The organism is Dictyobacter formicarum, assembly GCF_016587435.1.
This window is the reverse complement of the sequence record NZ_BNJJ01000026.1, coordinates 57,672-115,342: the sequence shown is the minus strand read 5'-3', so window position 1 is coordinate 115,342 and position 57,671 is coordinate 57,672. Positions and strand designations below refer to the sequence as shown.

The 57,671-nt window shown below is 54.4% G+C and carries 44 protein-coding genes (2 of these 44 cut by a window edge); 18 read left to right on the top strand and 26 right to left on the bottom strand.

The window, feature by feature from the left end:
- A protein-coding gene (locus JMI88_RS32905; RefSeq protein WP_201366267.1) for a serine/threonine protein kinase crosses the window boundary here: on the top strand, positions 1-713 show its end. Its footprint begins 1,174 nt before the window's first position; 713 of the gene's 1,887 nt are visible here — the last part of the coding sequence; its start codon lies beyond the left edge, outside the window; it ends in the stop codon at positions 711-713.
- Here JMI88_RS32905 and JMI88_RS32900 read toward each other — a convergent pair.
- Together JMI88_RS32900 and JMI88_RS32895 are read right to left on the bottom strand one after the other, a co-directional pair.
- Positions 698-1,456 (bottom strand): ADP-ribosylglycohydrolase family protein, encoded by a 759-nt coding sequence (locus tag JMI88_RS32900; RefSeq protein WP_201366266.1) that lies wholly within the window; start codon positions 1,454-1,456, stop codon positions 698-700. The two genes, JMI88_RS32905 and JMI88_RS32900, sit on opposite strands and share 16 nt — an antisense overlap.
- Before the next feature lie 586 nt (positions 1,457-2,042).
- The gene (locus JMI88_RS32895) at positions 2,043-2,957 is read right to left on the bottom strand and encodes a LysR family transcriptional regulator (protein WP_201366265.1); all 915 of its coding nucleotides are present in this window, start codon (positions 2,955-2,957) and stop codon (positions 2,043-2,045) included.
- 380 nt (positions 2,958-3,337) lie between these two features.
- Here JMI88_RS32895 and aceA point away from each other — a divergent pair, with 380 nt between their 5' ends.
- A complete protein-coding gene (gene aceA, locus JMI88_RS32890; protein ID WP_201366264.1) occupies positions 3,338-4,612 on the top strand; it encodes an isocitrate lyase in 1,275 nt (424 codons plus the stop codon).
- A gap of 93 nt (positions 4,613-4,705) precedes the next feature.
- Complete coding sequence (aceB, locus tag JMI88_RS32885) at positions 4,706-6,298, top strand: malate synthase A (RefSeq protein WP_373323994.1); 1,593 nt, start codon at positions 4,706-4,708, stop codon at positions 6,296-6,298.
- Between the two features lie 322 nt (positions 6,299-6,620).
- Here the strand turns inward: aceB and JMI88_RS32880 are convergent, their stop codons facing one another.
- The 3 genes from JMI88_RS32880 to JMI88_RS32870 all read right to left on the bottom strand — a co-directional run bounded on the left by JMI88_RS32880 (position 6,621) and on the right by JMI88_RS32870 (position 9,721).
- On the bottom strand, positions 6,621-7,157 hold the full coding sequence (locus tag JMI88_RS32880) for a transposase (RefSeq protein WP_201366262.1): 537 nt from the start codon (positions 7,155-7,157) through the stop codon (positions 6,621-6,623).
- Positions 7,158-7,268: 111 nt separating this feature from the next.
- The gene (locus tag JMI88_RS32875) at positions 7,269-8,552 is read right to left on the bottom strand and encodes an MFS transporter (protein ID WP_201366261.1); all 1,284 of its coding nucleotides are present in this window, start codon (positions 8,550-8,552) and stop codon (positions 7,269-7,271) included.
- The gene (locus JMI88_RS32870; RefSeq protein ID WP_201366260.1) at positions 8,549-9,721 is read right to left on the bottom strand and encodes an RNA polymerase sigma factor; all 1,173 of its coding nucleotides are present in this window, start codon (positions 9,719-9,721) and stop codon (positions 8,549-8,551) included. The genes JMI88_RS32875 and JMI88_RS32870 overlap by 4 nt, the downstream gene beginning before the upstream one ends.
- 239 nt (positions 9,722-9,960) lie before the next feature.
- Between JMI88_RS32870 and JMI88_RS32865 the strand changes: the two genes are divergently transcribed.
- The 3 genes from JMI88_RS32865 (at position 9,961) to JMI88_RS32855 (ending at position 13,755) form a co-directional block, all read left to right on the top strand.
- Positions 9,961-11,379: a general stress protein gene (locus tag JMI88_RS32865; protein WP_201366259.1), complete on the top strand. Its 1,419-nt coding sequence runs from the start codon at positions 9,961-9,963 to the stop codon at positions 11,377-11,379.
- Between the two features lie 479 nt (positions 11,380-11,858).
- Positions 11,859-13,193: an MFS transporter gene (locus tag JMI88_RS32860; RefSeq protein ID WP_201366258.1), complete on the top strand. Its 1,335-nt coding sequence runs from the start codon at positions 11,859-11,861 to the stop codon at positions 13,191-13,193.
- A 145-nt stretch (positions 13,194-13,338) separates the two neighbouring features.
- Positions 13,339-13,755: a YidH family protein gene (locus JMI88_RS32855; RefSeq protein ID WP_201366257.1), complete on the top strand. Its 417-nt coding sequence runs from the start codon at positions 13,339-13,341 to the stop codon at positions 13,753-13,755.
- Between the two features lie 315 nt (positions 13,756-14,070).
- Here JMI88_RS32855 and JMI88_RS32850 read toward each other — a convergent pair whose 3' ends face one another.
- Positions 14,071-14,586: a transposase gene (locus JMI88_RS32850; protein ID WP_201366256.1), complete on the bottom strand. Its 516-nt coding sequence runs from the start codon at positions 14,584-14,586 to the stop codon at positions 14,071-14,073.
- Between the two features lie 511 nt (positions 14,587-15,097).
- Between JMI88_RS32850 and JMI88_RS32845 the strand changes: the two genes are divergently transcribed.
- Positions 15,098-16,501: a glycosyltransferase family 39 protein gene (locus JMI88_RS32845; protein WP_201366255.1), complete on the top strand. Its 1,404-nt coding sequence runs from the start codon at positions 15,098-15,100 to the stop codon at positions 16,499-16,501.
- 50 nt (positions 16,502-16,551) lie between these two features.
- Entirely contained in the window at positions 16,552-17,073 is a 522-nt protein-coding gene (locus JMI88_RS32840; RefSeq protein ID WP_201366254.1) for a PI-PLC domain-containing protein, read from the top strand.
- A 35-nt stretch (positions 17,074-17,108) separates the two neighbouring features.
- Here JMI88_RS32840 and JMI88_RS32835 read toward each other — a convergent pair whose 3' ends face one another.
- From JMI88_RS32835 to JMI88_RS32805, 7 genes are all read right to left on the bottom strand, one after another.
- On the bottom strand, positions 17,109-17,906 hold the full coding sequence (locus tag JMI88_RS32835) for a GNAT family N-acetyltransferase (protein WP_201366253.1): 798 nt from the start codon (positions 17,904-17,906) through the stop codon (positions 17,109-17,111).
- Positions 17,907-18,020: 114 nt separating this feature from the next.
- Positions 18,021-18,572, bottom strand: a complete 552-nt coding sequence (locus JMI88_RS32830; protein ID WP_201366252.1) for a GNAT family N-acetyltransferase — start codon at positions 18,570-18,572, stop codon at positions 18,021-18,023.
- Between the two features lie 214 nt (positions 18,573-18,786).
- Positions 18,787-19,731, bottom strand: a complete 945-nt coding sequence (locus tag JMI88_RS32825) for a carbohydrate ABC transporter permease (RefSeq protein WP_201366251.1) — start codon at positions 19,729-19,731, stop codon at positions 18,787-18,789.
- Complete coding sequence (locus tag JMI88_RS32820) at positions 19,728-20,699, bottom strand: carbohydrate ABC transporter permease (protein ID WP_236023166.1); 972 nt, start codon at positions 20,697-20,699, stop codon at positions 19,728-19,730. Before JMI88_RS32820 ends, JMI88_RS32825 begins: the two co-directional genes overlap by 4 nt.
- A gap of 76 nt (positions 20,700-20,775) precedes the next feature.
- Complete coding sequence (locus JMI88_RS32815) at positions 20,776-22,167, bottom strand: ABC transporter substrate-binding protein (RefSeq protein ID WP_201366250.1); 1,392 nt, start codon at positions 22,165-22,167, stop codon at positions 20,776-20,778.
- A gap of 162 nt (positions 22,168-22,329) precedes the next feature.
- Positions 22,330-23,643 carry a WD40 domain-containing protein gene (locus tag JMI88_RS32810; protein ID WP_201366249.1) on the bottom strand — a complete coding sequence of 438 codons (1,314 nt, stop codon included), beginning with the start codon at positions 23,641-23,643 and terminating at the stop codon, positions 22,330-22,332.
- Entirely contained in the window at positions 23,636-24,250 is a 615-nt protein-coding gene (locus tag JMI88_RS32805; RefSeq protein WP_201366248.1) for an RNA polymerase sigma factor, read from the bottom strand. The genes JMI88_RS32810 and JMI88_RS32805 overlap by 8 nt, the downstream gene beginning before the upstream one ends.
- Positions 24,251-24,692: 442 nt before the next feature.
- Here JMI88_RS32805 and JMI88_RS32800 point away from each other — a divergent pair, with 442 nt between their 5' ends.
- Entirely contained in the window at positions 24,693-25,610 is a 918-nt protein-coding gene (locus JMI88_RS32800; protein WP_201366247.1) for an LLM class flavin-dependent oxidoreductase, read from the top strand.
- A 185-nt stretch (positions 25,611-25,795) separates the two neighbouring features.
- On the opposite strand, the gene JMI88_RS32795 is transcribed toward JMI88_RS32800, so the two are convergent.
- On the bottom strand, positions 25,796-26,356 hold the full coding sequence (locus JMI88_RS32795) for a DinB family protein (protein WP_201366246.1): 561 nt from the start codon (positions 26,354-26,356) through the stop codon (positions 25,796-25,798).
- A 215-nt stretch (positions 26,357-26,571) separates the two neighbouring features.
- Between JMI88_RS32795 and JMI88_RS32790 the strand changes: the two genes are divergently transcribed.
- From JMI88_RS32790 to JMI88_RS32780, 3 genes are all read left to right on the top strand, one after another.
- Entirely contained in the window at positions 26,572-27,516 is a 945-nt protein-coding gene (locus JMI88_RS32790; protein WP_201366245.1) for a glucosaminidase domain-containing protein, read from the top strand.
- A gap of 245 nt (positions 27,517-27,761) precedes the next feature.
- On the top strand, positions 27,762-29,789 hold the full coding sequence (locus JMI88_RS32785; protein ID WP_201366244.1) for a hypothetical protein: 2,028 nt from the start codon (positions 27,762-27,764) through the stop codon (positions 29,787-29,789).
- Between the two features lie 46 nt (positions 29,790-29,835).
- A complete protein-coding gene (locus tag JMI88_RS32780; protein ID WP_201366243.1) occupies positions 29,836-30,891 on the top strand; it encodes a hypothetical protein in 1,056 nt (351 codons plus the stop codon).
- Between the two features lie 106 nt (positions 30,892-30,997).
- Here the strand turns inward: JMI88_RS32780 and JMI88_RS32775 are convergent, their stop codons facing one another.
- The 3 genes from JMI88_RS32775 to JMI88_RS40970 all read right to left on the bottom strand — a co-directional run bounded on the left by JMI88_RS32775 (position 30,998) and on the right by JMI88_RS40970 (position 33,643).
- Positions 30,998-31,903: an RNA polymerase sigma-70 factor gene (locus JMI88_RS32775; protein ID WP_201366242.1), complete on the bottom strand. Its 906-nt coding sequence runs from the start codon at positions 31,901-31,903 to the stop codon at positions 30,998-31,000.
- A gap of 21 nt (positions 31,904-31,924) precedes the next feature.
- Positions 31,925-33,268 (bottom strand): phytoene desaturase family protein, encoded by a 1,344-nt coding sequence (locus JMI88_RS32770; RefSeq protein WP_201366241.1) that lies wholly within the window; start codon positions 33,266-33,268, stop codon positions 31,925-31,927.
- 96 nt (positions 33,269-33,364) lie between these two features.
- Positions 33,365-33,643 (bottom strand): GNAT family N-acetyltransferase, encoded by a 279-nt coding sequence (locus tag JMI88_RS40970; protein ID WP_373323993.1) that lies wholly within the window; start codon positions 33,641-33,643, stop codon positions 33,365-33,367.
- 310 nt (positions 33,644-33,953) lie between these two features.
- Here JMI88_RS40970 and JMI88_RS32760 point away from each other — a divergent pair, with 310 nt between their 5' ends.
- On the top strand, positions 33,954-35,459 hold the full coding sequence (locus JMI88_RS32760; protein ID WP_201366239.1) for a PQQ-binding-like beta-propeller repeat protein: 1,506 nt from the start codon (positions 33,954-33,956) through the stop codon (positions 35,457-35,459).
- Between the two features lie 60 nt (positions 35,460-35,519).
- On the opposite strand, the gene JMI88_RS32755 is transcribed toward JMI88_RS32760, so the two are convergent.
- The 3 genes from JMI88_RS32755 to JMI88_RS32745 form a co-directional block, all read right to left on the bottom strand.
- Entirely contained in the window at positions 35,520-36,509 is a 990-nt protein-coding gene (locus JMI88_RS32755; RefSeq protein ID WP_201366238.1) for a hypothetical protein, read from the bottom strand.
- Positions 36,510-36,666: 157 nt separating this feature from the next.
- Positions 36,667-39,858: a HEAT repeat domain-containing protein gene (locus tag JMI88_RS32750; RefSeq protein WP_201366237.1), complete on the bottom strand. Its 3,192-nt coding sequence runs from the start codon at positions 39,856-39,858 to the stop codon at positions 36,667-36,669.
- A 1,597-nt stretch (positions 39,859-41,455) separates the two neighbouring features.
- Positions 41,456-42,130, bottom strand: coding sequence for a methyltransferase family protein (locus JMI88_RS32745; RefSeq protein ID WP_201366236.1), 675 nt, complete (start codon positions 42,128-42,130; stop codon positions 41,456-41,458).
- Between the two features lie 310 nt (positions 42,131-42,440).
- Here JMI88_RS32745 and JMI88_RS32740 point away from each other — a divergent pair, with 310 nt between their 5' ends.
- Entirely contained in the window at positions 42,441-44,735 is a 2,295-nt protein-coding gene (locus JMI88_RS32740; RefSeq protein WP_201366235.1) for a TIR domain-containing protein, read from the top strand.
- A 128-nt stretch (positions 44,736-44,863) separates the two neighbouring features.
- A complete protein-coding gene (locus JMI88_RS40290) occupies positions 44,864-44,989 on the top strand; it encodes a hypothetical protein (RefSeq protein ID WP_268906045.1) in 126 nt (41 codons plus the stop codon).
- Positions 44,990-45,357: 368 nt separating this feature from the next.
- Here JMI88_RS40290 and JMI88_RS32735 read toward each other — a convergent pair whose 3' ends face one another.
- The 3 genes from JMI88_RS32735 to JMI88_RS32725 form a co-directional block, all read right to left on the bottom strand.
- Positions 45,358-46,353, bottom strand: a complete 996-nt coding sequence (locus tag JMI88_RS32735) for an amino acid permease (RefSeq protein ID WP_201366234.1) — start codon at positions 46,351-46,353, stop codon at positions 45,358-45,360.
- Positions 46,244-47,311: an APC family permease gene (locus tag JMI88_RS32730; protein WP_201366233.1), complete on the bottom strand. Its 1,068-nt coding sequence runs from the start codon at positions 47,309-47,311 to the stop codon at positions 46,244-46,246. The genes JMI88_RS32735 and JMI88_RS32730 overlap by 110 nt, the downstream gene beginning before the upstream one ends.
- A 249-nt stretch (positions 47,312-47,560) precedes the next feature.
- Positions 47,561-48,754, bottom strand: coding sequence for an FAD-dependent oxidoreductase (locus tag JMI88_RS32725; RefSeq protein ID WP_201366232.1), 1,194 nt, complete (start codon positions 48,752-48,754; stop codon positions 47,561-47,563).
- A 591-nt stretch (positions 48,755-49,345) separates the two neighbouring features.
- Here JMI88_RS32725 and JMI88_RS32720 point away from each other — a divergent pair.
- Positions 49,346-49,855, top strand: coding sequence for a GNAT family N-acetyltransferase (locus JMI88_RS32720; protein ID WP_201366231.1), 510 nt, complete (start codon positions 49,346-49,348; stop codon positions 49,853-49,855).
- A gap of 74 nt (positions 49,856-49,929) precedes the next feature.
- Here the strand turns inward: JMI88_RS32720 and JMI88_RS32715 are convergent, their stop codons facing one another.
- On the bottom strand, positions 49,930-50,349 hold the full coding sequence (locus JMI88_RS32715) for a DUF302 domain-containing protein (RefSeq protein WP_201366230.1): 420 nt from the start codon (positions 50,347-50,349) through the stop codon (positions 49,930-49,932).
- A gap of 970 nt (positions 50,350-51,319) precedes the next feature.
- Here JMI88_RS32715 and JMI88_RS32710 point away from each other — a divergent pair.
- Entirely contained in the window at positions 51,320-53,614 is a 2,295-nt protein-coding gene (locus tag JMI88_RS32710) for an ATP-binding cassette domain-containing protein (RefSeq protein WP_201366229.1), read from the top strand.
- Between the two features lie 76 nt (positions 53,615-53,690).
- Here the strand turns inward: JMI88_RS32710 and JMI88_RS32705 are convergent, their stop codons facing one another.
- Positions 53,691-55,304: a hypothetical protein gene (locus JMI88_RS32705; protein ID WP_201366228.1), complete on the bottom strand. Its 1,614-nt coding sequence runs from the start codon at positions 55,302-55,304 to the stop codon at positions 53,691-53,693.
- 551 nt (positions 55,305-55,855) lie between these two features.
- Here JMI88_RS32705 and JMI88_RS32700 point away from each other — a divergent pair.
- Positions 55,856-56,644 (top strand): phosphotransferase, encoded by a 789-nt coding sequence (locus tag JMI88_RS32700; protein ID WP_201366227.1) that lies wholly within the window; start codon positions 55,856-55,858, stop codon positions 56,642-56,644.
- A 124-nt stretch (positions 56,645-56,768) separates the two neighbouring features.
- Here the strand turns inward: JMI88_RS32700 and JMI88_RS32695 are convergent, their stop codons facing one another.
- Positions 56,769-57,671: the 3' portion of an IS701 family transposase gene (locus tag JMI88_RS32695; protein WP_201362887.1), read on the bottom strand. Its footprint extends 531 nt past the window's final position; the window shows 903 of its 1,434 coding nt (coding positions 532-1,434); its start codon lies off the right edge, out of view; the stop codon is at positions 56,769-56,771.

The following is a 57,671-nucleotide window of genomic DNA, read 5'->3' as shown; positions in this document are numbered from 1 at the left end:
CAATTGGCTTACTCGTTGGCGTGATACTGGGATCTATTGTGGTGTTGTGTATTTTCAGTTCAGTGATGTCGTCTTTCACCAAAAGCTTTAATACAAATAATAGTAGTACCGATACGACCCAATCGGACGTATTCGCGAAAGATAAGGGTACGCAGCTCTACGCGGCCGATTGGTCAAAAAACAGCAATGGCTGGAGGCTTGGAGGGCAGTGGAAGTATGCAAATGGTACTATTGCCAGTGATGGAACTGCCGCCAGGTCTGACAACTATCTTAACCCGATAAATCCAAACTACTTCCTGCCGGCGCCCTTTCTACCGCCCTCAAGTGACTACATTATCGAGACAAAAATTCAGTATAACAACACCACCGACGTATCCACCTATCCAGTCGACACCCAGGTCGGTATCTTTTTCCGCACGGATAGCTCTCATAACGGCTATATCGCCAACGTGACCTCTGGTGGCTGGCACCTTTATCGCTACGAGGGTGGGAATAACACCAGCCTCGCTAGCGATTATGGCAACGAATTGAATACCACTCCACATACTTATTCCATCAAAGTCAAAGGCAATACCATCGCCATGGCGATTGATGGTCAAGTTGTTGGACAGGTAACGGACAATCGGTTCAGCCGAGCCGGAATGATTGGATTGATCGATGCCGGCAACGACATTAACGTTTCTAGTTTCGCCGTCTATCAAGTTGCTTCCTGATTATGTTCTCGATGCCAGCCGGGCAGTGGCTCACGCGCTGCCAGCCAGCTGGCTGGAATAGCGGTCGTGCCAGTGTAGGTTGCGACGATGCCCCCGACCATGGCACAGGTCGTGTCCACATCACCAAGGGCGCTGGCCGTGAGCCAGAGGGCCTCTTCGTAATTATTGAGCCGCTCGCCTGTGCACCAGAGCACAAACGGCACCGTATCCTGGGACGAGATGTTGCTACCATTGCCAAGCTGGTTGACCACAGCATCCAGGGACGTGTGCTCGGAGAAGTCGCGGGCCCAGCGCACTTTGCGCCTCACCTCGCTACTGGGAATGTATGGCAGGATCAGCTCCAGAAATTCAGCCCGCCCGGGCAGCTGCCCGGATTGGCGCAATTGCCAGGCATAAGCGGTCGCGACCGCGACGGCAATCGCGCCCGCGATCGCTTCCGGATGCGTATGGGTAACGCTGGTTGCCAGCTCCGCTTGCTCGCTCACAACCCCCAGATCATCGGCGAAGTAGGCACCCAGGGGTGCGATGCGCATGGCCCCACCATTGCCAAACGAGCCCTGGCCAGAAAATTGTTGCGCGGCCGCCTCGCGCCAGGGCGTGCCCGCGCGGATCGAGCGCAGCAGATAATGCATCGAAGGACCATAGGCGCGGGACCCCTCGTAATGCTCCGCGAAGCTCTCCGCCAGCTCCGCCTGCCGAATCGAGCCATGCTGGCGCAGGATCGACACGATCGACAGCGCCATCTGCGTATCATCCGTATAGGGCCACGGTGCTCCAGCAGAGTCCGATTCGCCAGACGCTCAGCCACCTGCTCCCGCTGCTTAAAAAACAGGCTCCCAAAAGCATCTCCCACCGCCAACCCCTCCAACGCCTCCAGTGCCCTCCCCAGCCGCTCCTCATGCCGATTTGTATTCTCCATCAATCTTTCCCTTTATGATCCACAAATTATACAATTAATCCCTATTGTAGGGTATGAATAATGTGTGCCGCCAGGCGACGCCGCATGCACAATTCCCATCACACGAAAACATTGGGAATCGAAACGCATCGTAGGTTCGAGGCTTGCCCTCGATTGCCCCACCGTTTGTGGGGCCCTGTGTCCCTATGACGGGGCTTCGCTCTTCACCATCACGTCGCCCCATGCGGTGCCCAAAAGAAAGGTCCGCTTTTGGGCACCGCGTGGGCAAAGGTGTGATGCCACGAGGTACCGAGCGGCGAGGATACGGGGTCGCCCGCTCTGCGGAGGGGCGACAATCGGGGGCAAGCCCCGAACCTATGGGGATCGCTTTCGTGGTTCGGAGGCGTTCGCGTATGGCTACCGTGATGGCGTTACGTGCTCAGGGCCGGTGGGATCTCGCTGTTTTGCAGCAAGAAGTTCTTGAAGGCGCGGGCGGTGGCCGACAGGTTTTTGTCTTTCAGGTGGACAAGACGCCATTGGAGCGTGATGGGAAAGCCTTCGGCGTCGAGGATGACGAGGCGGTTCGTTTCCAGCTCGATATCGATGGCGACGCGCGAGATCAGGGCGATGCCGAGTCCGGCGGCGACGCTCTGCTTGATGGCGCTGTTGTTTCCCATCTGCATGCTTACCAGGAGTGGATAGCCGGCGTTCTGGAAGGCCTGCTCAAGGGCGCTGCGGGTACCGGAGCCCACCTCGCGCAGCAGGAAGTGCTCGCGTGCCAGTTCCGCGAAGGGGATACGCTTACAACCGGCCAGGCGGTGGGTGGGCGGCGCAATTAAGACCAACTCGTTGGGCGCAAACGGTGCCACAAACGCGGGCAGCTCCGTAGGAATTTTGCCCATAATGACCATATCCACGCGGTTCTGGCTCAAGTCATCAACCAGGTAGCCGCGATTAACGACCTCCAGCGTAATCTCAACGTTGGGATAGAGCTGGCGGAACTTGCCCAGCACACGCGGCACTACATACGTGCCCACGGTCGTGTCCGCGCCCACGCGCAGATGCCCATAGTGAGGATTGCGTAGCGTATCCATGGTCTCGATCGTTTCGTCGATCAGGGCAAAAATCTTCTCACTATAGCGGTAGAGCTCTTCACCAGCGGGCGTCAGATGGGTCTTATGCCCAATTTTGTCGAAGAGCCGCACTCCCAGAGAGTTTTCTAGCAGGCGAATCTGGGCCGAGACAGCTGGTTGGCTAAAGTGCAGTTCCTCGGCGGCACGACTATAACTGCAATGCTTCGCCACCACCTGAAACGTCGCCAGGCGGTGCAAGTTCAGTTGGTGCATCGTTGCTCCCTCCAGCTCAAAGTTGATAAGCATATTGTTATATAGCATATAAACAGTTTTCTCCCACTGTCAAGATCCATTGAGCACTAATTTCAAGAAAATGGACTCGTCAACACACCACTTTTTCAAGGTCATGATGCAGCTAGAGCCTCTTGTAAGCGTCTTCGAGCTGCCTTTGGGCGCCCACGAACATGTCTTACAGTTGTAGTTAAACGTGGCCTGCATAAGTAAAAGGTTATCAAATTCTTCACGAATTTGAAAGCTTAAGTATAGATTTCCGGTAAAACTTAATGGTATCCTTGCTTTAGGGAACAGTAAATAGGAGCCGAGGCCTTTTCCAGGCCGGTTATTCTATTTGCGAGAAAGAATAGGAGATCAACATGAACGGTCATCAGGCAGACAATCTTACTTATGAGTGGGAAAGCGATGAACGTTGGCAGGGTGTGAGGCGTAATTATAGCGCCGAAGATGTGCTGCGCCTGCGCGGCTCACTTCACATCGAGTACACGCTGGCGCGCCGAGGCGCCGAGCGTCTTTGGTCCTTATTGAAGACGGAGCCGTATGTGGCGGCCCTGGGTGCCCTGACTGGCAACCAGGCAGTCCAGCAGGTCAAGGCTGGTTTGAAGGCTATCTATCTCAGTGGCTGGCAGGTAGCGGCCGACGCCAACCAGGCCGGTCAGATGTATCCCGACCAGAGCCTCTATCCGGCCAATAGCGTTCCCATGGTGGTGCGTAAAATCAACCAGGCGCTGCAGCGAGCCGACCAGATCCAGCACAGCGAGGGACATAGCGGCGCCATAGATTGGTTCGCACCGATCATCGCGGATGGAGAGGCCGGCTTTGGAGGCCCGCTCAATGTGTTTGAAATGACTAAAGCGATGATCGAAGCCGGCGCGGCCGGCGTGCATTTTGAGGATCAGCTGGCCTCCGAGAAGAAGTGTGGTCACATGGGCGGCAAGGTCTTGATCCCAACGCAGACAGCGATCAAGCATCTAACCTCAGCGCGCCTGGCCGCTGATATCATGGGTGTTCCCACCATTTTGATTGCTCGTACTGATGCCAATGCGGCAAAGTTGATTACCTCCGATATCGATCCAGTCGACCAGCCATTCCTGACTGGTGAGCGCACGCCCGAGGGCTTCTATCGTATCCGTTCTGGACTCGATACTGCTATCGCCCGTGGCCTGGCGTATGCTCCCTATTGTGACCTGATCTGGTGCGAGACTTCCGAGCCCAACTTGCAAGAGGCCCGGCGTTTCGCCGATGAGATCCACGATCGTTTCCCTGGCAAGTTGCTGGCCTATAATTGCTCCCCCTCCTTCAACTGGCGCCAGAAGCTGGATGATGCGACTATTCACGCCTTCCAGCAGCAACTGGGCGAGATGGGCTATAAGTTCCAGTTTATTACGCTGGCCGGTTTCCATGCCCTCAACTATAGCATGTTCAAGCTGGCCCGCGAGTATGCGGAGCAGGGCATGACCGCCTATTCCGCTTTACAGCAGGCTGAGTTCGGGCTGGAAAGCCACGGCTATACCGCGACTAAGCACCAGCGCGAGGTCGGCACCGGTTACTTTGATGAGGTAACACAGGTCATTGCCGCCGGTCAATCCTCAACCATGGCAATGGCGGGCTCAACCGAGGAAGCACAATTCTAACCACTCAACGCAGAGAGATTGATGAACTTCTGAAAGGATGCACAGGCTATGATCGATGAAAAAGCAAGCGTACAAACAGCACGATGGAGTGTGATGGCGCCGGATCTGCCGGTGACGATTCAGGGCACAATGACGGCAGCATATGAACATATACTGACACCGGGTGCTCTTGATTTTATCGCGCTGCTCTCTTCGACCTTTGAACCTGAACGCCAGCACTTGCTCCAGCGACGCGTGCAGCGACAAGCGGAATTGGATGCAGGCCAGCTACCAGACTTCCTCCCTGAGACCGCGCACATTCGCAATCGTGAATGGATTATCGCGCCCGTTCCCAGCGAGCTATGGGACCGGCGCGTCGAGATTACAGGTCCGGTTGATCGCAAGATGATCATCAATGGGCTGAATTCTGGCGCGCAGGTGTTTATGGCCGACTTCGAAGATTCCCATTCACCGACCTGGCATGGCACTATTCAGGGGCAAATCAATCTCTATGACGCGGTGCGGCGCACCATTAGCTATAACGATCCTTCCACCGGCAAGCAGTATAGCTTGAATGGCGAGACGGCCATCCTCTTTGTGCGGCCACGCGGCTGGCATCTGGACGAGAAGCATGTCCTGCTCAACGACCGGCCGATCTCGGCCAGCATCTTTGACTTTGGACTCTACTTCTACCATAATGCCCGTCAGCTCCTGGCCAACGGCAGTGGTCCCTACTTTTACCTGCCCAAGCTGGAAAGCCACCTGGAAGCGCGCCTGTGGAACGACATCTTTAGCTTTGCCCAGGAGCTGATGGGTATTCCACAAGGCACAATTAAGGCAACCGTGCTGATCGAGACCATCCTGGCAGCCTTTGAGATGGATGAGATTCTCTATGAGCTGCGCGAGCATTCCGCTGGCCTGAATTGTGGACGCTGGGACTATATCTTCAGCGCCATCAAGAAGTTTCGCCGCGTGTCCGATTTTATCCTGCCGGATCGCGCCAGCATCACGATGCGTACCCCCTTTATGCGTGCCTACTCGCTGCTGACGATCAAGACCTGCCATCATCGCCACGCCCACGCTATCGGCGGCATGGCGGCCCAGATTCCTAACAAGAAAGACGCCCAGGTCAACTCCGAGGCCATGGCCCGCGTCCAGGCCGACAAGCGGCGCGAAGCCGTTGATGGTCATGATGGCACCTGGGTAGCCCATCCTGGACTGGTCGAGATCGCACGCAAGGAATTCGACGCCATCATGGGTGGTCCTCACCAGATCGAGCGCAAGCGTGAAGACGTCTATGTGACTGCCGTCAACCTGCTCCAGATACCCGATGGGAGGATTACCGAGCGGGGATTGCGCACCAACATCAGTGTCAGCCTGAGCTACCTCGAAGCCTGGCTGCGTGGCTCTGGCTGCGTTCCCATCAACAGCCTGATGGAGGACGCCGCCACCGTAGAAATATCGCGCGCCCAGCTCTGGCAGTGGATTCACCATCCCGACGGTGTGCTCGACGACGGCCGCAAAGTTACCCGCGGCATGTTCCGCAAGTTGCTGGCAGAAGAGACGCAGGCGCTCAGAAACACGCTGGGCACCAACCCGTACGCCATACGCCGCCTCGTCACCGCCAGCACCATCCTGGACAACCTGGTCTGCGAAACCGAGTTCACCGACTTCCTGACCACAGTCGCCTACCAATACCTCGAATAGATTCGGAGCATAAAAATAAATATGCAAAAACAATAATAACGATAATTCAATAGGTTCGGGCGAGGATGTTGGGAACATCATCTCCTTGCCCCCGATTGCCCCACCGTTTGTGGGGCCCCGTATCCCTATGACGGGGGCTTCGCTCTTTACCGTCACGTCGCCCCACGCGGTGCCCAAAAGAAAGGCCCGCTTTTGGGCACCGCGTGGGGCGACGTGTAATACCACGAGGCACCGAGCGGCAAGGATACGGGGTCGCCCGCTCTGCGGAGGGGCGACAATCGGGGGCAAGCCCCGAACCTATTGTTGTCGTGTTTATTGGACGTTAATGATTATCGGGTTTTTTTGGTGCATTTTCTTTTCCTTTCTTTGATTGTTGTTTTCGCCTGGCTTCGTAGGCAGCGGGATTATTTAAGATATAGGCTGTCTGGGCTTTAAAATCTGCTTCATTTTTGACGATATGATCATAAGCGCGATATTGCCATATTTTGCCGGGATAGTTGGCTCCTGTCTCATATAGGTAACTCAACCAGGCATTGGCTACAATGGATTTGTACGAAGCAATAATTTGCCGAGCGCTTTTAGCATGTGTAAATCCATCTTCAAGGATCAACATACAATGAAGGTGATCATGCATGACCATAATTGTCCCGGGAACAATGCCTCTAAAACGTTGGGGGAGTTTAGCCCATTCTTCATATAAAATCGCACGTAACTTTGGATGATTAAACAGGTTTTGTTTACGTTGGCGTGTGCAGATGGTTATCGCGTAAGCCCCTGGCGAATAGTAATAATGTGCTGGCAGGCCGATCGGTTTTAATGGTTTGAATGATTTCCGACGAGATTTTTTGTAGTTACTCAATGTTTCCCTTCCATCTCTATTATTTTCCTACTTAGAGAGATGCCGGGTAATCGCGAAAAAACGGAAACTTTTCACTTTTGTTTTCGTTATCGAGCGTGAAATGGGCCGCCGTCAGGCGGCGGCCGGTTGTTGTTTGTCGATGGTTTTGAGAGATGGATTGATCAAGAGCGATATGGTGCAGATGAGGTAAATGGCGCCAAAGACGATGATGCCCGGGATGACGCCGGTCCATTGGACCAGGTATCCGGCGATTAGTCCGCCGAGCGGCATGCCGAACTGAACGCCCGCGGCCAGGGCGCCGAAGACGCGGGCACGCATTTCGACTGGTACTATTTCCTGCTCGACGCTGAATAGGATGGGATTGATGGGGCCGATCAGCAGGCCGGCGACGATATAAGATCCAATCAGAGCTGGCAGCGGCCAGGACAGGGCTAGTGGTCCAAAGCGCAGGACGGTAGAAATTGTGAAGCAGAGGCCCAGCGTGCGGCTACGTGGCAGGCAGTGCCCGATCCAGGCAAAGAGCAGGGTGCCCACAAAGGCGGCCCCGCCAAAGGCCGCGACTAGTTCGCCCAGGGCTACCGGGTTGCCGAAGATCTGCTTGACATAGATGGGCTGGATCACGCCGGTCATGCCCTGATCCAGTAAGTTGGTGATCATGACTGCAATCACGACGGCCAGCATAACCGGCGTGCGGCGGATAAAGACCAGCCCCTCCTTGAGCTCCTCGATGTAGGTGCCTTTTTTCTTCTCACCAGCCTTGCGCACCGGTGGCGTGTGTGGGACGGCCCAGGCCAGCAGGATGGCCGAGAAGAAGAAGGTAGCGCCATCGACCCAGAGCAGGTTGGCGGTGCCGATAAAGATGATCAGCACACCGGCCAGCGGCGCTCCAAAGAAGCCAGCCACGCGGCGCACGCCATCGTAGAGCGAGTTGGCGCGCTCCGACGGCATCCGCGACAGCTTGATCAGGTCGGGGAGCAGCGCGTAGCGGGCCTCGCTCCCGGGCGTCTGCAGCAGGCCAGCTAGAAAGACCAGAACCTGGAGTCCCCAGAACGACAGGCCAATCGTCATGTAGCACAGCGGAATCAAGGCGACCGTGATACCGCTGGCGATATCGCCAATGATGCTGGTTTGCTTATAGCCGAGGCGATCGATCAGCAGGCTGCCAAAGAAGGACGAGATCACCACAGCCAGCATCGAGGAGAAGGCGGTGATGCCCGCTTTGGTGGCGCTGCCCGTCGTCTGCAGGACCAGCCAGGGGATGGCCAGCATCATCAAGACGTCCCCAATAAATGAGCAGACGTTGGCGATGAAAAGTGCCACAATCGGCAGCAGCTTCTTTTCTTCTACCGGAGCTGGTGGCTGGATGAGTTCAGATTGCTGCTGGCTGGTGTTCATGCCTGACTCCCCGCGATCTGTAGGACCTGGAAGTTCTCCAGCGAGGTCACGACATCGACGCGCGCGGAACTGGTGACGCTCTCATAGCTAGAAACCAGGGCGCGCCCTCCCTGCGCCTCGATATAGCGCACGGGTAGTGTGCGGATACGCGGGTTCTGGTGGCGGAACTGATCGAGCGCGGGCAGCGATAGCGCCAGATAGTCATACGAGCTATAGCAGCGTGACTGGCAATGTTCACAGAAAAGGTGAACTATGGGGGTGCCGCGCTGGCGCATCCAGCTCGAAGCCGTATCCGGCATGCGGAAGCCTAGAGCCACCGGACGCCCACACTCGCAGCAGGGGACCGAGCCGGTATTCAACGCCGTCCGATAGTAGTAGTTGGCCCAGTTATTCATGCGTGTTATGGCTGGCTTATAGCTTTTCAGTCCCCTCAGCACCTCAAATCCACTATTGGTTGAGATAAAGTCGTTCGGCTCAGGACAGCAGCCAGGACACTTTAAATGTAATTCAAGCTGTTCTGGTTTGAATTTTCCCAGTAAGCGATGTTGTCCACAGAGATAGCACCAGAGCGAGGTCTGTTTCCAGCTATCGTTCTCTACCGGGATATAGGCCGAGGACTCCAAATTCAGCTCATTGGCCAATGCCTTGCGTAGTGCCAGCTTACCGCGTTGCAGGCGCATCGACACCGCGTTCACATTCATGCCTAGCAGCGTCGCGATATCGGCCAGCGAAGACTCGCGCACATAGCGCTCCAGCAGCGAGGTCCGGGTTTCCGTGGGCAGTAGATCCAGCGCCCGATCCAGCAGACCCACCAGTTCCTGGCGCTCCAGCTCAATCTCTACATCGAAATCCGCTGCCAACGTCTCGGCCAGCGAGGCTATGCCGTTCTCATGTTGCACCGGCACCTCCAGCGAATGGGCCGCATCACGCTCCTTCCGGCTAACCCAGCGCAGACACACATTACGCGCGATTCCGCTCAACCACTGTGGAAACTTCTCCGGCTCCTGCAAAGTATCCAGGTGCCGCCATGCCTCCAGCAGCGTCTCCTGCACCATGTCTTCAGCGACCAGCGCGCTGCCTGTGATCCTCGTACACAGGCGCACCAGGCGTGGCCGCTCCGTCGCTAATATAGTCTCTACATCCTGTAGCATATCTTCAAACTTCTCCATCAGCCATCGTCTCCTGATCAGCTAGTCTAACATAGTATTACTTCTATGTCTTCGAAGAAGCGCATAATTACACGCAAAAATCTGGCAATTTTCCAGCTCGCCATTGGATTGAATATATTGCATCTAATTTGCAATTAAGCTCGTGAAAAAAAGTAGAGGTATGCAGAGAAAAGTGACATTGGAATATTGCGTCAAGACCGTAAAAACATGAAATAGGAATTTTTCGAAGGAGCAGCACTATGTCAGTAACACCATCTCCTACGGTGGTAGGTGTCTTCCGGGACCGAGCGCTGGTTGAGCAGGCGATAGAGGCTCTGTATCAAGCTGGATTCTCACAGGACCAGATTCGCTACTCAGTTCCTGGTCATTCTGGTGGCTTTTTGGATGACCTCAAGAGCCTGTTTACCGGCTCGAACTCCGGCTCGGGCGACCTGGCCAATGACCTGACCGCTATGGGATTGTCGAGTGAGCAGGCGCGCTATTATGCGAATGAATATGATAATGGAAATATCGTTCTGGCCGTCCATGCCCTTGATCGTGAGCAGGAAGCCCTGGGCATCTTCCATCAGTTTGGCGCTTATGGAATCCACAATACCCTGAGGGGCGCGGAAACTGCGAATGAGGACGCCGCTTACGCGCAGCCTCCCGCCGATGCTAATCGGCAGCCAGTCGGCTATGCGCAGCAGTCAACCGATTATGAGCAGCAACTATCCGGTTATACGCAGCGACCATCCAGCTACGCTCAGCAGCCAGCATCGGCTACCTGGGATGAAGATACCAATCGCCACCAACCACTGAATGAGGATACCGACCCTCGTTATCCCGTGAATGATGAGCAGCCAACGGCATCCGACTATACCGACAATAATACATATAATGAACAGAGTAGTGTCGTAGCGCCTGTGGGGGTGGCCGATCAGCAGAACCTGCCGGACAATATTGAACCTGAGAGTGTAGTTGATCATCCGGACCTGCCGGACAGTAATGTGGCTGCCCACGAACCAGCCACCAGCGATGAGTACCAGGCTGTTCATGACCATCAAGAGCAGGCCGTGCAAGACTATGAGCCTTCCGCTACTGATGCCACAACTCCTGAGGAGTACCGGGCTGCCGAGCACGAATGCGACGTCAAAGACGAGACGGAGCAGCAGATTGGTGATGGTTCACATGTCGACCCATACCGCATGCCAGATCATGCGACCAGCACGGAAGAGCAGTCTGCGCACGATAACACCCCGGCAACTCATGCTGCAAACAACGACTACCCAACGACTGTAACGTATGACGAGACACCACAAACTCCGACCAACGATAATTCAACCTCGACGACGTCTGAGAACATGGCAGCTAATACCCTTAACACCACCACTCCCGATACGGCAGCAGTCGGGCAGGCAACTCCAATGAGTTCGGTTGACCAGAGCATGACAGCCGCGACTCCTGCATCTCAGCGGGAAGAAAAAATGCGCCTGTTGCAACAGCGGCTTGAAGCAGCCCAGCAGCGTCTACAAGATTCCAAAGCCCAGTTGCAGAGCGCCAAAGAGCACGAGTCCCAGTTGCAGAGCTTGAAGCAGCAGCTCGATGCCATCGAGGCAGAATTAGAAAAGAACGAAGCTGAACTCAGAGAAACCCATTCACGTATCGAACAATATTATTAATCGAACCTTATCAACTAGAGCCCCCAATAGTACGCTCCCATGGCGTACCATCGGGGGCTCTTCTCTCCACCCGCATTATTCTGGTAGATTGACATATAGCTAGTTGTTGTGTTATTGTGCGTGCAATAGCAATAATTTTTATACTGATTGATAAGGACAAGTGTTTTGTCAAAATATACATTATTGATGCAGCAGACAACTATGGTTGTCTGCGTCATTGCCCATCCTCCCGGCGCAGCCGCTATGATAGCGCGCTAGTGAAGGCTGGGCTTGAACATCTTCTCCATGCAATATTCCTGAGGACACCACTACCGATGTATGGTGCGCCTGTTTCATTACACCTCCTCGTTACTGATTTCGTATAGCCTTGAGATTAGCCCCTTCATGTATGAAGGCAGAACACCTTCGCTGTGCGCAGCCCCTCACTTGTGAATGCCATACACACATGGCCGTTTTATAGCGCATACGAAGGGATCATTATGCTTTATCGCTACCAAAAGCTGCTGGCGCTCTATGGTCGCCGCCTGCAGTTGATTAATCGAAATTACACGTTTTTATGGTTGGGGCAGAGCGTTTCGCTGATTGGGGACACCATCTTTGATACCGTACTGGTGTTGTGGGTTGCCATGCTGCTGCGCAATGATAACCATGCTCCGCTGGCCGTGAGTGGGATCGGGCTGGCCGTGGCGCTGCCGTCGCTGCTGTTGAGTCCGTTTGCTGGTGTGCTGGTGGATCGCTGGTCGAAGCAGAGGACGATGCTGGTGATGGATGCCCTGCGCGCCCTGCTCGTCTGCTGTTTGCTCCTGGTCACTGGCGCGCTGCCGTTGCCATTCCTGGCCCCGGGCGGGTTGCCGCTGCCAGTTAAATTAGTTGCTCTGTACATGATTGTCGCCGCCTCCAGTAGTTGTAGCCAGTTCTTTAATCCATCCAGCATGGCCCTGCTCGGCATCATTGTACCAGAGGAGCAGCGTACCAGGGCCTCGGCTTTAAGCATGGGGACCGGCATGTTTGCCTGGACGCTTGGTCCGGCCATCGCCAGCGTGCTCTATGCCAGTTTCGGCATTGGCTGGGCCATCGTTTTTAACGTGGCCTCGTTCGGCTGGTCCTGGTGTATGATCCGGCGGATCCAACTTCCCGCTTCACAACCGATGGCCCCCACGGAGCGGCCGCAGCGCCACTTCCTCAGAGAGCTATGGGATGGCCTCAGCTTCATCCGTGGCAACGCCTTGCTTTTCGTGCTGCTGCTGGCCGATTGCGGTTTCTTTTTTGGTCTGGGCATCGTCAACACCCTCTGCCTGTTTCTGGTTACCGGCAACCTGCATGTGCCTGACAGCCTCTACGGACCCTTTTGCGCCATTCCGGCCTCCGGAGGCATCCTGGGAACCTGGCTGGTCGGTCGTTATGGTTCCAAAGTCGGAGAAACCAGGATCTACGCCTGGGCAGCCCTGCTGTCGGGCGCGTGCATTCTTTTTATCGGCTGGCAGAGCAATCCGTTGCTGGCCCTGTTTGGTTTCTTTATCGCCAATGTCTCTAACCTGCATGCAGCCGTCGTCACCGGACCATTGATCTTGAAGGCGACGCCAGAAGCACTGGTGGGACGCATTTTTGCCGCTCGTGGAACAGCCATCACGGTCAGTTCTATGCTGGCCACCTTCCTGAGCGGCTACCTGAGCAGCACGCTCCTGCGGTCGCTCCACCTGAGCTTGAATGGCAGTGCATCTTTTAATGCCATAAACGTACTATATATATGTGCCGGCATCATCATCATGCTCGCAGGAATCTATGCCTGGTGGAAGCTGGTACGGAAAGGATAGATAACTCAAGCCTGTTGCTGACATCCCTATTGTGTCGCTGTGCGTGTATCTATCATACAAAGGCTCGCGGACGCCGTAGGGATGTCTCCTGGCCATATGTGTCCAGATTAATCGATTATAGTAGTGGATTGTGAGATACACTATTATGTTAGAGAAGCAAAACCAACCAGCAGAAACGACAGAAAAGCCGGATCGTCGAAGCAGCACGCAGGTTGCCAACCACCTGGCCAATGAGCGCACCTTCCTGGCCTGGACTCGTACTGGCCTGGCCACCATCACGATTGGTTTTGTCGTTGCCCGCTTTGGCCTCTTCCTGCGCGAGCTCGGCTTCAAAAGTCAGCCCGAGTCCCTGATATCCCTGCACTACTCAATGCTCTTTGGCGTCGCCCTCACCGTTCTTGGAGTTGGCATCATCATCGCCGCTCTGCGCAACTTCCTGCGCGTACGCCGCGACATCGACCAGAACACCTTCCATCCCATGGCTGGCTCAGCCGTTGTCCTCACCATCCTCGCCAGCGTTATCGGCCTACTCCTCGCCATCTACCTCTTCCTTACCTCCTAACCTTTTGCGTTCGCGTTCGAAAATGCGCACGAAATATGATCCCCCTATGTTTGGACCTTGCGTCCGATTACCATGCACGAAAACGTTCGCCCAAAACATAATCGCATAGGTTCGGACCTTGCGTCCGATTTATCCTCCACATCCGAAAACGTCCGCCCAAAACATAATCGCATAGGTTCGGACCTTGCGTCCGATTATTAACGATCCCACCCGAAAATGTTCGCCCCAACATGTTCGTATTCGGGAGCATTTACGCGGTTGGAGGATAAATCGGACGCAAGGTCCGAACCTATGGGTTTCGTGTTTATTGTACATTTACGAAGGCTCGTCTGGTTTCTTAGGTTGCTTTTTTTGTTTAGCTTTGTAGGCGGCCGGATTGTTCAGGATGTATGCTTTTTGCGCTTTAAAATCTGCTTCGTCATTGATGACATGATCATAAGCACGATATTGCCATATTTTGCCGGGATAGTTAGCTCCTGTCTCACGCAAATAGCGCATCCATTCATTGGCGACGATGCCTTTATATGCTTTAATAATCTGCCGAGCACTCTTGTTATGTTCATATCCATCTTCAAGAATCAGCATACAATGAAGATGATCATGCATGACCATAATTGTTCCGGGAACAACCCCAACAAAACGTTGGGGGAGTTTGGCCCATTCTTCGTATAAAATGGCGCGTAGTTTTGGATGATTAAACAGGTTTTGTTCACGTTGAAGGGTACAGATGGTTATCGCATAAGCTCCCGGCAGGTAATATTTATGTGCTGGCAGACCGATCGGCTTTAACGGCTTAAATGGTTTCCGATGAGATTTTTTGGGTTTATCCACGCACACCTCCACCGACATAATGTATGACATTCCTACTTACATCGATACGACCCCTCTTTAAAAAAGCGGAAACATTGAGAGCATCTATTCACAATATGGTTGCCAGCATTCAATCCGTATTTATCATGGCCATTATTAACGTTGAAAAAACACGAAACCCATAGGTTCGGACCTTGTGTCCGATTTTACCTCCACATCCGAAAATGTACCGGGATACGATAACGCTTTAACATCCGAAAATGTACCGGGATACAATAACCTTTTAACGTCCGAAATATATCGGGATACGATAACGCCAATGTTCAAAACGCATTGTGAACGAGACGATAATCCTCCGGCGTTGAAAGCTGCCTGGGCCGCATCTACTTGTATAATTCATATCACTGCTTTATCATGTTCATCTGAACTTGGTTGTATTGCTAGATTTTCCCGCAGGGATGGGAGCATACATCGTACGGCAATCTCAGCAAGCTTCAGAGAGTAAGTAAGCAAGAACAGAAATGAAGAAGCGATGAGGATATTTCAGCATGTAGAGCAGGCGGCGGTTGATGCAGAAGAAGTGGCCACCCGGCGCTGGCGCTGGTCAGGCAAGTGGATATTGAGCGGACTGCTTTTGGTCGTTGCGGTATTGACGGTCGGTCTCTATTATTTCTATCATCCCTACACCGAGCTGACGGCCGATACTCCAGGATATCTGGAGTTTGTGCGACAGTTGCGCGAGACTGGCAATCCTATCAATGTTTTTCGCCTGCCGACCTATCCTCTATTTATCTTGGTGATCACACTGATTGCCGGACCTGCTAATCTTTTTGCGGTCAGTATCGTTCAAGGTATGCTCTATATACTGGCTGTGCTGGAATTCTATCTGCTGACCTGCCTGATCTTCCAGCGTGCCTGGTTGGCCTTTGTTCTGAGTCTGCTGCTGGCAACCAATGTCATTCTGATTTCTTATAGCAAACTGTTGATGACCGAAGGGATCTCCCTGTGGTTGCTGATAACCATTAGCTTGCTGGCGGTGAGGATATTACAGGGCGGTAACTGGCGTCTCTTGAAGTGGCTGGCCCTGTGTCTGGCGCTGCTGTTTTTCACACGGCCGGAGTGGGCCGCTTTTCCTATATTGATATATGTATATCTATTATGGATGCGCTACAGGCGCGGTCAGCTACGTCCCCTGCTCGTGCGGCTTGGGCTCTCGCTGGCGCTGCTCTATACGCTACTGGGTGGTTACGTGCTTGGCAACTTGATTATAAATCACTATCCGGGCCTGACCTACGTGGAGAACATGAACCTGGTCGGGAAGGTGATGCAGTACCAGATGCAGAACGAAGCGCCGCCGCAGTATGAGCAGGTGCGCCGCGTGATCGACGACAATGTGACGCATACCCATCTGACGCCCTATCAGCTGGTCGCGCGGCATCCCGAGTTTGGTCGCGACAATGGTCGTGTACTGGGCGATTTCGCGCGCGCTATTATCTTGCGCCATCCCCTTGAATTTGGCCTCAAGACCGTGCCCATGCTTTTTGCGTCGTTGACCAGCTACTATCCGGTCAACACCATGTCCCCACCGCCTGGTGGACCCCGGCATGACTGGAGCGAGCAGGGCGTGAATGCGCTATTGTCCGTCCACCGCATGTTGTATGCCAGCAACGCTCTCTTCCCCTATTGCGCGCTGATCTGGCTGGCCCTGCTCTGCTGGCCGTGCACGCGCCGTCAATGGAGCGTCCAGGCCATGGGGCTGCTGGTGCTGACCGTCCTCTTCGTTTGGACGCTGACCACTCTGGGTGGCTACTTCCTGAGCGACCTGATGCGCGTACACATCGTCTTTGATCCGCTGATCACGCTCACCGTCTGGGGGACCATCCTGGGTATTCCCACTTTGCTGCCTGCTCGTCGCCGCACCTGGATTATAAGCTAAAACAACAAGAAAGAAAAACTTTCCCTTTTCGCGGCAAGGGCATTGGTTTGATGCCCTCGCTTGAGGAGGTGTTGAATGCATTTCACGACAAGTCGTTATATATCGATATCAAGAGCAATAATTTTGAAGAAGGAGTGCAGCTGGCCCGGATCCTGTCGGCCCTGCCGAAGCAGCAGCAGGACCTGCTGACTGTTGGAGGCGGCGACAAGCCGATCGACGCGGTGCGCCAGCACCTCCCCCAGATGAGGGTAATATCGAAATCAATTATTGAGAATTGTGTGCTGCGCTATGCTGCCGTAGGATGGAGCGGCTATGTGCCGGTGGCCTGCCGCCATATAGAGCTGTTGCTTCCCGATCAAGTTGCTCCCTGGCTCTGGGGCTGGCCTAATCGCTTCCTTGATCGTATGGAGGCCAACGATACGCGTGTCGTGCTTGAGAAGGGCAACGGCACCGAAGAGTTTTCTAGCGGCTTTGATTCACCGGAGGATCTCAAGCGCCTCCCACCGGGCTATACCGGCGGGATCTGGACCAACCGTATTGATCAGGTCGCGCCAGTATTCCACCATCATTGATGCGGTCGGACGCGATCATAGGCAGAGAGCAGCGTTTAGAACTGGATATTTACGATGCGCTGCTCACTGATAAATCCGGCTTTCTCGATGGCTTTCTTTGACGCCTGGTTGGAGACCTCACACGAGCAGATAGGCTTCCAGCCAGCTGCATAGCAGTGTTGTTTTAGTTGAATGAGCATAGCGCTGCCCAGGCCTCGGCCGCGATACGCCTGAGCTACGACCATGCCCAGATCTGCATAGGGTGGTTGTTTTGGGCTGGAGATACACTCTCCGGTTGCTATCAATGTCTGCTGGTCAAACAGGATGAAGAGCTCCTCGCGCTTGAGACGTTTATCCAGGAACGCCTCAATCCACTCGCCTCCTCCTGCCGTGTTCGCCTTGTAAAAGAGCACCAGGTCATCCAGCTCGCTCTGGACAGCTTTCCTGAACTGGTACCGGTTGATATTGGATGGCGGCGCGACCGGCTCGTGGTCGCGAAACAGATAGCTATGCAGCGTGATGCTTGTTTGCAGGTCAAGGCACAAAGAAAAATACAATGGCTCGATCGTACTTGCGATGGCATGCTGGATGTTATGGGTCGAGATAAGCCAGCGAAAGATCTCCTGCGCCCGCGCCTGATAGCGGTCCAGTAGATGGACGCGCAGCAAAGACTTGTCGGCATCCAGGCAAAAATAGCCTGCCGGCTGATCCTGGTCCTGTATCTGCCAAAATGTAGCCTGCGCGATGATCGCGCCCTCCCACATCCCATCCATCGGCGCGACCAGCGTGCGCAGGTAGTCGTCCCTGAGCTTCTGTATAGTTCCCGGATGCTCAAGTTGCATGCATGTCAGCATTGAAAAACAAAGCGCCTTTCATGATAGCCGTCAGGCTTTTTAGCCTGGCAGATGTTTATGGTTGACGAAAATTGCCATCCTCAAGAGTATAAGGCGAGCTGAATGGTTGCCGTTTTATGTGCTGGCAATAATGGGGAGCTGAAAGAGATCCGCGTTGGCGCTCGCTCGCTCACTGGTTTCAAACAGCGTGAGGCCAGCAATACGCCCCTGCCTGATGACGAAGTCGCTGACCTCGTGAAAGCCAGCTTTGCTGATGCCACGCCCGGATGCATCGTTGCCGGGTACGTACCCTATCCAGAAGCGATCAATGTCCTGTTCCTGGTGGATGATGGCTTGCAGGAAATGAGGATAGATGCCGCGCCCGCGCCACTCTGGCAGCGTGAGAAAATCGTAGAGGTATCCGTTGCGCGCCGGAAGCTCGAATTTAAATTGAAGTTCAGCAATGCCGCCGGCCCGGGTTGCGACCCATCCATAGGCAACCGGCGTATCGCCTATGAACGCAAGATAGGGCCGATCCCCCGCCTCGCAACGCCGCGCCACCATTTGTGTGGATTGACAGGTAATGCGTGCGATTAATTGTGTATCGGTCGAGAGACCAGCGGAAAACGCCGGAAGAGGCGCGAGCTCGGGCAAGCGATCTCCGCGCCACCAGGTTGTGAACGTCATAATAAAAATACCTCCTGCTAAAACACTACCAGTATACTCAATTCATCTGACGAAAACAATCTTCCGTATCTCTCTTAATGCCTGATACTTTTGATTGAAAGCAATATGAAATTCTATGCAATAAGAAACACGACTCGTAGGTGCGCCCGTTGGGACCTTGACAGGTCCTTCCACTCTCATGTATCCATCGAATCCTCGTCCTCGATATTTGAGGCTAGCCTTTGATGGAGCCGGCAAGGATGCCGCGCACGAAGTAGCGTTGCAGGGAGAAGAAGATGACGAGGGGCAGGGCCATCGAGATGAAGGCGGCGGCTGTCAGGACCTGGTAGTTGGTGCCGTAGCTGTCGACGAGGTTGGCGATGGTGACGGTCATGGGGGCGCGCTGTGGGTTGCCACCGAGGAAGATCAGGGCAACCAGCAGGTCGTTCCAGACCCACATGAATTGGAAGATGGTCAGCGAGCCCAGGGCCGGCACTGAGAGCGGAAGGACGATGTTCCAGAAGATGCGCAGGTGGGAGGCGCCGTCGATGTGGGCCGATTCCAGCAGGTCGGCGGGCAGAGAGGCGAAAAAGTTGCGCAGCAGGAAGATTGCGAATGGTAAGCCAAAGGCGGTGTGGGCCAGCCAGATCGCGGTATACTGACCGGTAATGCCGATGGCGGTAAACAGCGCCAGGATGGGGGCGAGGGCGATCTGCAGTGGAATTACCAGCAGGGCGATGATGCCAGAGAAGAGCAGGTCGCGGCCCGGAAAGCGCATCCAGGCAAAGGCATAGGCAGCACAGGAGCCGATCAGCAGCGGAAAGATGGTCCCGGGGATGGCGATGATCAGGCTATTGAGAAAGGCTCGCCCGAAACCCTGCGCCGCCAGGACCTGCTGGTAATTCTGCAGCGTAAAGTTCCAGGGCAGCGCCAGGCCGGTCCACCAGCCAGTGGTCGCAATCAGTTCCGGTGGGCGCAGCGAGCTGATAAACAGTCCAAAGGTCGGCACTGACCAGAAGAGTCCGATGCTGACCGCGATGACGGTAATCGTGCCCTGGCTGATCATGCGGCGCAGCCAGCGGCCCTGGACATGGTGATGTTCCCTACGCTTCTCCTCCTGTATGCTTGAGCGCTTGAGCAGTGTTTGGGTTGTGGGCCGCTGTTCAGAAATACCCCTCATCGCAGTTTCTCCTCGGCATGCATACGGCGAATATTGAAATATATCACAGGTACAATGGCGAGCAAGAGCAACACTGCCAGTGCACTGGCCAATCCATAATTATTAAAGCTAAAGAGCTGGTTATAGAATTCCAGAGCCACCACATCGGTATGATAGTTGCCTCCGGTCATAACATAAATAATGTCGAAGATTTTGAGGACGTTGATCAGCATGGTGGTGATGACCACGGCCAGCGTTGGCCGGATCTGCGGGACCGTGATATGCCAGAACATCATCCAGCGCCCGGCCCCATCGATCTTGGCCGCCTCAATGAGGTCCTCGGGAATATTTTTCAGGCCAGCGGAAAGGATAACCATACAGAAGCCGGTCCACATCCAGGTGTAGACCAGTATCATGGCATAATTGTTGAAGGCCGAGTTGACCAGCCAGGCTTGTGGCGGCAATTGCATGCGTGCCAGCAGCGCATTGAGCAGTCCAATCTGCGTCTCGCCAGCCGGCTGATAGAGGTAGACCAGGCGCCAGATGATGCCCGCACCGACAAAAGAGATCGCCATCGGCACAAACAGGGCCGACTTCACCAGGCTCTCAGCCTTGATATGGTTGACCAGTACCGCGACCAGCAAGCCCAGACCCACCGTCAAAATCGTGCCCAGCAGCAGCCAGAGTAGATTATTTTTCAGCACCTCCAGCGTAACCGCGCTCGTAAAAATCGTTTGATAGTTCTTCAGACCCACAAAATGAGTCGCATCGGCATTTTGAAAACTTGTGACCAGTGTATTGAGCAATGGATACATAAAGAAGATCACCACCAGCAATATCGCTGGCCCGATCCATAACCATCCACGCCACATAGGTTCGAGGCTTGCCCCCGATTTGTTGCCTGGCCCGACCCATAACCAGCCGCGCCGCCGCCCGTACCGGCGCGTAGCAGCACCCGCAACATGTTTCTTCATCAACATTGCCATCATGAATCCCCTTTAAATCCTCTATGCAAAAACCAAACCGTAAAAATATGCCATGCATAAAAAAAATATGGTTGATGGTTTACGATTGGTTGGCTATCAGGGCGATGCTCTCAAGGTTGTTGAGGATGTTATCGAGCTGGTTGGGGTCGCCGATATAGTTCAGTGCCCCTTTCCAGAAGGCGCTTTCCAATCCTTGTGGCATCAGATCATCGGCGCTGACTCGAAAGGCCATGGCTTTCGTCATTTGCTGGGCGGTGGCCCAGGCAATCGCGTCGGGATAGACGCTCTTTTCGACCGCCGAATTGACCGACGTGGCACCCCCGCGTCTGACCCAGATACTCTGCGCCTCCGCGGTCGTCATAAATTCCATGAACTGGCGCGTGCCATTGTTATCTTTAAAGGCAGCCATCAGGTCAGCTCCCCCGATCACAGACCCTTTGTACCGTGGATTGATCTCGGGGAACGGGAAAAAGTTGAAATCTAGCCCACTCTTGATGCCCTTGAACTGATGCTTGATGAAGCCAGCGGTAAAATCGCCTAGATAGTACATGTAGGCGCGGGGCGGCTTCTCGAATGGGAGGTAGGAGGCATCCTGGAAATTGGTGGCCAGGATGGCCTGCGCTCCTCCATTGACATAATGTTTGCCCAGCGCGATGCGACCGAAGGTCTGAAAAGCATCCTTGATGCTGGGATGGGTCCAGGGAATCTTATGCGCCACCCACTGATCGTATAGCTCGGGTCCATACTTATTGATATAGATCTCGGCGATCCAATCGGCGGCCGGCCAGCCGCTGGTGGCCCCGCTCTCTACGCCGAGAGACCAGGGATATTTGCCCTGGCTGGCCAGCTTATCGGAGAGCTCGATCAGCTCGTCCCAGGTTTGTGGTACGCTGGCTCCCACCTCATGAAAGGCTCTAGGGTTATACCAGATAGTGCCCTTGGTATTGGCCTTGGGCAGTACCGCGTAGAGCTTGCCATCGTGAGAAGAAAAATCGATCCAGGCCTGTGCATAGTTCTTCTGATACTGCTTCATGTCTAAGAAGGTATCCAGGCGGACCAGCTTGTTCTGGCTTGCCAGCTCGTGAAAGTGATTGATGCTAGATATGCCGCTGATATCGGGTGGACTATTGCCCCGGAGGCGCGTGGTCAGCACTGCCAGTAGATCGCGTGTCGCCTCTACATTGACCTTAATGCCAGTTTTTTTCGTAAATGCGGCATTGATCATATTGAAGGATTCCAGCTCTTCGCCGCTCCACACGGTCAAGACATCGATAGATTGGACCTTTTCCAGTGCACTTGCCTGAGGGGCGGGTTCGCCCTGGCAGGCTGCAAGCAAGGTGGTGGCGGCATTGATGCTCAGGCCAGCAGCCATGGCCCGATACAGGAACTGGCGTCGCGGAATATGTTCCCCCACAGCATCTTCAACCAGTTGGTCCAGCTGGCGCCGCTGGCGACGATCAAAAACGAGCATGAACATTTCTCCTCGAGTTTTTGGTGCAGCGCAATATGTTTGTGGGATAAATAAGCAAGACCGAAAGAATGCTCAGAAAACTTTCCGCGACCGGACCGCTCTCCCACAGGGACGTCTGGCGAAGTAGCGTGGAAGCCGGCCCGTCTTTTGTGTCCCCATGGTTTAAAGGCCGGCTGCCCAGATTTGCGCGGTCCGATCCCAGCTGGCAGAAGCGATTTGCTTGCCATCGGGCGACCATGTCAGGGCATCGACAAGATCTGTATGTCCCTCATAGGTAAACGATGTCGTGCCGCTTTTCGCGTTCCATATTTGTACGGTATGATCCCAGCTGCCAGAAGCCAGGTATTTGCCATTGGGCGACCAGGCCAGGGCATCTACATCCTGGTTATGTCCATGATACACCATGAGCAACTTCTCTGTGCGGGTACTCCAGATCTGGACCTGGCTGGCGCGTCCACCGATGGCGATTTGCTTGCCGTCAGGAGACCAGGCCAGGGCATCGACCGGATCGCTGATAGAGTAGGTATAGATCAGCCTGGTGATCCCGGTGGCGGCATTCCAGATCATCACTTTGCTGTCCCGTCCCCCCGAAGCAATCTCTGTGCCATCGGGCGACCAGGCAACCGTATCGACGAATTCCTGGTGTCCAGTATAGACCAGACTCAAGCGCCCGGTAAAGGCCTGCCAGACCTGGACGGTGTGGTCCCAACTGCCGGAGGCGATGAATTGTCCATTGGAAGACCAGGCCAGGCTGCTGACCTCGGAGGTATGACCGGTATAGATATGGATGGTGTGGCCGGTAAAAGCCTGCCAGACCATAACGGTGTGGTCCCAGCTGCCGGAGGCGATGAATTGTCCATTGGGAGACCAGGCCAGGGCATCGACCGGCTCGCTGTGGCTTGTATAGGTGGTTACTACCTCACCGGTGTGGGCGTCCCAGACCATAACAGTGTGGTTCCAGCTGCCCGTCGCCAGGTAGCGACCATTTGGCGACCAGGCGATGGCGCTCACATAATCATTTTGCTGATGAAATGTCAGGATAGCTGTGCCTGAGATACGGTTGCTTGTAAGCATATTGAGCAGGCTAAATACAAGCACGGCGGCGAGACTGAGGGCTAGCATGGTGCTGATCGCTATTTGATTGCGGTGCCGCGGCCAGAAGCGTTTGCGGCTATGTGGCCGCCGCCGCGCCACCGGACTAAACTGGGATCGACGCCTCAGTAGCGCGCCGTCCTTCAATTCGCTACTGTTATCCATAGTCTCGCGCTGCATCGGCAAACGCGGAAAGGGCTTCATCGTCGCCTGGGGCAGCGTGCGCAGGGCCTCATCCATCAAGCGATAGTTCTCCTGCTGCATCCGACAATCTTTGCATTCCGCCAGATGGGCATCCAGTGCGGCTTGATCGGCTGGAGAGAGATCGTTGCGCCGCAATGCCAGTTTCTCCTCCCAACTCGAGCATGGTGGCTGACTATGCATCGACTCTTCTCTCCTTCGTCTGTAGCTGTAGATATATATTTTGTAGAGATTTTCTGCCACGACTCACGTATTTACTCACACAGCTTTCTTTAATATTGAGCCGCTCCGAAATTTCTAGTGGAGAGCAGCCCTCAACACAATAAAGAATCAAGCAAATGCGATATTTATGTGGAATCAGAGCCAGTGCTTCTCGAAGGAGTTCTGCATTCTCATAGTCGCTCTCCGGTCCCTCGACCTGCATGCTTGAATAATCATCTGAGCAGCGATCAAATGCGACGGTGGACATCTGGCGGTAGTGCTTCTGATGATCGTACGCCAGATTGGTGGCGATCCGATAGAGCCAGTGTTTGAAGGCGGCCGGGCTGCGCAATTGGTGTAAGGAGAACCAGGCTTTGGAAAACGTTTCCTGCGTTAATTCGCTGCCTGAGCCATCGCTGCCCACCATATTATTTAAATAGATATTGATAGCATTGCTAAAGTGTCGATACAGCACATTAAACGCCTGCTCGTCCCCCTGCTGAGCGCGCGTAACCAGCCCTTCTAAATCGAATGCCTGATCGCCATCTTCATCGTTGAAGGCGGAATTTCTCCCGGTGCATTGTGCCATCTCTTCACTCCTTGCTTATGACTCCATCGTCTTGCGTATGTTGCAGCCCTCCCTGGCTTCGGCAGACATCCAGGGAGAATGCTGTCATGCTATCCTGCTCACATATTCTTTACATCCTTATATTCGCATTTAATTATAAAGACATCACAATGCTCTAAAATCCGACAATCTGCGGGCTTTTTTTTTGTGGATAAGTCGAAAATTGATGCAGGTGATCCAAAGAACCATACAGTTTGGGATACGGGAGATAGCGTCCATAGCTGCTCCACTGCCTTTCAGGGTTGCTCGCCTGCTGAACTATGATGTAGATGACGTTTTTTTCTCTTCTATCTGTGTTGTATGCTTTTAATAGCATGTGTGTAATAGCATGCATGCATGCTGTTTAGAATGATGTGCTTGTGATAGTGCAAGATACATGCTAGTGATGAGATAGAAAGGATGAATGATGGCTCTTATTGAATTTGGTTGGATGCCTCCTGTGGGGAGCGATAAACAATCTCGCCATGAATTTATGGCGAACCTCCGCCACGGCCTGGCCTTGATTGGGGGCCACTTCGATTCTGTCTGGTTCCCTGACCACCTGCAGTTTGAGGATCGTCCATTTCTGGAGGGCTGGACCACGTTAACCTACCTGGCGGCCCTGGAGCCACGGCTAAAGGTTGGCCATATCGTGCTCTGCCAACTCTTTCGCAATCCGGCCTTGCTGGCCAAGATGGCGGCAACCCTGCAATACCTGACGGAAGGCAACTTCATTACAGGTATCGGCGCGGGCTGGCAGGAAGAAGAATGTAAGGCTTATAATATCCCCTTTCCTGGCCCGGGGCAGCGCGTCGAGGAGCTAGATGAGGCGCTCCAGATTATGAAGAAGCTCTGGCGCGAGGATCACGCGACGTTCGAGGGCAAGTATCATCGCGTCACCAATGCGTTTTGTCAGCCTAAGCCTGAACCTATCCCACCTATCATGGTTGCTGCCTTTCAGCCGCGTATGCTCCGCATGGCGGCGCGCCATGCGGACTGGTGGAATATCACCTTCAGCGATCTCGCCAAAACCAAAGAGCTGGTTAGCAAGCTCGATGAGGCCTGCCAGGCCGTCGGCCGCGACCCCAAAACCATCCGCCGTACCGCCATGATCGGCTGTTACTGTGCGCCCAACGAACGCAAGCTCAAAGAACTCACCGACAAGCATACCGGCCCCTTCGGCCTTGGCCTGGTCGGTACTCCCGCGCAACTCGTAGAGCAATTCAAACCCTTCATCGACCTGGGATTTGACTACTTCATGATCTCAGCTGGCGGCTTCCCGGACCCCACTACCCTCGAAATGCTCGCCCATGAAGTTTTACCCGCCCTAAACGCTCGATAAAATCATAGAAGCGCCCCTTGTGGGCAATACATTTCATTTAGACGACAATAAGAAGAGAAAGCAACAAGGAAAGAGAAAAACCGCACCTACGGTTTTTCTCTTTCCTTGTTGCGTTTGGTCCTTCGATGTTCTCATAAATGAAATGTATTGGGGCAAGCTATGAACGTTTGCGTGATATGGTGGTTTTATGGGTGTTTCGTTTCCCATTCCTGGTAGACGCGTGCGATCTGGCGGATATGACGCTGTTGATGGAGCACGAGAAAGTAGAGCCATTGATAGAGGTCCATCCTGCCGAGATCCTGTACCGACATGCGCGCCGTATACAGCGCGCCCTCGCCGTGCTCGATGTCCGTGAGGACACGCACGCAGTTTTGATATTGCTCCTGGACGCGCGCCCGTACCTCTTCCAGTGCAACCTTGCGGGTTGGCTCCATATGTTCCGGCCTGATCCAGGGAAAGGCATCGGGATGCCCGATCGGCTCCAGGCGCGTCAAATCGCTCTCGCCTGCTGGAATCGTCTCTCCCTGCGCAGCCTTCCTCAGAGCCTTTGCGCATCCCTTATTGATGATGATTAGCAGGTAATGGCTGGTCAAAGTGATATGTTCAAGGATCTCGTTGATGGACCATCCCCCGTCTTGCGGCTGATACGCACGGCTCTCTTCTGGCATTCCACACCAATGATCGATTTCAGCCACCGTTTCTGCCAGGGCCGTTTGCAGTTTTTGTATGGTTTCGGTATATGGCATATATAGAGCTTCCTCCTACAGTCACGCAATGGCATTTTGAACTCTTCCACTATACTATAGAACGGCAAGCATCTTGTCTAGAAATTTCTAGCATAAAAAGGATAGAACGTTTATCATATGTTGCTATCACATAGAAATTTTTTGTGGTATGGGAAACAACTACGCTTATGGCTGTTGAATCGTGTAACAAAAAAGATATAAGGATGTGTTTCTTCATGATGAACGTGAAACCTTGTGCCGCGTGGGCCGAAAAGTTGAATTCCAGCCATAATGACGCTCTTTCGGACCGTGAACTGGCTGAACTAGAGGCGCATATTGCGACCTGTGCTGACTGTGCGGCCGCGCAGGCGCAATATGCTATCCTGACACACCGTACCCATAACGTCAATGTCAATGGCATGCTTCCAGCCCCAACGGATCCTGATACGCATGCCCGCCATGATCAGCACGAACCAGCCAGTGATGCATCTCCTTCTGCGATTGGCATGCTACAGAGCCAGAAAGCCATGTGGGCCAGACGGAAAGCGCGGCGCGTCCGAACAGTGCTTGAAGTGGTCGCCTGTATTGGCGTACTTGTATGTGTGCTGCTGGTCTTGCTGGCCATCTTTCATCCGGCTGGCCTGTTCACCGCTCCAGGCGGACAACCTGCGCGGATACCCGGCGTGCTCCAGCCCATCCCTGCTGCGGGCTTTAACGTGGTTGGCGATCCCACCATCAGCGCTAAACAGATCAATGCTATCCTGGTTTACTATCACTCGCCAGCCGCGGGCAAGGGACAGGCCCTCTACGATCTTGGCGTGCAGTATCATATTGATCCCGTGGTGGCCCTGGCCTTTTTTCATCATGAAAGCACCTTTGGTAAATTCGGCGAGGCCAGCTATACGCACTCATTGGGCAACCTGCGCTGTATGCAAGGTTATCCCTGCGTGGATAAAAAAAGAGGTGGCTACGCCCAGTTTGCCAGCTGGGAAGACGGTTTTGCGGCCTGGTATAAACTGATCCATAATTTGTATGTTACGCAGTGGAAACTCACCACGGTCAACCAGATTATCTCTAAGTATGCTCCCGTCAAGGATAAAAATGCCCCTTTGCACAGGAACTATGTCGCCTTCATTAACCTGGACATCGCGCTCTGGCGCAGCGGAAAGGTGCACCCCTAGCATGCCTCTCCTTAGGTGAACTTCTTACTATGTGTCGCTTCCCCGTATTAAACCTTCTTTATGAGCATACGAAAAATGTTATGTAATATTTCAATTTTTCCCTAAATCAGCCAATGCAAAAATATCTACTAAAAAAATGTCCACCTGGCGTATTTCATTTAGAAATAAAAAGGGACGACTGTAAATCAATGTAGGGAAGTAACAATTCAGTTTGGATTAGGAGTGGATCCTTTTTAGGAGGAACTATGCCTGGTATACCAACTAATTTTGTAATCGCGGATCTCGTTTTTGACGCATTGCGTAAGAGAGGGGCGCCACAGGCCAGTTTGTTAGACAATGCAAATAATCTCCCTTATGCTTACCTGGGGGCGATTGGAGCATCCTGGGGCGATTTTATGGCCGCACGGCCAGAGATTGGCGCCAAGAGCCCTAATACCCCCTACTTTCAGGCGTGGTTGCCCGTTCTGAAACTGATTGCCGGTGCGGCTCAAGGTAGCAGCCCTGCCAGCAACGGTGTCTACCGGGATCTAAAGCAGTTGCGCGATACGCTTAACAAGCTAGGCGGTGTTATTAAAGACAAAAAAAAGTTTGCTTTGCTGGGAATGCAGGATGAACTGAATCAATTGAACGGTGTCATCAACGCCCTTCAAAAGGAAATTGGGGGACTTAGCAGCTTACGCAATACTATTGGGAAGGCCATTGCTACTGGCGCTCCCTCTGTGAAGGTTTCCCCTTCTAATCAGTGGCAGCCGCGTGATACGCTGCACGGTAGCCATAGCGGCCGTTTCCTGCAAGCCTTGCAAGAAGCGGCAGACGCGAGCAGCGATGGTCGTTTGAAGGCTTATGCACTGGGTGCGACGGTGGGCTATGCCGCAGCCCTGTGTGGCAATCCTTATGTCAATAATGTGGTGGGCGCGCCCTATCGCAACCATTGGTGGCGTCACCGTTGGATTGAGACCCACATCGATACCTGGGTGCATGGCTATTATGCCTCAGGTGGGAGCAGCACTGTTCAGTTTGATAACAATGATATTCCTACCCCTTTGTATACGAACTGGCCAAACCTCTGCGAAGCCAACCTGCATAAACGTATTGAACTGCCCGGGATAGACCTGGATAGCATACTGCAAAGTCTGCATGATGGAACCGCTTCCCCGGCGGTCTTGCCCCAGGTGTTCCTTGATTATTGGAAGAATGCCTACACAAAGGCGTACGGCCCTATTGCTGCGACGGTGACCAGTGGCATAGATGATATGGGCTTGCAGAGTGCTTATGCCATGACCTGGCTGGTATTATGGCTGCAAACCTCGGGTGAGGTCATTCCCTGTATGCCTCCGGATCAAAGTAATGGTCCCGATAACTGCGGCGCCCGCCCGCCCTGGGTAGCTGCTGATGGATCCGTGGTGGTGGGTGGAACGGTAACTCCCCCGCCTCAGCCAGCCAAAGATACCAATCCTAGTGTGCCCGAGATTGTTAGTGGCATCCTGTTGGCCATGCTCGGCGTGGTACAACTGATGACCGGCTACCTCTCTGGTGGTATCGCGGACATCGTGGCGGCGGTAGCCCTGGTTGCCGACGGCGTGACCGATCCCGATTGGGAACAGCTACGCTGCTATCAAGGCTGGGTAATGGTCTTTTTTTACAGCCTCACCAATGCTCTGCATGATATGCTGAAATGGAGCGGGCTGAGCTTCCCCTACACGATGGAACTGGCGCATGACCAGTTTGCGCGCCAGTTTGGAGGAAAGATAGAACCTACCGATGCTGCCCTGAATACCGCGCGCAGCAGGCGTCGAGAGAATGGCACATATCCTGCCTCCCATTGGAACCCACCGCCGCCGCCCAATGCCAGCAACTGGCCCAATCCTCCAACTGAGCCTGTGGAACTGCCTGCAGAGACCATTTATCCCTTCGACCTTACCTGGCCTTTCCATTTTGTGGATGGCCTTCAATTTGCCTCCACCACCATGCCACCAAAGCAGATCAATCCTCTGTTTAGCCTGACATCTGTGCCACCCGCTCCACCCGCTCCACCTCTGGTGCATGACAAGAATGAGTGGCAGGCACGCCGAGATCGGATCAATAAGGCCAACGCTACCAACGAATTCTTTGGGAACGCCGTCGATGTCAGCTTAGAACTGCTTCTAAGCACGCAACCGGCAGAGTTTTTGGATTGGGACCTGGATGGGGATGCCGGGATCGGCTTTCCTACCTGGCTGCTACCCACGCCGGGCGCGGCACGAAGCGCAGCCATACCTGAACCCGAGCCATAGGATTGCCGCAAGGATTGCTCTTGTCCATAATTCATGAGGAGGATCTATGCCGCAAACGTTTCACCATAACGACGAGCCACGTGCTGAGGAAGGCCAACGTGGATATACGCCGTACCTATATATCCCCTACAATGGAACCGACACTGGCAATCGGCCTCTGGGGCCCAATATTAAATTTTGGGGCTCGCCCCATATTGCTGTCAGTCACACTGACCAGTATGGCAATGTCGTACCCGGCCAGCCGATTACCATTACTGCGCGTGTGTTCAATGGTGGTTTGAAGCCAGCCTTGCCCTTCATCACTGTCCAGTTTTTTGTGTTTAACTCGTCCCTGGCATTTACCACTGCTAATAGCCTGTTTACTGCTACCATTCAACCTACAAAACAGATACCTTCCAAGGGATATATAGAGGTCTCAAGCCCCACACCGTGGATTCCAGAGCCGGTTGAAAACGGCCACCCCTGTATCGTCGTGCAATGTAGCACACCGGAGGAAGGGACAGATAGCCTGAAATTTCCTTTTTTCGCGGCTCTGGATCGCCATGTTGCCCAGCGCAACATGACTGTCGCGAACCCGGTTGCCGGGCAAAAGCTGATATTACACGCGGGAAACCCATTTCATCAGTCATTGCCCTGCACTCTGCGCGTATCCAGCCTGTTGATACATGGCAAGTTTGAGGAACTGCGCAGAACCGATGTAGGGACATTGATGACGTTGTTGGCTAACGTTCAGCCGGGTGCGCCTGGTAATCTTTTAGAGCAGCGTTTAGAAGTGCGGACAAAGGATATCAGTGGGGAAGGCCTGGATGTGCGCCTGGAGCAGATAGAGCACCAGGACGTGCCGGGGGACCAGGGTGAGGTTATTACTCTTGATCGCTACTTGCAACAACGCATGCAGAGCGATCCTAACTTTGATCCACAATCCCTTGGTAAAGTACTAGGCGAATTCGTGCTGGAGCCACGCACAGCCAACAACTTGCTGATCGCTGTCGCTCCGACTGATCTAGGTGGAGCTGACTATATCGTGCATCATTTCACGCAGGTTGTTGAGAATTGCCCCATCGGTGGCTACACCCTGGTAGTACCACCTATGAATTTTTAGTTAAAAATAGTTAAAAAGCAATGGCCGTGTTTTCAAATGAAATCATAGGGAGATTTCATGTAACACATATGGCAGAACTCGTAGATGTGGGACTCAACCCTCATATCTACGAGTGCCATTGCCTTATGGCACGGAGCTTATCTGGATTGAGGATGGTGTAGACGTGTTGGACCTTGTTGCCGACCACGGCCAGGAGAATGATGCCGTATGGGCGATTGTCCTGGTAGCCGACGATGGCGGGCTGGCCGTTGATCTCTTCTATGCGTGTCCACACGCCCGCAGGCAGAAAGCGCATTCCACCCAGCATGCCGCGCGTTACCTTGTCCGCGCCAGCAACGGGCTTGAGCCCGGCTCGCACCTTGCCGCCGCTATCAGCGGTAAAGACAACATCCTCGGCTAGCAGGGTCAGGAGTCCCTGCATGTCGCCATTGAGGCTGGCGCTCAGGAACTGACTGGTCAGGCGCTCCTGCTGCTCGTGCGAGACCTCGAAGCGCGCGCGGTCCTGCTCCAGATGCTGGTGGGCGCGGCGCAACACCTGGCGGCAGTTCACCTCACTTTTCTCTACGATCGCCGCAATCTCAGCATAGTCATAGTCGAAGACGTCGCGCAGCAAGAAGACCGCGCGCTCCAGCGGTCCCAGCTTCTGTAGCATGATCAGAAAGGCATAGGACAGTGATTCATCCAGTTGCACGCCCTGGCTCAGGTCGGGATACTGCTCCAACTGCAATGGTTCGGGCAGCCAGGGTCCAACATACACCTCCCGTTGGGCCCTGGCCAGGCGCTCGTGGTCGATGCAGAGCCGCACCACCACCGTCGAGAGATAGGCTTTAGGCGATTGTACCGCCTGCTGGTCTGTTTGCAGCCAGCGCACAAAGGACTCCTGCACCATATCTTCAGCATCGCTGACGCTACCCAGCATGCGATAGGCGATTGAAAAAAGCAAAATGCGGTATTGATCGAATATTTGCTCGCTATTGTTTGAAACGGTCAACTGGCGAACTCCAGTATACATACACTTATCTCTACCTTTTTATTATAACATACCCATCTTCGCACCTTTTCTGGCCAGGCGACCATCCTGTAGCAGCAGGCGAGCAACCTGGCGTGCGCTACCCAGGCTGGCATCGGCCAGAAAGCCTGGCCCGATCCAGTCCCCGGCCAGCAACAGATGCTCGATGCCCGGTACCTGGGGTCCGGGACGTCCAGCGTAGCCGCTGGGACGTCCATCGTAGCCGCCGGCAGCAGTCGGCAGCATCCCGATCGCCATCATGTGTGGCAGAAAGACGCGTTTCACGACCAGCTCGCGCCATCCTGGCTGTACCGCATCCAGCAAGGCTTCCAGCTCACGCTCATCCTTCTGTGGGTCACCGGGATGGACCGGGTCCAACTGCTTGAAGGTATGGATGACAGCCCCACCGGTGGGCGCGACTTTAGCGTAGAGCGACTGCGCCGTCAAAAAGCACGGACTCCCGGCGTCCTGGACGACCGGATGCGTGGGATCGGGCAGGCGACGCAAGGCCACATCCAGACAGGCCACACGCGCCGGCAGCAGATCTTTTACGATGTTCTGTAATGGTGCATACGTGCCCGCGTCAACTAGCTTGAGTGCCTCCTGCGGCGTGGTGGCGATCACCACCGCCTGCGCCCGCACACGCTGCCCATTGGAGAGCCGGACGCCCCGGACCCGACCATCCTCATACTCCACCGCCTCAACGCGGCAATTGTTGATCACATATGCCCCCGCCCGTACGGCGGCCTGGCGCAGTCCCTCCACCAGCGTCTGCCACCCCCCATCGATATACAAAACAGGATGCTTGAGCAAGAGCTGCAGCTTGGTGATCAGCACCTCCGCGCTGACCAGCTCGAGCGCCGAACTATACACATTGGTACAGGCAAACATCAATAAGAACTCACGTACCCGTGGACGCCTGGCTACCTGGAGCACCCAGTCCCGCACGCTCACGCGCGCAAACTCCTGCGCTTTCAGCCCGGGAAGCTGCGCAAACAAACGTCCCAGCTCCACTTTATCGCCAAATCCCAGCAACTGCGTCTTCAGCAGCGACTGCACGCCTCTGGGAAACTCATACAGTTTCCCTTCCCGTAACATATACACCGCCGTTGGACTATGGCCGCTATAAGGAATAGCCAGCTCCCGCAACACCTCCTCCATCGCGCCCCCGGTGTAAAGCGCATGCACGCCTCGATTCAGATGGAATCCATCGTAGTCTGTGGTGGACGCTCGCCCACCCAACTCTGCCGCCTTTTCGTATAGTCTAACATCAGCTCCCTCCCTGGCCAGGTAGCAAGCCGCGCTCAAGCCAGCCAGACCGCCGCCAACAATCACCACATCTGCTTGCTGCAATTCCTCTTCACTCATCGTACAACTCTCCTCTTTCTATCTTTTTATTGATTCTGAAAATTTCTGCACACTAGACGGAAGAGTGTTGATGTTCGTGACAGTATGCAAGTTTTTCTACATCAGATGGTTAAAATCGTGCTGTTCGATGCGATAGAAGCTCCTGGTATGCTCGTGATCCTTTTTATCGTACAGATGGGTCATTCCTATCTTCTCCATTACTCGTCTGGATGCTCCATGCTGTGATAACGCGAAACCCATGATGGCAGGGAAGCCTGCCTCCTGAAAGCCATAGGCAAGCATCGCCCGCCCGATTTCGGTGGCATATCCTTTCGTAGGTGCGCCCCTTGCGGGCGCTTGCTCGCTTCCCGCTCGAAAAAGGACAAAAAAAGCGATTTGATCAGGTGCATAACATTCTTATTGTTTGTTTTTCGAGCATGGAGGGTAAAAGCGCCCGCAAGGGGCGCACCTACGAGCCCTTGCTCCTGAGTTTACACGAATGCACGAAATTTTGCCATGTATGGGTTTTTCGAGATCAACACAACTCTCCTTTCTCGTCCAGGTGAAATGTATTGCGCCTCATCCGCCTTTCTGACTTGCAGGGAGGAGGGAACTTTCTTGCGCTCGTTTGCGTCTATTTATTTGCATAAGGGAATTTCCGATAGCACGATCAATAGAAAGTAAAAGAAAGCATGGAGTGTAAATCATGGATGAAAAGCTTGCTTCGAGGTCGTCACGCAAAACCTCAGGACTCCGCTGGTGGAGCATTTTCTTTATTGCTATTGTCGCCTGTGTATTGATTGTCGGCTGGGCGGTTGTTTCACAGGGGGCACATCAGTCAGTGATTGCCAACAAAGGGACAAACGTGATATCCAGCAAGAGCACGACGCCGCAGGATTTGTATGTTGGCTATAAAGATACAGTGTATCGACTGAGCGGACAAAACGGTGCTGTTGTCTGGCAGCATGCACTGCAACAGCCATCAAAGCCCAACCGTATCGATGGCAGTAGCATGCAGGTTCGGGTTATGAATCAGAATCTTATCTATGTGATGCTTGAGAACACCGTGTTTGTGCTCAATGGCAGCGACGGCACAGAACTCTGGCAGTATGCGGTCAGGCTGACCCCGGCCCAGTTGGCCGAGCCCCGGGCCTACATCATGAATGTGGTCTTTGATCAGCAGCGGGTGTATATTGATCTCGCCACTGGCGACGTCCTGGGTTTTGACATGCAGACCGGCAAGCAACTCTGGCACGAGGTCAAATTTCCCAATGGCGCAAGCCTCTCGGCCTTTGATGGCGTGCTCTACGCAAAATCAGCAAATTCACAGGGACATCCTGTGATCTATGCCATTGATGGCACAACCGGTCGGTTCCTCTGGCACTTCCAGCGGGAGATGTGGGGAAACAGCTCATTTGACCCTCCCACCGTGGTGGATGGCGTTCTCTATGATGCTGGCAACCCGCTCTATGCTTTGGATGTCCATACGGGCAAGAAGCTCTGGGAACAACGCCTCTCAGACCGATCGAGCTTCTTCAATGATCTTCATGTGATGAATGGTAAATTATATGCCAATACAAGCGCAGCGGTAGCAACTACAGGCATAGCAACAACTGCCAAACAGCCGCCGACCCCACCGCCTTCTTTCCCGCTATATACCTTTGATGCAAAGACGGGGAAATCGCTATGGCAGTCTCAACCGGGATACCAGGAACTATTGATGAATAGTGATGCCATCGTTGTTCTATCAAATGCAGATAAGAATAATAGCAAAACGCTACAGCTACTTGATCCGCAGCGTGGTGTTGTGCGCTGGCAAACCACATTATTGACGCCAATCTGTGGTGCTGATCTTCTCTGTGCACCCCCAATTGTGCAAATCACAGACGGGAAACTTCTGATCCTTGATGGCAGCAACCAATCGCGCACCTTGCGTGAATTTGATTTGCAGAGTGGGAAGCTCCTGGTACAACATCCTGTCTCTCTACCTCTCAAAGAAGGACTCGGGGAGAGCCTGTTGAGTAATGGTCGCCTGTACGTGCAGACCGGCGTCCATGAGGATGGTACCGATAACGCTGGTAGTAGCAAATCCTTCTGGAACTATAACCTCTACGCCATCGATATCGCCAATGGCAAGACGGCGTGGCAATACAAGATAGGCAAGCTGCTAGAATATCAGGACCCCATTTCGCCGCTCGTCCTTGCTTCATAGCATAGCATCAGCCCGGCTCCTGAAAATGGGGCTGGGCTGACCCACGTACAAATGCAGTGTCTAGAGGTGTACTGTACCCACGTTAACGCTCTGGGCTCCATCCGTACCAGTCCAGCACATGTAGACTCCGTCGAACAGGTTCGGCGTATAGGGGGTGGTTTGAGTCGTGTATACAGGGTTTTGAATAAAGGAACTGCCTTCGTAGATGCCCAGGCGGATGTGAGAATCACTGGCTGTGCGCCAGGCTATCCTGGCATCTGGTGCCGGAACACCTGCTTGCGCAACACCAACTGGAAGCTGGCTCGTCGAGGCCAGGGTGACCAGTGGGTTCAGGTTCAGTGGGTTCTGCGGATCATAGCGCCCAACCACAATATTAGAGTTGGCCCCCGTATCCTCCCAGAACACTAACAGGTACATATTCGCGGCAGCCAATGACGGGCTCGTTCTGAGCGCGGCATTGTAAGTGATTTTCGAGCCGAAGCTGCTGCCATCGACCGAGGTCATGATGTTTAACTGCCCATCGGTACCTCTCCAGCTCAGGAACAGACGGCCATTAAATGCAGCCAGTGCGGGAGCATTGTTGGATGTCTCTCTCAACGTCACTTTGTTCGCCAGGACCGATGGATTGGCCATGTTATAGCGACCAACATTGAGTTGATGATTGGTTCCCAGCCACCCGACGTAGAGATTGTTGTAAAAGGTGACCAGACTAGGCCCTTGCCCCACCAGGGTGGTATCGGTCAGCACCTGTGCGGGACCAAAGCTACTGTTGGACGGATTGTAGGTCATCAGGTTCAGATTATGAGCGGCATTCCTACCCGTCCAGCCAACATACAATGTTCCGTTAAACTGTTCCATCACGGGAGCAGCGTCAGCGCTTTGTCTGGAAACCGCCGCCGGAATAAGTGGAGCAGAAGAGCTAGCATGCCCTGTGCCCGCGGTGACGAAGCTAAGAGACAAGAGTGCAAGCAGAAGCGGCAATACGACCCTGCACCCTACCAGGACAGCGTGCTTTGCTATGCCCTTCATATTAGCAACGTTGCTTAACATAGCAAAACCTCCTTATTTAACTATGAGCCATGACAGGCTTTTCCTGTTATAAGGATAAACGACGGAGGTCACGCATATATCTCAATCATTTATCATAGGTTCGGGCCTTGCGCCCGATTTCTCTATCTCGGCGGAAGCACAATAATGACCACCCTTGTCAGACCGGGAAGGTGAATTGCGCCTGTTCGGCTACCAGGGGCGAGCTATCGTGCTGGTACGTTTGCAGGCGTTGAATGTATTCGTCATTCCAGCCTCTGGCCTGTCGGGTTTGCGCGAGCAGGGCGGACAGCGCCAGGCGGCGCAGGCGTTCATCGGCCTGGGTCGCCAGTGCCGCCTCCAGTTCTGCCAGGTTGGCATCTGGACGTCGGCTGATCTGGTCGATCAGACCTTCGGCGGTGACCAGGGCATCGGCATGCAGTTGCGGTCCCAGCTGAATTATTCCCTGTATTACCTCCGGCCAGGGTAGTCCCCAGAACAGGATTTTGAGGCGCCAGGTAATGGTCAGCGGATCCTCGGCCAGCACGGCCTGGATGATGCGCGTCGTTGGCAGCAGGTGTTTGCGGCCAATGTAGAGCCTGCTCGCAAAGGCGTCGATAGTACTTTGTAGAGCCTGGCGGTCCTTGAGCAGCTGGCGTACGGCGTTGCCGATCAGGGTGGCATCGTTGCCGGTATAGATGGCGAAAATCGCGCGGGCGGCCGTCGAGCGCTCATCTGGCAGCTTCGATTGCATCAGCTGTAGCAGACGAGCATGCAAGGCGTGTTCGGGATCGCGGAACGGAAATGCCGCGCAGCGGTTTAAGGTGGCGATGCGGACCTCTGGATCGGGATGGACCAGCAGGATGGTGAAGAGGTTGGTGAGCTGCCTTTGTGCCTTGAGCGACATACCACCAACTGGAATGTTGATCACGCCAAGGGCCGGGGCGCTGTCAGGCGATTGAGCCGCCTGCGTCAGCACATCCCATGTCTCATCACGTTCCAGGTAGGGCCAGAGCGCGCGCAGCAGCGCTACCCTGACATCCCGGTGCAGATCGCGCTGTGTCAGGCTCAGTAGTTCGTGGTAGGACTCCTCTGTGGCGAGGTCGCCGATCAGGCGCACCACTTCTTTGGCTACGGTGACCTGGTTGAACGGCATGTCACGCAACAGACTGAGCGCCTCTTGCGCGGGCATGGTGAGCAGGATGCGGCGCAGGGCATAGATCGCCACGCGGGCGCGCTCGTCGTTCATAGCCTCAAACAGGGCCGGTACGCCCTGCCCCTCATCCAGTTGGCTCAGGGCGCGCAGGGCCGTGTCGCGTACCGGCTGGCGCTGATCGCTGGCAAACTGGATGACGAAGTCCGGGTCAATGGAGGGCATGGCGGCCAGGCGCTTGATGGTGCTTTGTAGGGTCGGCGTCGATTGTGCCTCGTCGCGGGTCAGGGCCAGCAGCGTACGGGCAAAGATCTCCTGCTGCTCGGGCGTCCAGCGATAGAAACCATCGTACAGATTCAGCACGATATGGATTTGGCCGCTGGTGAACTTGCCCTTGAAGGTGCGTTGCCCCAGATAGGGCGTGAGCAGATCCTGGCGGTGTCGGTGTAGCCAATTATAGATTGTCGGGATAATGATATAGCTCTCGTCGCGCTCTAGTAAGGCGGGGACCAGCGTGAGCAGCCGTTTGTTCTGGTAGAGCTCCAATAGGTTGGAGATCGTGGTCGCCACGTTCAGGCTCCGCGTCTGCTCAAGCAGAGTTACGAAGATATTCGCTAGCTCATCGAAGACGCGCAGGCGGCGACCAAAGATCAGGCCCAGCGTTAGCAGATGGTGCTCTTTCTCGCGAACCTGCCAGGCCTGCAGCAGCGGGAAGAGCGCGGACGCGATATGGGGGATATCCTTATCTGAAAGTATATGATCGAGTTGATAGCTATTGACCAGTCCGCGTTCCCGGTAGACGATGGCTAGCTGTCCGGCACACCATGCAGGATAGAACGGTAGCAGGCGTATGAGCAGTTTGCCAATGGAGCGCGCCGTAGGCTCTGACAGGTCGGAGGCATCCAGGGCGTCGCGAATAATCTGAGCCAGCTCTGGTAGATGCTCCTCGCGCCAGCGCCCGTAGGGCAGCTCGGCCAGCGCCGCCAGCATCTCGCGCCTGACCGGATCTTGCTCATTGCGGCGATTACGCACCAGCTGCAAGGCATCTGGGATATATGCCGCCTGGTAGCGCGTCGCCTCAAGCAGCGTCTGTAGCGCCATGGCGCGAGCCTCGGCCTCATTGGAGCGCAGCGCGCTATCCAGCACCACACGAGCCTCATCCCAGGGCAGGAAGGCAGCGTAACGCAGGCGTACTAGCAGACGCGTCGCCAGGGCTGGTAGTTCCAGATGGCGGCGCGCCTCCTGAATGCGCTGCTCGGTTGGGAGGGCCGCCACAATTCCAATGTGAAGCACCCCTTCATCGTTGCGCCAGCCGCGCCCGAAGGCGTGATAGAGGGCCAGCCGCTGTTCTGGTCTGAACCTTTTGAGAGTGTAAGGGCTGATCGAGATCGAGCGGCGCGCCACCAGTGCCAGCAGCCTCTCCGTATCCAGCTTATGGGCCACTGCATTAAAATTGGCCGAGACCGTTTCATCGGCGGCCAGCACCAGCTCAGCCATCTCCTGTGGACGCTGACGGATCAACGGCGCGATGCTCAAACGACCCAGGGGCGTATGCTTGATGCTTGTGCGCACCAGTTCCAGTGCCAGGTCCGGCCTGCACTCGGTCAGCGCCGGTAGCGTTGCATTGATGAGGTGCAGGAGCGGCAGATCGCGGGTCGTGACCCAAGCGCTCTGTTGCTGCAAATATGTAAAGGCCAGCTCTGGATGCAGGTGTATCAGGCGCTGCCAGTGGGTCAGATCAAAGCGCTCTAAGACCTGTTCCAGGTGGCGTCGCACCAGCTCAGGGGAGCCAAAGGGCAAGAAGCGTCTGAGCTGGGCATCCTGGTGTGCCGCCAGCTTTTCCAGATAGGCATCTACAGGAGCCTGCCGACCACGTGCGATGAGGCGAGAGATCAGCGTCATCTTCAGGTCCAGGGCAAGCCGCTCCAGCAGTTCCTGGATCTGTGTGTCGCTACACAGCAAAGGAACCAGCCCCGTGGTCAGCGAACGCACGCTGCGCGATGGATCCAGCATGGCCTGTTGCGCCTGCTCCGCGTCGCGGCTGCCATAGCACGACTGCACGGCCAGCGCACGCTGATAGACATCGCCCTGTCCCAGGGCCGCAATCGTCTGCCGCACGCTCTCATCGCTGGCAGCCAGCCGACCAACCTCAACCATCCGACGCATCCGTCCCGCATGCGTCATCGTCGCGCATTCTTGCAATAATAGCTCAGGCGTCATAACCGATCTTCTCCGTCCCATGCTTGTTTGTAGCGTTTAAATATATGATATTATCTATTTTTGCGTATGATAATGGAGATTACCAAAGCTGTCAACAATCACTGCTCCACAATGTTTCACTCCCAATAGGAGAGAGTCGGCTGTCCAGTGTCCAGGCCCTCCAGATCGAGATTCCTGCACTCGGCGAGACCATTGCTGTCGATGTGAAACATATCTATGCCTGGGTGCGAGAGAACAAATTTCGCGTGCATTATTGCCACCACTGCATGCCTTGCAAGAGGAATGAGTACAAGCGTGCAATCCTAGAGCATCACACAAAAGCCGATAGATGCTCCCACGTCGCCTTCCTTCCAGCTATTTGTCCTAAAATTTGCATGCACTAAGTATCACTATAACTTGCGCATAGAGCAACACGAGGACCATTATGCTTGCTCCAATGGTATATAAGCTCGCCCTACCGGAACTAAAAAAGCTCGCCACCTTGCAATTCTTTAAAGGGTTGAGGGGATCATAACAAACATTCTGCTCGCTATTCAGTGGGAGATTTGCTCGTTTTTGCGCTATCCCGGTAAGTGAAGGCGTTGTTTTGGTTGTGAATTTAACCGAAGAAACATAATAATTACTATCTTTTGTTCTGTGCCTTTTTCGATCTATCACAATTCCAACGGTTGTCACTCCTCGTCGTGCCAATTGCCAGGGATAGATGATCCATTGTACGACACACGCATATAACATAATCAGTATCACTCCTGTGCCAATGAACCAGAGGCTCCCCTCGTTCCGCTCACGTGGCCGACTCCCAAGAACGTTTGGCTGAGCGTACGGGGAATACCAACAGGTTATTGTCTTCGATGTGTGAACCTGGCTGGAGTCGGGGAGTGAGAGATAATCAGGCAAACCAGGTACCAGACTAAGAGTGCCGACGGGGCCTTGAGCAACAACCTGGTTGTGTGCATTGGTGATCCTGTAGGTAATAGAGCTTGCATCATACCCTGTCCTTGTAAGCGTACAGGAATCCTGCTGAAAAGTTCCATACACATAGTAATGCAAATATACCAGCGAAGAGGTCATCAGAATGAAGAGAAGTGATATCGCGACAGGTACACTCCATGCTGGAATGCGAGGTGATGGAACTGGTGAGCCACAAACATGACAAACATGCTCATGTACTGGAAGCGGTGTGCCATCTTGCGGGCAGAATTTGAAGCGTCCCTTGTACGTTGACTCATTCATATAAATATATAATCCCTTTTTCTGCTCAAGCTATTTAAGCGAGACAGAGAATGTCTCTGGATGCTTTATTTCTCTACCCTTTCTAACGCAAAATCAACAAATATATCAAAAGTGCAAAAATCTCTAGTGAGAAAAGAAGGAGGACAGTGTATTTATGACCACACCGCTCGCCATGTGTTTCGGCACTTTACATCAGCGAACATGGAAAGAATGAAAGGCCCCGCTATCTTGATCCATTGCTATCATCTCTTACTGTCGTTGCATCGCCTTTGACAAGGGCATTCAACTTTTTAAAGAAATCGACTGAGAGAATACAGCCGACCCTCAATAGGGGATGCCCTTGATTCATGGCAAAACGCCGACCTTACCACACGTATGGCACCAATCGATAGTGTACCTTCTGGGTGTATTCGCTATAGCCTTCTAGCTCTTGCTTGAGCATCTTTTCTTCGTCGAGGATGCGGAAGGCGAGCACGATTATGGCAGGGATGAGGATGACAAGCCCCCACCAGGAGCCGAGCGCAAGGGGGATGCCTACCATCATGATCAGTACCCCTACATACATAGGGTGCCGCACGATCCCATAGAGACCGGTGGAGATGACTTTCTGGCCCGCCTCTACCGTGATGTTGGCGGCCGCATAACTATTCTGGATGACCACCAGCATAGTGATACCAAGCCCAATCGCTACCAGAGCATCTCCAATCACTGAGATAGCCGCTGGCACTGGCGACCAGCCAAAACGATGGTCGAGGGCGCTGAATACCATTACCGCTGGCAGCGATAGGAGTCCGATAGAGATGATAACTTTCTGCACTGTCCTGGTTTCCGCCGCTGGCCCGGCATGCATCCGTCGCTCAAGGGCCGCCGGATTCTTCAGAGCCAGGTAGATGCTCGGAAGACTCGTTGCGAGGGTAAAGACGGCGATGAATACCCATGCTTGCCAGTAATTGAATGTCCACGCTGGCAAAAATAAAAGCAACCCAAACACTACTAGTCCAATAAGCGCTGTTCCTACTGCTTGCAGACCAGTTTTCATGACCTTCTCTCTTTCCTTGATTAATAAAAAGATGATCTGACTATTAATTATAGTCAACAAATTGCTCCTGTCAAGATCATTCAATCATTCTTTCTGGTCCTTTCAAAAGGCAATGAGGTAGGCTGGTTGCCTGATTTCTGCTAATACGTTATATTATTGGAAAATGCGCCAGAATAGGCAAATGTCCCTACTGGTGATGGGCACCTTCTTTCGTGATAGAACAGAAAGAAGATGCGCTATCTTTTGCCGGGTAGGGCCTGTGCGACCAATAAATAATGAACGATAAAGGATGGCCGGGACGATAGCAAGCATGAAGCAACAGCAGAAGTTGAGCCTCTTCTACTCCTATGCGGCCGCTGACAGTGCATGGTGCGATCGCCTCGCCAGGCATCTCAGCCAGTTCAAGCGCGATGGGCTGATCGAGGAGTGGTCCCACCACGAGGTTCTGGCCGGGGCGGATCGTACGCAGGCGATCGACCAGGCTATCGGCTCGGCGCACATTATCCTGTTGCTGATCAGCGCCGATTTCCTGGCGTCGGACGCCTGCTATCTGGATGAGATGCAGCACGCCCTTGAGCGCCACCGGCACGGAGAGGCCCATGTTATCCCGATCATCGTGCGTCCCTGTGATTGGGAGCACTCGCCCTTTGCGCATCTCCAATGCTTGCCGCGTAACGGTCTCCCTGTCTCTCGCTGGGAGGACCAGGACGAGGCCCTGGCTGGCATTGTGCAGGAACTGCGCAAGCTGATTGACCAGCAACGTGTCCCTCAACCTTCCCAGTCTGATCGCATGAGGCTCAATCGTGGCAGACTCCTCAAGAGCGTGCGCGCTACCTGGATTGAGGGCCTGCTTGAAAGCTCACTGCACCAGGCAGCCCGGCTTGATCTGCGTCTTCAGGAGCAGGCGGATGCGCTGGAGAATCCGTGGCGCTTTCAGGTACAGGAGCTACACCAGGAGCCGCGCCCTTTGCCCCTTGCCACCAGTATCGTCGAGGTTTATGACGAGGCAGATGGTGCGCTACTTATCCTGGGAGAGCCGGGCTCCGGCAAAACGACGCTCCTCCTCCAACTGGCCCGCACACTGCTGGATCGCGCTGAAGCCAATGAGCGCCTTCCCATTCCCGTGGTATTCAATCTCTCATCCTGGGTTCAGAAGCAAGGGCCGTTGACCCGCTGGCTGGTCGAGGAGCTAAAAATAAGGTACAGGGTGCCGCACCAGGTCGGACAGCGCTGGATTGAGACCAATCAGATCCTGCCGCTGCTCGATGGGTTGGATGAAGTGCCCCCAGAGGTCCGCGCCACCTGTGTCGAGGCTATCACCGCCTATGAAGATAAACATTCAGAGCAAGTGGATGCGTTTCCAGTCGTGTGCTGTCGCAGCCAGGAATATCAGGTGTTGCCCGTGCCCCTCCCGGTGCAGCGCGCTGTCAGCGTCCTCCCTTTGAGGGACGAGCAGATCGATCAGTATCTTTCCTCCAGTGGAGGGCGGTTGGATGGACTCCAGCAGGCGCTGCGCGAGGATGCCGACCTCTATGCGCTGGCACACCGGCCGCTGATGTTGAATGTTTTTACGCTGGCCTATCAGGGCGTAGCTGCGGAGGAACTGCTCGTGGGATTAACACAGGAGCAGCGTATCCAGCAGATCTTCGGTAGGTATGTCGGGCGCATGCTCTCGCGCAGACGGCCACTACCACCCTGGATGCAACAAGATTTTCTCTCCTGGTTGGCCTCGCTCGCCAGCTATGCCCATCGGCAACAGCAAACCGTCCTGATGGTGGAGGATCTCCAGCCCGCCTGGCTCACAGGCAGACGGCGATCCTGGTATCGCTGGAGCCTTAGACTGGTCGTAGGTCTATATTTTGGGTTGTTCTTTGGACTGCTTGGTGCCCTGTACTTTGTGCTGTCCGTCGGGCTCTCCTTCTGGCTGTCTGGGATGCTGCTCAGTGGGTTGTTGGGTGGGCTGGGTAGTGGACTTGCCTTCTGGCTGGGCTTCGAAGGAAGCGCCGATACGATACGACCCGCGGAAGTCGTTACCTGGTCCTGGAAAAACATGCTGCAGAGGTTGTACCTGGGACTGGGGGCCGGGCTGCTCTTCGGCCTCATTGCCGGGCTGAGTCTTGGCTGGCCGGGTGGACTGCTCCTCGGCTTGCTGGTGGGATTGCTCGGTGGCTTCGGCGCTGGATTTTCCCAGGGGCAGCTGGCAGAGCGAACCTATCCCACGCCCAACGAAGGCATCTGGCGCTCCGCCAAAAATGGCCTGCTGGTCGGGCTGTTCGCCGGACCGGTCTTTGCGCTGACGTTGGGATTGGTGCTTGGACGCTTCGGCAAGCTGAACGAAGGACTGCTCGCTGGCATCGGCATCGGCCTGGTGGGAGCGCTGCTCTTCGGGTTGTTTAGCTTCATTCAGCACTTTCTCCTCCGCTTCTTCCTCTGGCGCCTCAACAACCTCCCCTGGAAGCTTGTTCCTTTTCTGGATGAAGCCGCGGAGAGGCTGCTGCTGCGCAAAATAGGCGGCAGCTATCTCTTCGCGCACCGCCTCCTGCTTGAATATTTCGCCACGCTCTCTGAGTTCCCATCCATAGACTACAGCGAGGAAGAATCGTGATTGTCTCACGTATACGACAAGCGAACTGAGCTATGTAACGTTTTAAGGGTATACTTGAATCTTTCTAATTTTCTCTCGTATACTCGCACTCGACGAGTACCTCTACGATTGAAGAAGGATCTAGGCATATGGCCTACACTCTAGACTTTGAGAAACCACTGGCGGATCTTGAGAGGCTAGACCTGCGCTACCAGAAATACCGCGCCATCGGACCCGTTGGCACCTTCACCGCTACAATCGACAACCAACAATAGGTTCGGGCCTCGCGCCCAATACATTTTATTTATGCAAATGGGAGGCAAACGCACCAAGAAAAGAGGAATCCCATAGGTTCGGAGCTTGCCTCCGATTTGCCCCACCGTTTGTGGGGCCCCGGATCCCAGCGTTGAGGTCCTTTCTTGCCTATCACCTCGACCCACGCGGTGCCCAAAAGGACCCTTCGCTTTTGGGTACCATGTCATGCCACGAGCAGCCGAACGACGAACGAGCATGCCGGGGGCATGACGAGCATGCCGGGGGCATGATCATAACACAGGGCTGCCACGCTGCGGCGGGCGGCAAGCTGGGGCAAGGAGATGATGTTCCCAACATCCTCGCCAACACCTATGGGGCTCCTCATTTATCACATGTTTTGGTGGTGGGCCGCCCCCGATGGCATGCGGTTGCGCAGGTGTTGGGGCAGGTTGAGGACGGCAATGCCCGGCCGGAAGAGCAGGGCCGTCTTCAGGCGCAGCGCGGTCTGGTTGTGCAGCGGATACTCCCACCAGTGCGAGACGACAAACTCTGGCAGGATGACGGTTAAGATGTCTTCGGGATGGCGCTGGTGCATGACGTCGATGTAGGCGAGCAGCGGGCGGATCAGCGAGCGGAACGGCGAAGCAATAATCAGCAGGTGTACTCCTTCGTCGGCGGGAATCTGTTGCTCCCAGCGCTCCCAGTCAGCGCGCAGCTGGTTGGTGTGTTCTTCATCAACATCTACATGTACGGCCGTGACGTCGTTGGCGATCGAGCGCGCATAGGCCAGGCTCTGGATGGTCGCTCGATCCAGGCGATCGATCGGTATGATGACGCGGTGGTGAATGTCCTGGGGCCGCAACGGCAGGTCAAAGGTGCGCTCCTGCTCCACCTGGTGATAATGGCGCGAGATGCTCTGGAAGAGCCAGACCATTACAGGAACCAGGACAACTACGATCCAGGCGCCCTCCACAAATTTCGTGGTGGCCACAATCATAGCAACCAGGGCTGTGGTCAGGGCGCCGGTCCCGTTGATGATCATGCTGCGCAGCCAGCCCTTTTGTGTTGCGCGCAGCCGCCACCAGTGTACCACCATGCCTGATTGTGAGAGCGTAAAGGCGATGAAGACGCCGACCGCAAACAGATTGATCAGTGCGTTCGTGTTGCCTTTGAAGACCACCAGCAGGAGTCCAGCAAGCGTTGCCAGCGCGATGATGCCGGAGCTAAAGGCCAGGCGGTCGCCACGAAATGAGAACATCAAGGGCAGAAATCTATCACGCGCCAGCAGCGAGGCCAGCCGGGGAAAGTCGGCATAGCTGGTCTCCGCTGAGAGCGTCAGGATACCCAGAACGGACAACTGGAAGATGGGGAATCGGTATACCATTTGAAATGGCCTCAATGCCCGTCATGGCCGAACAACCGGTGGCAAATGAGCGCAGCAGCACAAAAATCGTCAGCGGCTCAATCGCCTGCACGGTTGGCACAAAGTGTCCAATCAGAGGCTGATGGTTAAAGACATAGGCTTTGGTCAGGCCTACGCCAATCAGCAGGAAAGCACTGACGATGAAGAAGTAGGTTGGCAGGGCAAAGATGGTGCCGGATTCTCGAATGCCGCGCAGGTTGAGTACCGTCATCACCAGGACCAGCGTCAGGTCCATCAGAATAACATAGGGTTGTAGGGATGGAAAGAGCGAGATGATATTATGCACGCCTGCCGCTACGCAGACCGCCACATTCAACACATAATCGATCATCAGCGCCGCCGCTGCTACCAGTCCCGGGAGGGTGCCGAGGTTCTCGCGCGCCACAATATAGGAGCCGCCACCATTGGGATAGGCCGGAATGGTCTGGCGATACGAGAGCGTGACCACGACCAGCAAGGCCAGGATAGCCAGGCTAATGGGTAGTGTCCAGGCCAGAGCAGCCGATCCGGCGGCCACCAGATTGATCAGGATCGCCTCAGTGGCAAAGGCGACCGACGAAATGGCATCCGAGGAAAGTACAGCCAGCGCCTTGAATTTAGTCAGGCGCTCCTGATCGGCGCGTGCCGTCGCGAGCGGCACGCCGATCAAGGCCCGCTTCAGCCAGTAGGCCGCCTGCCGCATACTCCCCCTGGGGATCTCGGCCGACTCGGTCGCCTCCAGCGTACCTGTCTTCAAACGATGAAACGGCTGCCTGTCCGGCAATATCATACGTACCCGAGTATCGCCCAACCGACGCCCTTTCCGCTCCTCCATTGGGCCGAGCAAGATAACATCGAAGTCATCTGCCATCTTTGATCCGGCTTGCTGCTGGTCTGGTTGCTGTTCAGGCCTATCGTCAGATGCGTGGAGCGGATTCATCTGTCTCTCCCTCCTGAATTGATCTTCTTTTATAATCTCTATGTTACAGGGCTCGTTACCACCCTATTGTTACTACCCTATTATATATATCATTGTATAGATGATACAGCTCAGGATAGACTAAAGATATATCCACTCTTACTGTAGATAAAAACAAAGAAGAGTTCTCCTCCTGGCCGCCTTGTTCCAGGAGGAGAACTTCGATTTTAAGATTAAGAGAAGAGCTTACGCAGATGGCGACACCATAGCTCACGCCATCAAACTGGCAATATGCTCAGGGGCAAAGAATTCAGCAACTGGTACTGAGCGCTGTAGGACACCGAGATAGCGAGTTGACTCTTCCGGGTCAGCGGCAATAACGCTCAATAGCATCTGCATATCAGGTGGTGGTGGTGCCAGAGCGGCAAACTGCATTAAGAGCTGATACTGTGGCAGGCAACTTTCATTGCGCTCCCGCTCATACGCTGCCAGTGCTTCCTCCATTATTGTCTCTCCGGACAAGCCACGCGTAAGTGCTTTTACCAGCATCTCAGCATCTTCAAAGGCATCAGCAATGCCCTGAGCCAGAATGGGGTCTTTATGATAGCCAGCGTCACCCACCAGTGCCCAGCCAGGACCGTATGGCTTATAGAAGAAATTGGGAACGTGCCCGGTACCGATGAAACGGCCTACTTGCTTTTCTTGATGCACCTGCGTAGCTAGTTCCGGTATCTGGCCAATGAGTTCGTAGAAATGGGTGGCTACATCAGTGCGGATACGCGCAAATTCTTCAATCGGCCACTGAGCGCCAACCATCACCAGATTATCATTCGTGGGAACGCTTACAGCGAAACGATGGGGACGGATATAGGCTTTCAGTCTGGGAACAGTGACATCACTAAAGAAACTAAAGTAGCCGCAGGTCAGGATCGGGTTCACATGGTATGCTTCTGGCTTGACAGCGCGAGCAACAAATGAGTGCACACCATCGGCACCAATCACGATACGCGTTCTCTCAGTCACGGTTGTTCCCTGTGCTGTACGGGCGCGAATGCCAGTAATACAACCATCTTCGTCCATAAGCAATTCTTGAACAGTGGTATTATCACGGAACTCTACCCCGGCCCCCACCGCTGCAGCTACCAGAATAGGGTCCAGCAGATACCGCCGTGGGGCACATGTAAAATCGACTCCATTAACCGGGTAAAAGCTGGCCTTCAGTTCTATTGGGCCCAGGTCAAATGCTGCCGAATATAATTGTGGACAACCGGTTGCCAATACATCATGCAATACGCCCCAACGCTTCAGCAAAGCTACGCCTCGTGGATGGATGAATAAACCAGACATAATATCAGCCGGAAAACGAGCTTTATCGACGAGTAGTACGCGGTAACCCTGGCGAGCCAGCAACATCGCAACCGGCGCTCCAGCACAACGAGCACCAACGATAATCGCATCATACATAGAGATTGTTTTCCCTTTCCTTTTCAGAAGATTCAGCAAATACTCTTTTCATCCAATAAAAATCGGAAGTGGAAGAAAGCCAGCAACCCCTGGCGAAGCATGATGTATCCTGGTTATCTCCTCTTTTTTACTTATGCACATTCGGACAGCGTTTGCTATTTCGATATATCAACGCAAGCTCAGCATTTTTTAGGCCATAAAAAATGAAAATCTTCTATCTTGTAGCAAAAAGATGAAAATTTCATCAATAATATGCTCCTTTCCTCTTTGTCTTTCGACTCCAGATAGGTTGAACGACCCAAACACCTCCTTCTGAGTGTTTCCTGACTGCGCCAGGGGGATATCATCAAGCGTGACACGGCGCACACGAAAGCTGCTATGAAGTGCAAGGTAGAGGGTACGAGGTATGTCCAGAGGCATGTGGTAAAATGACCTACCAAGAGAGCAAATTTTGACGCGAAGTGTGGATCTGTACCGAAAGTGAGCATGACCCTCAAAATCTGCTCGCTCTACACGCTTATTACCGACTTGGTAAAAGCATAACGTACAAAAAAGATATTGCGTTGTGCACGGAAGTGAGGAGACAACTCTATGGAGAGAGTGCTATTCGACTCTGAGACCTATGATCTCCAACTGCGGGATGTGGTGGAGAGCGATCTGCCTATTTTCTTTGAAAATCAACTGGATGCGGACGCGAATCACATGGCTGCCTTTACAGCTAAAGATCCCACCAACCGGGAGGCGTTTATGGCGCACTGGCAACGCATCCTGGGCGATGAGAGCGGGGTCATCCAGACTATTGTGGTCGATGGGCAGGTGGCGGGTAACGTTTCGATCTATAGAGATGAAGAGTTGGATGGGCCGGAGGTGAGCTATTGGATTGGTCGTCCCTATTGGGGCAAGGGCGTCGCCACCAGGGCGCTTTCCGAGTTCCTCGCGCATGTCGTGAAGACGCGTCCGCTGTACGCTCGCGCCGCTAAAGATAATATCGGCTCGTTGCGCGTCCTGGACAAATGCGGCTTCAGTCGTATCGGGGAGGGCAAGGGGTTCGCCAACGCTCGCGGCGCAGAGATTGAGGAGTTTCTGCTTAAGCTAGAGTAGCTGTGTGGCGTAAATTGAGCTGACCGGCCAATCTATAGTCGGTTAAATCTCTTGTATGATGTGCAGGCCGGCTGTTAAGCGCGCACCACGTTGTCTATCAGGTTATCAATGCCGGCGATATTGCTGGCCAGTTCCTGCGGCACGGCATAGCGAGCGGTCAGGTAAGAGACGCTGGGATAGCTAACCCAGACATGGTTGTTGTCGCTCTGCCAGATCAGCACCTTGAGGGGCAGTTCGAGCGCGATCAGCGGAGAGGCCACCATCAGAGGTGTGCCCACTTTAGGATCGCCGAAGATGAGTACATGGGCCTCTTGCATCTTCAGTCCGACCTGCTGGGCCTCCCAGCTATGATTGATATGCGTGAACAGGCGTAACCCATGGTTGCGAATGATGTCCTCCAGGCGTTCCAGGGTTTCCTCAATTGCGTGTGGGCTGGCCTTTGTGACGACACCCTCGACTGAGACGGGCGGCCCCGCCTTTTCAGGATCACTCATGTTTTCTTCTTTTTCCTCCATCGCCAGAAATAGCATGCTTGCTGTATTATCTACCCATATTCGATCTCCTCTCACTATTGTACCACCCCACCTACCAACCATCCGCTGTTCCGTGCTGTCGCGCTGCAGCCAGTTGCCTGGCTGCCTGCTGACCCTCGTCATGTGTATGCGTGGCGCAGGCCACAAAGATCCTGCCTGTTCATTATTCCACAGCAGAATTGGAGCAAGCCATCACGCGCATCCTCGGCCCCCAAAAACGCGATTTGTTGTAGCCTGTGACCCTCGCGGTCACTTCCGCCGCCCGCCGCGCGAGGCGGCCCCTCGTGCCACCACGATTCCGTACCTCATGAGATGTCCTCTGGCCCACGCGGTGCCCAAAAGCGGGCGTTGCTTGAGGCATCGTGTGCCCGGCTAAGGGATTCGCCAGGAGGGACCGAACCACACACCAACGGGGCCGCCTCGCTGCGGCTGGCGGCAAGCGACCGCGAGGGTCGCAGGCTACAGGTCTCTTTTTGGGGGCGTTTGCTTATGTTTGGCCTCCGTGTACATTTACCTTTCCGCTTTTTTGTAATGACATGGCATCTAAAGGTTAGATGTATAAATATCTATAAATAGAAAGGTAAAGTAGATATTTCTCGTGACGCAGATAACCCCATGAGCTTGTTGATAACCATCCATGCACGTTGGTATCGCCTCTCGTAGTCGCAAAGAGTCATGTGGAACTCTCAGGCGCCTTGGGAGACTTTCCTGAAATATGGAATTTCTTATAGCGCTATTAATGCCGGAGAATTGAGCATACATCTACGTGTATCGTATCTGCGCACAAGTGCTGTAGCTGATTGAACTCTATACACTTGCATCTGTGTTGTACAGTAGGGTTTGTGATTCAATAAAAAGCCTGGCCAGCCTGGATCACCGCGCATGCATGCACCTGAATGATGGATCTACTTAATGAGGGGAGAATGACGACATGTATGGGTCTATCGAGGTACGAGGCGCACGCGAGAACAACCTGAAGAGTATATCACTGGACATCCCGAAGCGAAAAATCACTGTCTTTACTGGCGTATCCGGATCGGGAAAGTCTTCGCTCGTGTTCGGCACGATCGCGGCTGAGTCTCAGCGGCTGCTGAACGAGACGTTTACGGCTTTCATTCAAGGTTTCCTGCCTCGCTATGGGCAGCCGGACGTCGATTCGCTACAGAATCTCTCGACGGCGATCGTTATTGACCAGAAGCGCCTTGGCGGGAATGTACGCTCCACCATTGGCACGGTTACTGATACCTACACGCTGCTGCGGCTGTTGTATGCGCGCCTTGGTCAGCCACATATCGGCCATTCCAGTATGTTCTCGTTCAACGAGCCTCAGGGCATGTGTCCCGATTGTGAGGGACTGGGACAGGTCTCGACCATCGATATCGATGCGCTCGTTGATCGAGAGAAGTCTCTTAATGATGGGGCTATTCGCTTCCCGACCTTTGCCATTGGCACCTGGTTCTGGACCATTTTTGTGCAATCTGGTTTCTTCGATCCGGACAAAAAGTTGCGCGACTATAGCGAGGACGAGTGGGAAAAATTCGTCAACGGCGAGGAAACTAAAATTAAATTGAAGAGCGTGGTTGGCACAATGAACTCGACGTACGAAGGGCTGGTCCCGAAGTTCAAGCGGCTCTATCTCACGAAGGACGTTGAGCAGATGGCCTCGCATATGCGCGTACCCTTTGAGGCAATAGTGTCCCGGGCCGACTGCATGCTGTGCCACGGCACCCGGCTCAACCAGGCTGCGTTGAGTTGTTTGATTAAGGGCAAGAACATTGCCGAGTGTGCCGCCATGGAGGTCAGCGAGCTCGTGCAGTTCATTCGTAGCATCGGCGAGCCCACCGTAGCCCCGCTGGTCTCGTCCCTGGCTGAGAAACTGGACCACCTGGTTGATATCGGCCTGGGCTACCTCAGTCTCAATCGAGAGAGCTCCACCTTATCGGGCGGAGAATCGCAGCGGGTAAGAATGGTGCGCCATCTCGGTTCCAGCCTGACCGACGTGACCTATGTGTTCGATGAGCCAAGCATTGGCCTGCATCCCCAGGATATTCATCGGCTGAATGAATTGATGCAGCAACTGCGCGACAAGGGCAACACCGTGTTGGTGGTCGAGCACAAGCCCGCGGTCATCGCTATCGCGGACCATATCGTTGACATGGGACCAGGCGCTGGTCGCAGCGGCGGAGAGATCGTGTACGAGGGAAGCCTCGCTGGACTTTTGGCAGCGGATACGCTTACCGGTAAGCATATGCACAACCGCCAGCCGTTCAAGGCAAATCCCAGGATACCAACGGGCACGCTCTCCATCGAACACGCCACCCTGCACAACCTGCGCGATGTGAGCGTCAACATCCCTATGGGTGTGCTGACCGTCGTGACCGGCGTGGCAGGCTCAGGTAAGAGCTCGCTGATGCAGGAAGTTTTGCCACAGCGCCATCCCGGCGTGGTCTCCATCGATCAGGGCCTGATTCGCGGCTCGCGACGCTCAAATCTAGCGACCTACACCGGGATGTTGGATGTGATTCGCAAGCGCTTCGCCAGCGAGAACAAGGTGAGTGCCGCGCTCTTCAGTGCCAACTCGAAGGGGGCGTGTCCCGAGTGTCAGGGGCTGGGGCTGATCTACACCGATCTCGCGTTCATGGACCCCATGATCAGCACCTGCGAAGTGTGCGGAGGAAAACGCTTCACGAGCGAAGTGCTGGCCTACACCCTGCGCGGCAAGTCGATCAGCGATGTGCTTGAGATGACGGTCGTTGAGGCGAAGGAGTTCTTCACCGACCCTCCCCTGACGAAGATGTTGACCGCGCTCGAAGATGTCGGCCTGGGTTATGTCACCCTCTGGCAGCCGCTCAGCACCCTCTCCGGCGGCGAGCGGCAGAGGCTCAAGCTAGCCATCGAGCTCGGCAACGTGTCCCAGGTCTATGTGCTCGATGAACCGACTACGGGCCTGCACATGAATGATGTCGACAATCTCATCGCCCTGCTCGACCGGCTGGTGGATAGTGGCAGCACCGTCATTGTGATCGAGCATAACCTTGACGTTATCGCGCGCGCCGATTGGATCATCGACATGGGACCCGGCGCCGGGCACGAAGGCGGCCAGATCGTCTTTGAGGGCACAGTCGCCCAACTGGTCAACGCCACACGCTCCGTTACCGGCCAGTACCTGAAGCGCACCATGATAGAACGCAACAACAGCGCACCGCAACCGGTAATACAGAGATAAACGCACCCACATAGGTTCGGAGCTTGCCTCCGATTGGCCCCACCGTTGGTGGGCTAATCGGAGGCAAGCTCCGAACCTATTGTTGGGCTGCTTTGGGCAAGAGATAGTTATATGTTCCGATGTTCAAATTCCAGATATCCACCATGCGCGACCAGCTAAAGAGATCGCCGCTGGTAACATTATGTAAATGGTTATAGTACTCGGCGATGTTCTTATCTTTAATCTGGTTGTGGCCGCTCATGATCGTCTGAACGTAGCCGTTGGGGATTTCACGTTTAAAGTGCCCGATCCTCCAGTTTTGCCGCATGGCTGGTAGCCGTGCCAGCAGCGGATCACCCAGACCAACTATGTCGAACACATGCACCTTTGGTCCAGCGGTATACCCGACCATGCCGACGGCCATCTGTATATAGTACCTATCTGGTAGCGCGTGCACATTTTCATACGTCGAAACAGGATTTGAGAGATCATTTGTGCGGGTGTAGTTTAAGAGTCCGGTTCTGTCGACGTACCAGAGCCGCTCATCGGCGATTCCCCTGGTGTCAATCAAGTTGGTGGTCTGGACATTTATGGCGTAGATGCGCGAGTTGGGCACCAGGATACCAACCAGCAGAAGTGTGCCCATAGTCGCAGTGATGAAGACGGTGTTCTCTGGCAGGTTACGCATGAGCAGGATGATCGCGATCAGCATCGGTGGCGTCAGGAAGCGCCCGGCCATGAAGTCGCCGCCGACCTTCACCGTATAGATCATGTAGAGCACCAGCCCGATCAGTAGCGGCATACTCTTCCAATCTCTCCGCACGACCACGAACAGGATACCCGCCGTGATCACCAGAAACAACACCGGATCAAAGGTGAAGGAACTGATCAGGTAGCCGATGCCCTGGGCGAACAACTCGTTCCCTGGCACGCCCGTATTCAGCTTGGCATAGGCCGTATTGGGAAACAGAAAGCCATAATAGAAAAGGGAGAACGCCTCCCAGACCAGGAACGGGATAAACGAGAGCGCCATCGTTCGTAGCGTGCGCCAGGAGCGACGCTGCCAGAGCGTCCACGCCAGTGTCGGAATGAAGAGCAAGACCGTATCCATGCGATTGAGGATCATGGCGCAGCCGAGCAACGACATCCAGAGCACATAGCGTTTCTTGTCCTGATGACGAAAATAGAGCAGGGCAAAAACGACGATCAGCAGGTGCGTCATGGGATTCTCCAGCCCGCTGGTCGAAAAATCAACGAAGGCCTTTGAAGCCACCATAGCGGCCAGGCCAAACAGGGCCATCTTCATCGATGGTGCCAGGCGCAATACCAGGATTACCACGGCCAGAATAGTAACGGTCAGCGACAACATCAGCGTTGAGAAATAAATATTGTGCTCTAAGAGGTTGGCACCAGTGAGCAGAAAAAACCAGAGTGGATGTGTATAGGTCTGAATCCGTTCATCGATGTTCCAGGTGAGACCATAGCCATGTATCCAGTTATCGACGGTCCTGAGCGAGATATAGGCGTCATCACTGAGCCAGGCATCCTTCAGGACAATGAACAGAAAGAGGATGAACGCCCCAACCAGGACACCGGTAGTATAATTCACATGCTTCGTGTTTTTTAGCAGTGTTTTGCGCTCCTCTGGAACCTCTTTGCTCGCAGGTTCCTCACTTCCACTATGTAATGCTTCTTCAAGTGTGGTACTCAATGAAATCTCCTCGTAATATATTATAGGTAGATATAAAATAGTAAGTAAACATAATATATGGCCTCAGGCCGTTTTCTGTCGGCACCGCAAAAGTGATTACGGGTTTGGTCTTATATATTGAGACGCATCAATTTATCAGTCAATAACAAATAGGCCTTTTGGGCGCATCTAAATCTAAAAAATACATATATCATCACGAAAAAGTGATATATGGTGTTTGCGTTGATTGACAATGGGTTGAAGCTCTGTTAAGCTTAAGCCTGTAATAAACGTTGGGAAAGGTAATGGTATAAACATCGATGGCAGGCTTTTTGATTCACTTCCGCTAGACGCCCGCGCGCCCGGTTGATAGGTTGGGTCAACATGCCTGGTATGTTTGTGCTTTTTTATTGATTGACGCTGTGGGCAGAAGGTTGCTCGCAGTGTTTTTTTATTGCCTCGCGCGATCTCTATCCCTGCCCTCGCTTCTGCCCACACTCTTTCTCCTGTATCTTTGTGTATTCGATTAGCTGTGGAATGTATAACGTTGAAATTCATGTAAGGAGCGAGCTGTGTACGAAGCGGAAATTCCTTTATCTGGTGGTAATGTTTCAAGTGGAATTGTGCGCGTAGGTCAGACGACGCGTCGTCCGCTGGGATTCTGGAGCCCGGTTGTGCAGAGTCTGTTGCGGCACCTGGAGGAGCAGGGTTTTGCGGGCGCGCCACGCTTCCTGGGCATCGATCAGCAGGGGCGCGAAATTTTGTCTTTCATCGAGGGCGAGATGGGACATTATCCACTGCAGGATGCCTGGTGGTCAGAAGAGACGATGGTGGAGGTGGCCCACTTTGTGCGCCGCTACCATGACGCCGTAAGTAGCTTTGTGCCGCCTGCCGATGCGCAGTGGAAGCAGTCCTTTCCCGATGCAAGCGCCCACGAGATCATCTGCCACAATGATATCGCCCCCTATAACACGGTCTATGCCCAGAATCGGCCTGTGGCCCTGATCGACTTTGACGAGGCCGGTCCGGGACCGCGCATCTGGGACCTGGCCTACGCGGCCTATTGTTTTGTGCCCCTGGTGCATACCAATGATCCAGACCTGCAGCGTCTGGGCCTGGTTGATCCTGTGCGACAGGGACAGCGCCTGCGCCTCTTTTGTGCCACATACGGTGTTGATGCCCATCCCGTTCTGGCCATGGTTGAACAGCGCCTGCAGCGCATGTACGACATCATCATCGAGCGCGCGGCCTACAGTCCGGCCTTCCAAAAGATGGTCGAGGAGGGCCACCTCGACTTCTACCGTTCCGAGCTAGCGACCTATCGCTATATCCGACCGATTCTGGAGGGTCAGGCGCTTTAGCCTCGATCTCGCTGTACTTCTGACCGCCAGAAGCACGGTACCTACTTTAAGAGCGCCTGTCAGCTAGCGGTACTTTGTTGACAAGGGTCAGGAAGAGTTGTAGAGAGCGATAGCCTGACCCTGTTCAAGTTGACGAAGAAGGCTCTGGAGAGCAGGAGGAGGGGGCAGTGACGACCAGCCGTTCCAGTAACGCCGCAACATGATCCAGGGTTCCAACCATGCCCGTACCGCTCGCAGTGCCATAGGCCAGGACACCTGCGGCCTCATGCTTGTGCGCTTGCTGATTTTTTTTCCCCATTTGCCCTCGCTCTGGAGGAACATCCCTCTCAGAGGAGAGATCCGGCTCCGCTGGCGTGAGCAGCTGGTCTGCCGGGCTGGGAACGCAGGGGTGGCTGGCGTGATACCAGCAGAACGAGAAGGCACAGCACACCAGTTGCCAATGTCGTTGGATGGCTTGATCGCTGCGCACCTGGTACTGAGACCAGCCGAGGGCGTGTTTGACGTGTTTGTAGCTTTGCTCGACCCACATGCGCAGCCCATACAGGCGGAGCACCTCTTCCAGGCTGGCGGGCGAGAACGGCATCTCCCTTCCCGGGCGTTCAGTTGGGGCGGGCAGATTGGTGACCAGGTACCAGGTGGAGAGGTCGGGGAGCGTCTTGGGATCGGTGCTCGCCACAATGGCACGCTCTTTCTTGTCAGGGCCATAAGGTCCAGAGACAATCTCCACAGCCCACCACTCCTGCGTACTCCCATCGCGAAAGCGTCTGACGATGCGCACCCACTTCCCCGGTTGCTCAGGGCTTACCCAACCGGCCTCCTGCGCCACGTCCTGCAGCGTCCCTGCCACCTCCTCAGGATGGTACCACGCATGGGAGGGTTTAAGCGCCATGACATACGGCACATTCAACTCGCGCAGCCCGCGTTTCAAGCCGCGATCCTCCCCGTAGAAGTTGTCCGCCACCACCGCACGAAAAAGAATGCCCTCCTGCGTGGCTTGCTTTACCTGTTCGAAGGCGATCTTCAGCTT

Coding starts and splice junctions, on each gene's coding strand:
- JMI88_RS32900 (WP_201366266.1), bottom strand. CDS start 1,456: ATGGCGCTGTCGATCGTGTCGATCCTGCGCCAGCATGGCTCGATTCGG.
- JMI88_RS32895 (WP_201366265.1), bottom strand. CDS start 2,957: ATGCACCAACTGAACTTGCACCGCCTGGCGACGTTTCAGGTGGTGGCG.
- aceA (WP_201366264.1), top strand. CDS start 3,338: ATGAACGGTCATCAGGCAGACAATCTTACTTATGAGTGGGAAAGCGAT.
- aceB (WP_373323994.1), top strand. CDS start 4,706: ATGGCGCCGGATCTGCCGGTGACGATTCAGGGCACAATGACGGCAGCA.
- JMI88_RS32875 (WP_201366261.1), bottom strand. CDS start 8,552: ATGAACACCAGCCAGCAGCAATCTGAACTCATCCAGCCACCAGCTCCG.
- JMI88_RS32870 (WP_201366260.1), bottom strand. CDS start 9,721: ATGGAGAAGTTTGAAGATATGCTACAGGATGTAGAGACTATATTAGCG.
- JMI88_RS32865 (WP_201366259.1), top strand. CDS start 9,961: ATGTCAGTAACACCATCTCCTACGGTGGTAGGTGTCTTCCGGGACCGA.
- JMI88_RS32860 (WP_201366258.1), top strand. CDS start 11,859: ATGCTTTATCGCTACCAAAAGCTGCTGGCGCTCTATGGTCGCCGCCTG.
- JMI88_RS32855 (WP_201366257.1), top strand. CDS start 13,339: ATGTTAGAGAAGCAAAACCAACCAGCAGAAACGACAGAAAAGCCGGAT.
- JMI88_RS32845 (WP_201366255.1), top strand. CDS start 15,098: ATGAGGATATTTCAGCATGTAGAGCAGGCGGCGGTTGATGCAGAAGAA.
- JMI88_RS32840 (WP_201366254.1), top strand. CDS start 16,552: ATGCCCTCGCTTGAGGAGGTGTTGAATGCATTTCACGACAAGTCGTTA.
- JMI88_RS32835 (WP_201366253.1), bottom strand. CDS start 17,906: ATGCTGACATGCATGCAACTTGAGCATCCGGGAACTATACAGAAGCTC.
- JMI88_RS32830 (WP_201366252.1), bottom strand. CDS start 18,572: ATGACGTTCACAACCTGGTGGCGCGGAGATCGCTTGCCCGAGCTCGCG.
- JMI88_RS32825 (WP_201366251.1), bottom strand. CDS start 19,731: ATGAGGGGTATTTCTGAACAGCGGCCCACAACCCAAACACTGCTCAAG.
- JMI88_RS32820 (WP_236023166.1), bottom strand. CDS start 20,699: ATGATGGCAATGTTGATGAAGAAACATGTTGCGGGTGCTGCTACGCGC.
- JMI88_RS32815 (WP_201366250.1), bottom strand. CDS start 22,167: ATGCTCGTTTTTGATCGTCGCCAGCGGCGCCAGCTGGACCAACTGGTT.
- JMI88_RS32810 (WP_201366249.1), bottom strand. CDS start 23,643: ATGCATAGTCAGCCACCATGCTCGAGTTGGGAGGAGAAACTGGCATTG.
- JMI88_RS32805 (WP_201366248.1), bottom strand. CDS start 24,250: ATGGCACAATGCACCGGGAGAAATTCCGCCTTCAACGATGAAGATGGC.
- JMI88_RS32800 (WP_201366247.1), top strand. CDS start 24,693: ATGATGGCTCTTATTGAATTTGGTTGGATGCCTCCTGTGGGGAGCGAT.
- JMI88_RS32795 (WP_201366246.1), bottom strand. CDS start 26,356: ATGCCATATACCGAAACCATACAAAAACTGCAAACGGCCCTGGCAGAA.
- JMI88_RS32790 (WP_201366245.1), top strand. CDS start 26,572: ATGATGAACGTGAAACCTTGTGCCGCGTGGGCCGAAAAGTTGAATTCC.
- JMI88_RS32785 (WP_201366244.1), top strand. CDS start 27,762: ATGCCTGGTATACCAACTAATTTTGTAATCGCGGATCTCGTTTTTGAC.
- JMI88_RS32780 (WP_201366243.1), top strand. CDS start 29,836: ATGCCGCAAACGTTTCACCATAACGACGAGCCACGTGCTGAGGAAGGC.
- JMI88_RS32775 (WP_201366242.1), bottom strand. CDS start 31,903: ATGTATACTGGAGTTCGCCAGTTGACCGTTTCAAACAATAGCGAGCAA.
- JMI88_RS32770 (WP_201366241.1), bottom strand. CDS start 33,268: ATGAGTGAAGAGGAATTGCAGCAAGCAGATGTGGTGATTGTTGGCGGC.
- JMI88_RS32760 (WP_201366239.1), top strand. CDS start 33,954: ATGGATGAAAAGCTTGCTTCGAGGTCGTCACGCAAAACCTCAGGACTC.
- JMI88_RS32755 (WP_201366238.1), bottom strand. CDS start 36,509: ATGTTAAGCAACGTTGCTAATATGAAGGGCATAGCAAAGCACGCTGTC.
- JMI88_RS32750 (WP_201366237.1), bottom strand. CDS start 39,858: ATGACGCCTGAGCTATTATTGCAAGAATGCGCGACGATGACGCATGCG.
- JMI88_RS32745 (WP_201366236.1), bottom strand. CDS start 42,130: ATGAAAACTGGTCTGCAAGCAGTAGGAACAGCGCTTATTGGACTAGTA.
- JMI88_RS32740 (WP_201366235.1), top strand. CDS start 42,441: ATGAAGCAACAGCAGAAGTTGAGCCTCTTCTACTCCTATGCGGCCGCT.
- JMI88_RS40290 (WP_268906045.1), top strand. CDS start 44,864: ATGGCCTACACTCTAGACTTTGAGAAACCACTGGCGGATCTTGAGAGG.
- JMI88_RS32735 (WP_201366234.1), bottom strand. CDS start 46,353: ATGGTATACCGATTCCCCATCTTCCAGTTGTCCGTTCTGGGTATCCTG.
- JMI88_RS32730 (WP_201366233.1), bottom strand. CDS start 47,311: ATGAATCCGCTCCACGCATCTGACGATAGGCCTGAACAGCAACCAGAC.
- JMI88_RS32725 (WP_201366232.1), bottom strand. CDS start 48,754: ATGTATGATGCGATTATCGTTGGTGCTCGTTGTGCTGGAGCGCCGGTT.
- JMI88_RS32720 (WP_201366231.1), top strand. CDS start 49,346: ATGGAGAGAGTGCTATTCGACTCTGAGACCTATGATCTCCAACTGCGG.
- JMI88_RS32715 (WP_201366230.1), bottom strand. CDS start 50,349: ATGAGTGATCCTGAAAAGGCGGGGCCGCCCGTCTCAGTCGAGGGTGTC.
- JMI88_RS32710 (WP_201366229.1), top strand. CDS start 51,320: ATGTATGGGTCTATCGAGGTACGAGGCGCACGCGAGAACAACCTGAAG.